This is a genomic window from Pseudomonas sp. S2_F03 (assembly GCF_054668335.1).
In genome coordinates this window covers 5909346-5967016 of record NZ_CP162759.1, presented here as the reverse complement: position 1 = coordinate 5967016, position 57671 = coordinate 5909346, and the positions used below count along the sequence as shown (strand labels likewise).

Annotated in this window: 44 protein-coding genes, 2 tRNA genes and 10 pseudogenes (1 of these 56 only partly in view); 31 read left to right on the top strand and 25 right to left on the bottom strand. The window is 58.5% G+C overall.

Annotation, left to right across the window (positions count from 1 at the left end; all coding sequences use genetic code 11):
* Together hppD and AB4N76_RS28105 are read right to left on the bottom strand one after the other, a co-directional pair.
* On the bottom strand, positions 1–772 hold the 5' portion of the coding sequence (hppD, locus tag AB4N76_RS28110) for a 4-hydroxyphenylpyruvate dioxygenase (protein ID WP_046027366.1). It extends 305 nt beyond the left edge of the window; only the first 772 of its 1077 coding nucleotides appear in the window; its start codon is at positions 770–772; its stop codon lies beyond the left edge, outside the window.
* A 249-nt stretch (positions 773–1021) separates the two neighbouring features.
* Positions 1022–1960 (bottom strand): DMT family transporter, encoded by a 939-nt coding sequence (locus AB4N76_RS28105; RefSeq protein WP_046027367.1) that lies wholly within the window; start codon positions 1958–1960, stop codon positions 1022–1024.
* A gap of 77 nt (positions 1961–2037) precedes the next feature.
* Here AB4N76_RS28105 and AB4N76_RS28100 point away from each other — a divergent pair, with 77 nt between their 5' ends.
* From AB4N76_RS28100 to AB4N76_RS28090, 3 genes and pseudogenes are all read left to right on the top strand, one after another.
* Positions 2038–2910, top strand: a complete 873-nt coding sequence (locus tag AB4N76_RS28100; protein ID WP_460163830.1) for a LysR family transcriptional regulator — start codon at positions 2038–2040, stop codon at positions 2908–2910.
* 115 nt (positions 2911–3025) lie between these two features.
* A pseudogene (locus tag AB4N76_RS28095) lies at positions 3026–4560 on the top strand (EAL domain-containing protein).
* Positions 4561–4794: 234 nt separating this feature from the next.
* Complete coding sequence (locus tag AB4N76_RS28090) at positions 4795–5160, top strand: histone-like nucleoid-structuring protein, MvaT/MvaU family (protein ID WP_046027370.1); 366 nt, start codon at positions 4795–4797, stop codon at positions 5158–5160.
* A gap of 176 nt (positions 5161–5336) precedes the next feature.
* Here the strand turns inward: AB4N76_RS28090 and AB4N76_RS28085 are convergent, their stop codons facing one another.
* Positions 5337–5861: a DUF4946 domain-containing protein gene (locus tag AB4N76_RS28085; RefSeq protein WP_046027371.1), complete on the bottom strand. Its 525-nt coding sequence runs from the start codon at positions 5859–5861 to the stop codon at positions 5337–5339.
* Between the two features lie 146 nt (positions 5862–6007).
* Between AB4N76_RS28085 and gloA the strand changes: the two genes are divergently transcribed.
* Entirely contained in the window at positions 6008–6529 is a 522-nt protein-coding gene (gene gloA, locus AB4N76_RS28080) for a lactoylglutathione lyase (RefSeq protein ID WP_046027372.1), read from the top strand.
* Between the two features lie 177 nt (positions 6530–6706).
* Here the strand turns inward: gloA and ahpF are convergent, their stop codons facing one another.
* From ahpF to AB4N76_RS28065, 3 genes are all read right to left on the bottom strand, one after another.
* Positions 6707–8272 carry an alkyl hydroperoxide reductase subunit F gene (gene ahpF, locus AB4N76_RS28075; RefSeq protein WP_046027373.1) on the bottom strand — a complete coding sequence of 522 codons (1566 nt, stop codon included), beginning with the start codon at positions 8270–8272 and terminating at the stop codon, positions 6707–6709.
* A 139-nt stretch (positions 8273–8411) separates the two neighbouring features.
* The gene (ahpC, locus tag AB4N76_RS28070; protein WP_007975937.1) at positions 8412–8975 is read right to left on the bottom strand and encodes an alkyl hydroperoxide reductase subunit C; all 564 of its coding nucleotides are present in this window, start codon (positions 8973–8975) and stop codon (positions 8412–8414) included.
* Between the two features lie 150 nt (positions 8976–9125).
* Positions 9126–10064 carry a site-specific integrase gene (locus tag AB4N76_RS28065; RefSeq protein ID WP_046027374.1) on the bottom strand — a complete coding sequence of 313 codons (939 nt, stop codon included), beginning with the start codon at positions 10062–10064 and terminating at the stop codon, positions 9126–9128.
* 177 nt (positions 10065–10241) lie between these two features.
* Here AB4N76_RS28065 and AB4N76_RS28060 point away from each other — a divergent pair, with 177 nt between their 5' ends.
* Complete coding sequence (locus AB4N76_RS28060) at positions 10242–11252, top strand: DNA-binding protein (RefSeq protein ID WP_046027375.1); 1011 nt, start codon at positions 10242–10244, stop codon at positions 11250–11252.
* Here AB4N76_RS28060 and gorA read toward each other — a convergent pair.
* Together gorA and galU are read right to left on the bottom strand one after the other, a co-directional pair.
* Entirely contained in the window at positions 11249–12607 is a 1359-nt protein-coding gene (gorA, locus tag AB4N76_RS28055) for a glutathione-disulfide reductase (RefSeq protein WP_046027376.1), read from the bottom strand. The two genes, AB4N76_RS28060 and gorA, sit on opposite strands and share 4 nt — an antisense overlap.
* A gap of 130 nt (positions 12608–12737) precedes the next feature.
* Positions 12738–13577, bottom strand: coding sequence for a UTP--glucose-1-phosphate uridylyltransferase GalU (galU, locus tag AB4N76_RS28050; RefSeq protein WP_046027377.1), 840 nt, complete (start codon positions 13575–13577; stop codon positions 12738–12740).
* Between the two features lie 281 nt (positions 13578–13858).
* Here galU and AB4N76_RS28045 point away from each other — a divergent pair, with 281 nt between their 5' ends.
* Together AB4N76_RS28045 and AB4N76_RS28040 are read left to right on the top strand one after the other, a co-directional pair.
* Entirely contained in the window at positions 13859–14050 is a 192-nt protein-coding gene (locus tag AB4N76_RS28045; RefSeq protein ID WP_046027378.1) for a hypothetical protein, read from the top strand.
* A 139-nt stretch (positions 14051–14189) separates the two neighbouring features.
* A complete protein-coding gene (locus AB4N76_RS28040; protein ID WP_046027379.1) occupies positions 14190–14471 on the top strand; it encodes a hypothetical protein in 282 nt (93 codons plus the stop codon).
* A 10-nt stretch (positions 14472–14481) separates the two neighbouring features.
* Here the strand turns inward: AB4N76_RS28040 and AB4N76_RS28035 are convergent, their stop codons facing one another.
* Together AB4N76_RS28035 and AB4N76_RS28030 are read right to left on the bottom strand one after the other, a co-directional pair.
* Positions 14482–14712, bottom strand: coding sequence for a hypothetical protein (locus AB4N76_RS28035; RefSeq protein ID WP_046027380.1), 231 nt, complete (start codon positions 14710–14712; stop codon positions 14482–14484).
* Between the two features lie 75 nt (positions 14713–14787).
* Positions 14788–15144 carry a hypothetical protein gene (locus AB4N76_RS28030; protein ID WP_109784754.1) on the bottom strand — a complete coding sequence of 119 codons (357 nt, stop codon included), beginning with the start codon at positions 15142–15144 and terminating at the stop codon, positions 14788–14790.
* Positions 15145–15356: 212 nt separating this feature from the next.
* On the opposite strand from AB4N76_RS28030, the gene AB4N76_RS28025 reads away from it, so the two are divergent.
* From AB4N76_RS28025 to ada, 5 genes and pseudogenes are all read left to right on the top strand, one after another.
* Positions 15357–15659, top strand: coding sequence for a DUF1883 domain-containing protein (locus tag AB4N76_RS28025; protein WP_008065357.1), 303 nt, complete (start codon positions 15357–15359; stop codon positions 15657–15659).
* A gap of 29 nt (positions 15660–15688) precedes the next feature.
* Positions 15689–15865, top strand: coding sequence for a hypothetical protein (locus tag AB4N76_RS28020; RefSeq protein WP_158283912.1), 177 nt, complete (start codon positions 15689–15691; stop codon positions 15863–15865).
* 248 nt (positions 15866–16113) lie between these two features.
* A pseudogene (locus AB4N76_RS28015) lies at positions 16114–16658 on the top strand (2OG-Fe(II) oxygenase).
* A 10-nt stretch (positions 16659–16668) separates the two neighbouring features.
* The gene (gene alkB, locus AB4N76_RS28010; protein ID WP_460163829.1) at positions 16669–17334 is read left to right on the top strand and encodes a DNA oxidative demethylase AlkB; all 666 of its coding nucleotides are present in this window, start codon (positions 16669–16671) and stop codon (positions 17332–17334) included.
* 87 nt (positions 17335–17421) lie between these two features.
* Positions 17422–18487, top strand: a pseudogene (gene ada, locus AB4N76_RS28005) (bifunctional DNA-binding transcriptional regulator/O6-methylguanine-DNA methyltransferase Ada).
* Here the strand turns inward: ada and acuI are convergent.
* The gene (gene acuI / locus AB4N76_RS28000; RefSeq protein WP_460163828.1) at positions 18488–19471 is read right to left on the bottom strand and encodes an acrylyl-CoA reductase (NADPH); all 984 of its coding nucleotides are present in this window, start codon (positions 19469–19471) and stop codon (positions 18488–18490) included.
* Between the two features lie 176 nt (positions 19472–19647).
* Here acuI and AB4N76_RS27995 point away from each other — a divergent pair, with 176 nt between their 5' ends.
* From AB4N76_RS27995 to AB4N76_RS27955, 9 genes and pseudogenes are all read left to right on the top strand, one after another.
* Entirely contained in the window at positions 19648–22098 is a 2451-nt protein-coding gene (locus tag AB4N76_RS27995; protein ID WP_460163827.1) for an autotransporter, read from the top strand.
* Between the two features lie 111 nt (positions 22099–22209).
* Positions 22210–23274 carry an NAD(P)H-dependent flavin oxidoreductase gene (locus AB4N76_RS27990; RefSeq protein ID WP_460163826.1) on the top strand — a complete coding sequence of 355 codons (1065 nt, stop codon included), beginning with the start codon at positions 22210–22212 and terminating at the stop codon, positions 23272–23274.
* A gap of 140 nt (positions 23275–23414) precedes the next feature.
* The gene (modA, locus tag AB4N76_RS27985) at positions 23415–24182 is read left to right on the top strand and encodes a molybdate ABC transporter substrate-binding protein (RefSeq protein ID WP_460163825.1); all 768 of its coding nucleotides are present in this window, start codon (positions 23415–23417) and stop codon (positions 24180–24182) included.
* Entirely contained in the window at positions 24183–24863 is a 681-nt protein-coding gene (gene modB, locus AB4N76_RS27980) for a molybdate ABC transporter permease subunit (RefSeq protein ID WP_258668262.1), read from the top strand. It begins immediately after the preceding gene.
* Between the two features lie 3 nt (positions 24864–24866).
* Positions 24867–25948 (top strand): annotated as a pseudogene (gene modC / locus AB4N76_RS27975) (molybdenum ABC transporter ATP-binding protein).
* A 76-nt stretch (positions 25949–26024) separates the two neighbouring features.
* A pseudogene (locus tag AB4N76_RS27970) lies at positions 26025–27068 on the top strand (DNA topoisomerase IB).
* A 72-nt stretch (positions 27069–27140) separates the two neighbouring features.
* Positions 27141–27362, top strand: a complete 222-nt coding sequence (locus AB4N76_RS27965; protein WP_046027392.1) for a hypothetical protein — start codon at positions 27141–27143, stop codon at positions 27360–27362.
* A 132-nt stretch (positions 27363–27494) separates the two neighbouring features.
* A complete protein-coding gene (locus AB4N76_RS27960; RefSeq protein WP_007946177.1) occupies positions 27495–27725 on the top strand; it encodes a hypothetical protein in 231 nt (76 codons plus the stop codon).
* Positions 27726–27930: 205 nt separating this feature from the next.
* Positions 27931–28215, top strand: coding sequence for a hypothetical protein (locus tag AB4N76_RS27955; protein ID WP_046027393.1), 285 nt, complete (start codon positions 27931–27933; stop codon positions 28213–28215).
* Between the two features lie 5 nt (positions 28216–28220).
* Here AB4N76_RS27955 and AB4N76_RS27950 read toward each other — a convergent pair whose 3' ends face one another.
* The gene (locus AB4N76_RS27950; RefSeq protein ID WP_046027394.1) at positions 28221–28916 is read right to left on the bottom strand and encodes a TetR/AcrR family transcriptional regulator; all 696 of its coding nucleotides are present in this window, start codon (positions 28914–28916) and stop codon (positions 28221–28223) included.
* 178 nt (positions 28917–29094) lie between these two features.
* Between AB4N76_RS27950 and AB4N76_RS27945 the strand changes: the two genes are divergently transcribed.
* The 3 genes from AB4N76_RS27945 (at position 29095) to AB4N76_RS27935 (ending at position 32687) form a co-directional block, all read left to right on the top strand.
* Entirely contained in the window at positions 29095–29931 is an 837-nt protein-coding gene (locus AB4N76_RS27945; protein WP_460164651.1) for an NAD(P)H-binding protein, read from the top strand.
* A 249-nt stretch (positions 29932–30180) separates the two neighbouring features.
* Positions 30181–31965, top strand: a complete 1785-nt coding sequence (locus AB4N76_RS27940; protein WP_109784741.1) for a DUF1538 domain-containing protein — start codon at positions 30181–30183, stop codon at positions 31963–31965.
* Positions 31962–32687: a P-II family nitrogen regulator gene (locus AB4N76_RS27935; RefSeq protein WP_460163824.1), complete on the top strand. Its 726-nt coding sequence runs from the start codon at positions 31962–31964 to the stop codon at positions 32685–32687. The genes AB4N76_RS27940 and AB4N76_RS27935 overlap by 4 nt, the downstream gene beginning before the upstream one ends.
* Before the next feature lie 38 nt (positions 32688–32725).
* On the opposite strand, the pseudogene AB4N76_RS27930 reads toward AB4N76_RS27935, so the two are convergent.
* The 5 genes and pseudogenes from AB4N76_RS27930 to AB4N76_RS27910 all read right to left on the bottom strand — a co-directional run bounded on the left by AB4N76_RS27930 (position 32726) and on the right by AB4N76_RS27910 (position 39032).
* A pseudogene (locus AB4N76_RS27930) lies at positions 32726–34044 on the bottom strand (outer membrane protein transport protein).
* A 163-nt stretch (positions 34045–34207) separates the two neighbouring features.
* On the bottom strand, positions 34208–36109 hold the full coding sequence (locus tag AB4N76_RS27925; RefSeq protein ID WP_460163823.1) for an acyl-CoA synthetase: 1902 nt from the start codon (positions 36107–36109) through the stop codon (positions 34208–34210).
* Positions 36109–37065: a fumarylacetoacetate hydrolase family protein gene (locus AB4N76_RS27920; RefSeq protein WP_046027401.1), complete on the bottom strand. Its 957-nt coding sequence runs from the start codon at positions 37063–37065 to the stop codon at positions 36109–36111. The genes AB4N76_RS27925 and AB4N76_RS27920 overlap by 1 nt, the downstream gene beginning before the upstream one ends.
* Positions 37066–37240: 175 nt before the next feature.
* Positions 37241–38332 carry a VOC family protein gene (locus AB4N76_RS27915; RefSeq protein WP_046027402.1) on the bottom strand — a complete coding sequence of 364 codons (1092 nt, stop codon included), beginning with the start codon at positions 38330–38332 and terminating at the stop codon, positions 37241–37243.
* An 85-nt stretch (positions 38333–38417) separates the two neighbouring features.
* Complete coding sequence (locus AB4N76_RS27910) at positions 38418–39032, bottom strand: TetR/AcrR family transcriptional regulator (protein WP_046027403.1); 615 nt, start codon at positions 39030–39032, stop codon at positions 38418–38420.
* Between the two features lie 229 nt (positions 39033–39261).
* Here AB4N76_RS27910 and AB4N76_RS27905 point away from each other — a divergent pair.
* Positions 39262–40528 (top strand): annotated as a pseudogene (locus AB4N76_RS27905) (NADH:flavin oxidoreductase/NADH oxidase family protein).
* Here AB4N76_RS27905 and AB4N76_RS27900 read toward each other — a convergent pair.
* On the bottom strand, positions 40517–41164 hold the full coding sequence (locus AB4N76_RS27900) for a TetR/AcrR family transcriptional regulator (RefSeq protein WP_046027405.1): 648 nt from the start codon (positions 41162–41164) through the stop codon (positions 40517–40519). The pseudogene AB4N76_RS27905 and the gene AB4N76_RS27900 overlap by 12 nt on opposite strands.
* A gap of 2 nt (positions 41165–41166) precedes the next feature.
* Positions 41167–42824 (bottom strand): annotated as a pseudogene (gene mhpA / locus AB4N76_RS27895) (bifunctional 3-(3-hydroxy-phenyl)propionate/3-hydroxycinnamic acid hydroxylase MhpA).
* 360 nt (positions 42825–43184) lie between these two features.
* Between mhpA and AB4N76_RS27890 the strand changes: the two are divergent.
* Positions 43185–46077, top strand: a pseudogene (locus tag AB4N76_RS27890) (ATP-binding protein).
* On the opposite strand, the gene AB4N76_RS27885 reads toward AB4N76_RS27890, so the two are convergent.
* Positions 46074–46790 carry a hypothetical protein gene (locus AB4N76_RS27885; RefSeq protein WP_460163822.1) on the bottom strand — a complete coding sequence of 239 codons (717 nt, stop codon included), beginning with the start codon at positions 46788–46790 and terminating at the stop codon, positions 46074–46076. The pseudogene AB4N76_RS27890 and the gene AB4N76_RS27885 sit on opposite strands and share 4 nt — an antisense overlap.
* A gap of 352 nt (positions 46791–47142) precedes the next feature.
* On the opposite strand from AB4N76_RS27885, the gene AB4N76_RS27880 reads away from it, so the two are divergent.
* The 5 genes and pseudogenes from AB4N76_RS27880 to AB4N76_RS27860 form a co-directional block, all read left to right on the top strand.
* A complete protein-coding gene (locus AB4N76_RS27880; RefSeq protein ID WP_460163821.1) occupies positions 47143–47358 on the top strand; it encodes a hypothetical protein in 216 nt (71 codons plus the stop codon).
* A gap of 117 nt (positions 47359–47475) precedes the next feature.
* A complete protein-coding gene (locus AB4N76_RS27875) occupies positions 47476–48999 on the top strand; it encodes a TolC family protein (protein ID WP_077430227.1) in 1524 nt (507 codons plus the stop codon).
* Between the two features lie 30 nt (positions 49000–49029).
* Complete coding sequence (locus tag AB4N76_RS27870; protein WP_460163820.1) at positions 49030–50142, top strand: efflux RND transporter periplasmic adaptor subunit; 1113 nt, start codon at positions 49030–49032, stop codon at positions 50140–50142.
* Complete coding sequence (locus tag AB4N76_RS27865) at positions 50139–53234, top strand: efflux RND transporter permease subunit (RefSeq protein ID WP_460163819.1); 3096 nt, start codon at positions 50139–50141, stop codon at positions 53232–53234. The genes AB4N76_RS27870 and AB4N76_RS27865 overlap by 4 nt, the downstream gene beginning before the upstream one ends.
* A 72-nt stretch (positions 53235–53306) precedes the next feature.
* A pseudogene (locus tag AB4N76_RS27860) lies at positions 53307–53558 on the top strand (site-specific integrase); the annotation flags it as partial.
* A gap of 92 nt (positions 53559–53650) precedes the next feature.
* Here AB4N76_RS27860 and AB4N76_RS27855 read toward each other — a convergent pair.
* The 5 genes from AB4N76_RS27855 to nirB form a co-directional block, all read right to left on the bottom strand.
* Positions 53651–53737: transfer RNA gene (locus AB4N76_RS27855), tRNA-Leu, on the bottom strand.
* Positions 53738–53933: 196 nt separating this feature from the next.
* Positions 53934–54007 (bottom strand) — tRNA-Cys (locus AB4N76_RS27850).
* 233 nt (positions 54008–54240) lie between these two features.
* Positions 54241–54681 (bottom strand): CBS domain-containing protein, encoded by a 441-nt coding sequence (locus tag AB4N76_RS27845; RefSeq protein ID WP_046027413.1) that lies wholly within the window; start codon positions 54679–54681, stop codon positions 54241–54243.
* A 40-nt stretch (positions 54682–54721) separates the two neighbouring features.
* On the bottom strand, positions 54722–55099 hold the full coding sequence (gene nirD / locus AB4N76_RS27840; RefSeq protein ID WP_046027414.1) for a nitrite reductase small subunit NirD: 378 nt from the start codon (positions 55097–55099) through the stop codon (positions 54722–54724).
* On the bottom strand, positions 55099–57660 hold the full coding sequence (gene nirB, locus AB4N76_RS27835) for a nitrite reductase large subunit NirB (protein WP_077430230.1): 2562 nt from the start codon (positions 57658–57660) through the stop codon (positions 55099–55101). The genes nirD and nirB overlap by 1 nt, the downstream gene beginning before the upstream one ends.
* Positions 57661–57671 lie beyond the last annotated feature (11 nt).

The window sequence follows — 57671 nt, the reverse complement described above, 5'->3', positions numbered from 1 at the left end:
TTTTCAGGTGGTCCCACGTCTTGATCAGGTCCTCGCTGAGGAAGGCCACGTGCTGGATGCCTTCACCGTTGAACTGCATCAGGAATTCTTCGATCTGCCCGGCGCCCTTGGACGATTCTTCGTTCAGCGGGATGCGGATCATGCCGTCCGGCGCGGTCATGGCCTTGGAAGTCAGGCCGGTGTATTCGCCCTTGATGTCGAAGTAGCGAATTTCACGGAAGTTAAACAGCTTCTCGTAGAAGTTCGCCCAGTACGCCATGCGACCGCGATACACGTTGTGAGTCAGGTGGTCGATGATTTTCAGGCCGGCGCCGACCGGGTTACGGTCCACGCCTTCGATGAACACGAAGTCGATGTCATAGATCGAGCTGCCTTCACCAAAACGGTCGATCAGGTACAGCGGTGCACCGCCAATACCTTTGATCGCCGGCAGGTGCAGTTCCATCGGGCCGGTTTCGATGTGGATCGGCTGGGCGCCGAGTTCCAGCGCACGCTTGTAGGCCTTTTGCGAATCCTTGACGCGGAACGCCATGCCGCACACCGACGGGCCGTGTTCGGCCGCGAAGTACGAAGCGACGCTGTTGGGTTCGTTGTTGAGGATCAGGTTGATTGCGCCCTGACGATACAGGTGCACGTCTTTGGAGCGGTGGGTCGCGACCTTGGTGAAGCCCATGATCTGGAAGATCGGCTCCAGGGTGTTTGGGGTCGGCGATGCGAATTCGATGAACTCAAAGCCCATCAGGCCCATTGGGTTTTCGTATAAATCTGCCATTTTGGCGCCTCATCATGCTTTTAGAATTAACAAATGTTAGTTGCTAGCAATGCTGAGACCAGCGGGTGGCGCACAGGAGATGCCCCGCACGCTGCGGGCGAGGAAGTCACCGTAGATCAATTGAAACCCGAAACTCTTCATTGTCGACCCAAGGCTCTGGCGGGCAAGGCTTCTGCTGCCAGAAGACGTTTATTATTGTATGCGTAAACCGATTCTACACAGCGTAAATCGGTTTGTCCGCCTTCTGTATCAAATCCCCTTTTTCCCTACTCGTGCAAGGGGTTTGTTGCAGAGGAAAATCCCCAACAGGATCAGCCCTCCTCCCAGGCACATCGCCCACGTCAACGGCTCGCCCAGCAGCAGCGCTCCAAGGATGACAGCGGTCAGCGGGTTCAAGGCAATGAACACGCCAGCGCGCGTCGCGCCAATCTGACGGATGCCGTCGTAATACCCGATGTAGGCCAGCGCCGAGCCCAATACGCCGAGGTACATCAGGCTCAGCCATTGTTGCGGGCCGAGGCTCTGGAGCGCGCCGAGACTCAATTGGCCACTCGCAGCACTCGTCACCCACAGCATCACTGTCCCCAGCAGGATCGAATAGGTCACGGTCTGCACCGGCCCCAAGGACTGATTGAGGCCTTTGGAAAACAGCGAGTAAATACCCCAGCCGAGCACGCAGCCGAAAATCAACAGGTCACCGATCCAGGCATCGGCATGACCGGCCAGCCACTGCGGATTGCGGCTGACAATCACCACACTGGCGCCGCCAATACAGATGACGATGCCGGCGACTTTCGCCCGACCCAATCGCTCCTTGAACAGCAACCACGAAGCCAGGCCGATCACAGCCGGGTTCAGCGCGACGATTAATGAGGCGCGCGAGGCATTGATGTAATGCAACCCGTAAAAGAAGCACAGGTTGTAGAAGAAGATCCCGAAGAACCCCAGCAGCGCCAGTTGCAGCCATTGCCGTGAGCTCGGCCGGGATAAAGGAATTCGGGCCAGCAGCAGAAACAGCAACAATGCTGCGCTGGCCAGCAAGAACCGAAGGCTGGCGGCGAACAACGGGTTGAGGCTGTCGGCCAGGAAACGCCCCGCAACGAATGTCCCACCCCAGATCATGGTGACGGCAGCAAGTTTCCAATAAACCGCGCTTTGGGATGGCGCTGTTTGCACAAAGGTCGTCATGAGAGAACAAAACCGGACTGAAGTAGATGCCGTATCATCAGACTAATGATCGATCATCGTAAAATGAGTAAACACTCATGACACTCAGTCAACTTGAAATCTTTTCGCTGGTTGCTGAACTGCGCGGCTTTACGGCGGCCGCCAATCGCCTGGGTATCTCCCAATCGGCGGTTTCTCATGCACTGAAGTCGCTGGAACAAGAGTTGGGCGTCGAACTGATGCGGCGTCATCAGTCCCAGGTGGAGTTGAGCGACATCGGCCAACAGCTTTTGCTGCGCGCCAGGGCAATGCTCGGCTTGGCCAATACCTTGCGCCAGGAAGCCGCGGATGCGCGCGGGATGAAACGCGGCACGTTGCGCATCGGCTCGTTTGGCCCGACCTCGTCGATCAAGCTGCTGCCGTTGATCCTGCAGCATTACCGCGCGGCTCACCCGGGCATCGAAGTCCACATAGACGAAGGCCCAGACCGCCAAGTGTTGCAATGGCTTGAGGAGCGACGCGTCGATATCGGTTTTGTGGTGTTGCCGCAGGAGCGTTTTGACACCTTTGTACTGATCGAGGACCAGATGGTTGCTCTGCTTCCCGCCAATCATGCGTTGGCAAGTCATGACGCTTTAAGCCTGAGTGACTTGTGCCACGACCCGTTCGTACTGACGGAAGCCGGGTCGTCGGAACTGGTGTCACGGATGTTCAACGCCGCCCGGCTGACACCGAACATCCGTTACCGCTGCTCACAATTGATCAGTACGCTGGACACGGTCAGTCGTGGCGATGCACTGACCGTCGTCGCTGAAGGCTCGCTACCTGAAGACAACAACTGTCGCTATGTGAAGAAACCGCTGTCGCCCCCCGTCATGCGCCATGTCGGGCTGGCGGTGCTTGATCAGCGCCAGTCTTCACCCGCCACGCTGGCGTTTATCAAACTGGCCACGCGCCTGAACGCCCGTTGAGCAGCACAAGCGTCAAGGGCCAACTATCATGGCCTCTACCTGCACTCTTTTTGGGAGGCGTGTTGTCGTCCTGCCAGCATTTGAGAGCCCTGATTCTTCGTGAGAGGTTTCGCGAATGCCATTGAGCGCCAAAAGTCGTCGCCCGTTGCGCATCCGCATCATGGTGAGCCTGCTATGTGGATTGCTCCCGGTGTTATTGGGCTTTGCCATTCTCTATATGCAGGCTGGACGTGCTCTTCAGCAAAGCACCCGGGTGACCGCCGACGAAGCCCTGCGCCAGTTCGAACTGATGCTGGACAACACGGCGCAATCCGCGAGCGAGTTGCTGCCGTTGGCCGGGCAAGACTGCAACGACGTCAAACTGGCCTTGCGTGAACAGGTCACGCGCCGTCCGTTTGTGCGCTCGGCCAGCCTGGTGTGGGAGGACAACCTCTATTGCAGTTCGTTGTTCGGCGACTCTCAGCAAAAGGTCGACGCCAAGGACTATGTACAAGGCAAGTTGTGGCTTATGAATGGCAACCCTGTCACCCCCGATACGGCGTTGCTGGTGTATCGCCTGAACGAGGGGAAACAGGGAGCGCTGACGACGCTGGACGGTTACCACTTGACTAACGTGCTGCGCCTGATTGGTCGCAAGACAATATTGTTGCTGCAAGTGGGCCCGAACTGGTTGTCCGTCGACGGCAAAGTCCACGAAGACGCCCTGCCCGTCTTGCCCTTGGCCGAAAGTGAACTCACGTCCTCGCGCTATGCCTTTTCGGTCGTAGCCGGTTTCCCCGAGGGGGAAAACTGGCGTTACATGGCCAGCGAATACCCGCCGCTGTTCAGCCTGCTGATTTTTTTGGCGTGGCGTCGGGTGCCATCGGCCACGTCCTGCAAAGGCGTTCATGGTCACCCATTCATGAAATGCAGCGCGCCCTCGCAGCCGAAGAGTTTGTCCCCTACTTTCAGCCTGTGGTGCATGGCGATACCCGGAAGTGGTCCGGCACCGAAGTATTAATGCGCTGGAAACATCCCAAGGAAGGCCTGGTGCGGCCCGACCTGTTCATCCCTTTCGCCGAAGACTCCCGGTTGATCGTGCCCATGACCCGCTCGCTCATGCGCCAGACCGCACAGTTGCTGGGGCCTGTTTCTTCTACGTTTGCCGAGCCCTTTCACATCGGCATCAATATCACCGCCAGCCACTGCAACGACCTGGAACTGGTCAAGGACTGCCGTGCGTTTCTAAGCGCCTTCGCACCCGGTTCCATCCACCTGGTGCTGGAACTGACCGAGCGCGAACTGATCAAGCCGAGTGACATTACGCTTGAGCTGTTCGAACAGCTTCATGCACTGGGTGTGATGATCGCGATAGACGACTTCGGTACCGGGCACTCGAGCCTGGGTTATCTGCGTCAGTTCAACGTGGACTTCCTGAAAATCGACCAGAGTTTCGTTGCGATGATCGGCATCGACGCCCTCTCACGACACATTCTGGACACCATCATCGAACTCTCGGTCAAGCTCGACCTGGGAATTGTTGCCGAAGGTGTGGAAACGGAAGAACAAAGTGACTATCTGACCGCTCACGGTGTGAACTTCCTGCAAGGTTATCTGTTCGGCCAACCGATGCCCGGTGCCGAGTTCATTAACGCATTAACCCACCATTAACTAACGCCTCTAAAGCGACGAGACATCGACACCGCGCACCAATTTGAATCAAAAGACTACTGTTGTTACATGAAGAAAAAGTCAGGATTTACTCTTGGCCAATTAACTACTACAATTTTTCATGCCTGTGCAAGATTGGCAGGTGAGCCACTATCACCGAGTCGCTTCAAGGCTCTTGGCTTATAGCTTTGTTTGCGGTTGGTATCAGCCAAACACACTATTGGAGTAAAGATATTGTCCAGACTCGCTGAATTTCGTGCAGCTGAAAAGGCCCTTCAGGAACAGCTCAAGCAGCTGGAATCGCTGAAGAATGATGCCGGGCTCAAGAAAGAAATCGAATTCGAAGAAAAGCTCCAGGGGCTGATGAAAACCTACGGCAAAGGCCTGCGTGACATCATCGCCATTCTCGATCCGAACCCGGCAAAATCCGGTCTGCAACAAGCAAAAACACCTAAAACCCGCCGCGCTCGCGTGGTCAAGGTCTATCAGAACCCGCACACCGGCGAACTGATTGAAACCAAGGGTGGCAACCACCGAGGCCTGAAGGCCTGGAAGGAACAATACGGTGCCGCCACCGTTGATTCCTGGCTGCGCGGCTAACAGCTAGCGGTTATAAAAAAGCCCTGCCAATGCAGGGCTTTTTCATGGATACCCTCTAAATGCAACGATTAGTAGGGCTCAACTCGCAACTTACCGATTAACTTTGCGCTTAATGCCTTTGGGTATCTAAAAATTTCGGTTCAAGCCAAAATCCGCTTCCACGTAAAATCCCGGCACTAAAGTTTCAAGCTGTTTCGTACCCCCTCAATTTCTTCCTGACTTGCCTTATAAGCCTCGGCCTGCCCCGCAAACGAAAGTACATAGGCTTTATCGTCGTCCACCGCACCCACCAATGTTTGCGACAGCACATGTCGCCCGTTTTGGGTGATGGTGCATGTAGTTTCCAGCGCCGACAGACGGCTCAACGTCGCGGGATGAATTTTGTTGCAGACACTTTGATAGCCGCTTTGAAAGAAGTCCTTCTGCACCGCCTTGCGCATCTCCAGCAGCACGCCTTGCACATTCACCTGATGACCGCTTTCAACCTGAGTCATGGTCAACTCCATGACCATCACTGGCGTGCCACCTTCATCGTTTTTGACCGCACGCTGACGGGAAACAGCAGCGCTGGCACCCTCTTGCGCAAGGGGCTCGACCACCCAGCCACTTGGCCACGTCACTTGGGGCGCCTCTGCCTGTGCGCTGGCAACCGCAGACAAGATGCCCAACAGGGCAAACATCGGCTTATAGAATCGAACCATTGCAATAAACACTCACGGATTGAGCCGCAAAGTCTGAGCCTCGGCCGCTTGTCAGGCAATAGCAGACTGTTTGGGTTTGGTGATGTCTGAGGCGTTGCGTATCATTGTTGCCATTCGTTAGCCCCACTTATTTTTCCGGAGGGCCCATGAGCCTGCACGAATTGAACACCTTCCCAGGCGTCACCGCCCAGCCTGACACCGCGACCCAGAAGTTCGTCTTCAACCACACCATGCTGCGGGTCAAGGACATCACCAAATCCCTGGATTTCTACACCCGCATCCTCGGTTTCACACTGGTGGAAAAACGCGACTTCCCGGAAGCCGAGTTCAGCCTGTATTTCCTCGCCCTGGTTGACAAAAACCAGGTTCCGACCGACGCCGCTGCTCGCACCGAGTGGATGAAATCGATCCCCGGCATTCTCGAACTGACCCACAACCACGGCACCGAGAACGACCCTGACTTCGCTTACCACAACGGCAACACCGACCCGCGTGGTTTCGGTCATATCTGCATTTCCGTGCCGGACATTCGTGCTGCCTGCGAGCGCTTCGAAGCACTGGGCTGCGATTTCCAGAAGCGCCTGAATGACGGACGCATGAAAAGCCTGGCCTTTATCAAGGACCCGGATGCTTACTGGGTCGAGATCATCCAGCCAGCACCGCTGTAATCCGCACCAAATATCCCCTGTGGGAGCGGGCTTGCTCGCGAAAGCGGTGTGTCATTTAGCAGTGATGTTGGCTGACACACCGCCTTCGCGAGCAAGCCCGCTCCCACATTTGATCTGCGCAAGGCACAAAAAAACCCCATGATATCTCATGGGGTTTTGTGTTTTCAGTATCGGCGTTTACGCCGGAGCGGAAGTGCGGATCAAGTGATCGAATGCGCTCAGGGAAGCCTTGGCGCCCTCGCCCACGGCGATCACGATCTGCTTGTACGGCACGGTGGTCACGTCACCGGCGGCAAATACGCCCGGCATCGAGGTTTCACCACGCGCATCCACAATGATCTCGCCACGAGGCGACAACTCGATGGTGCCCTTGAGCCAATCGGTGTTAGGCAGCAAACCGATCTGCACGAAGATGCCTTCGAGGTTGACCGTGTTGAACTCGCCTGAATCGCGATCCTTGTAGACCAGCCCCGTAACCTTCTGGCCATCACCTTTTACTTCGCTGGTCAGGGCGCTGGTGATAACGGTGACGTTAGGCAGGCTGAACAACTTGCGTTGCAACACCGCATCAGCGCGCAACTTGCTGTCGAATTCCAGCAGCGTAACGTGGCTGACGATACCGGCCAGATCGATAGCCGCCTCAACGCCTGAGTTACCGCCGCCGATCACCGCGACGCGCTTGCCTTTGAACAGCGGACCGTCGCAGTGCGGACAGAAACATACGCCTTTGGCCTTGTATTGCTGCTCGCCCGGCACACCCATTTCACGCCAGCGGGCGCCGGTGGCAAGGATCAGCGCCTTGGTTTTCAGCGTGGCTCCGCTTTCGAAACGAACCTCATGCAACTCGCCGGGATTCTTCGCCGGGATCAGTGCCGTGGCCCGCTGCAGGTTCATGATATCGACGTCGTATTGCTTGACGTGTTCTTCGAGGGCGCTGGCCAATTTCGGCCCCTCGGTTTCCTGCACGGAAATGAAGTTCTCGATGGCCATGGTGTCGAGCACCTGCCCACCAAACCGTTCTGCCGCGACGCCAGTGCGAATACCTTTACGCGCCGCATAGATCGCGGCCGAAGCACCGGCTGGCCCACCGCCGACCACCAGCACATCAAAGGCTTCTTTGGCGCTGATCTTCTCGGCTTGACGCTCGATACCGCTGGTGTCGAGTTTGGCGAGGATTTCTTCCAGGCCCATGCGGCCCTGGCCGAAGTTCACGCCGTTCAGGTACACACTGGGCACCGCCATGATCTGACGGTCATCGACTTCAGCCTGGAACAGTGCGCCGTCGATGGCGACGTGGCGGATGTTCGGGTTCAGCACGGCCATCAGGTTCAGCGCCTGAACGACGTCCGGGCAGTTCTGGCAGGACAGCGAGAAGTAAGTCTCGAAGCAGAATTCGCCTTTTAGCGAGCGGATCTGTTCGATTACTTCAACACTGGCTTTCGAAGGGTGGCCGCCGACTTGCAACAGCGCCAACACCAATGACGTGAATTCGTGGCCCATCGGGAGGCCGGCAAAACGCAGGCTAATATCAGCTCCTGGGCGATTGATCGAGAACGATGGCTTGCGTGCATCATCACCGTTATCGAGCAAAGTAATCTGGGTGGAAAGACTGGCAACGTCTTTCAACAGTTCGAGCATTTCCTGGGATTTCGCACCGTCGTCGAGGGAGGCAACGATCTCGATCGGCTGGGTGACCCGTTCCAGGTACGATTTCAACTGGGCTTTAAGATTGGCGTCCAACATACGGGCGATTTCCTTTCTGGTGTTTCATAAAAAGCAGACATAAAAAAACGCCCGAGCGAATCTCGCCCGGGCGTTTTTATTGGGCGGTGCAGCTTACTGAGTAGGTGCGGCGTACCGCCCTGATGAAGCGCTCACAGACTTAGATCTTGCCGACCAGGTCCAGGGACGGTGCCAGAGTGGCCTCGCCTTCTTTCCACTTGGCTGGGCAAACCTGGCCTGGGTGAGCAGCGACGTACTGGGCAGCCTTGATTTTGCGCAGCAGCTCGGAAGCGTCACGGCCAACACCGCCATCGTTCAGTTCAACGATTTTGATCTGGCCTTCAGGGTTGATCACGAAGGTGCCACGGTCAGCCAGACCGGCTTCTTCGATCAGCACGTCAAAGTTGCGGGAGATGGCGTGAGTCGGGTCGCCGATCATGGTGTACTGGATTTTGCCGATGGCTGGCGAAGTGTTGTGCCAGGCAGCGTGGGCAAAATGGGTGTCGGTGGAAACGCTGTAGATCTCGACGCCCAGCTTCTGGAACGCGTCGTAGTTATCAGCCAGGTCTTCCAGCTCGGTCGGGCAAACGAAGGTGAAGTCAGCCGGGTAGAAGAAAACGACCGACCACTTGCCTTTCAGGTCAGCGTCCGAGACTTTTACGAAGTCGCCGTTTTTGAATGCGTCAGCTTTGAACGGTTTAACTTGGCTGTTGATGATAGGCATCGATGACTCTCCGTCAGGGTTGAAAAGTTTGGTTGAGAAGTTGATGGGGTGAATCCTACCCAACCGATCCCCGGATGGCTCATTGGCAAACCTGATGCTGCTGATTTGTTTTCGCTATTAGCCGACGGTATTAATAGAAGAAAACGTGATCTACAGCGCCACTGGTTTTTCAGTGACCCGAGCCATTCCGAGAAACGGGCTAGCTTCAACATAGCGCATGGCGGACTTCATATCCTTCCAGCCCACGTAACTCATCAACGACTTCAAGTCCCAACCGCTCTGATGCGCCCAACTGGCAAACCCGCGCCGCAAGGAGTGACTGGTGTAGTGCTCGGCGGGAATACCGGCACGTTCCAGCGCCTGACGCAGTAACGGGATGACGCTGTTGGCATGCAACCCCTCCTCGCTCAAGTGACCCCAGCGGTCAATGCCGCGAAACACCGGCCCGCGAACCAATGCCGCCTCGTTGATCCAGGCGATATACGCCTGCACTGGACACAAGCGCTGCAAGGCAGGCGTCTGATAGGTTTTCCCAAGGTTTTCGCGATCGCTTTTGCTGCGCGGCAAATAGACGGTGATGCCCGAGCCGGCGCTGGCATGCACGTGCTCAATCTGTACGCGGCACAACTCATCGCTACGGAAACCACGCCAGAAGCCCAACAGGATCAGCGCCATGTCGCGCCGCGCCCTGAGCAGAGTCGGTTGGTCACCTTGAGATTTGGCGGTTTGTGCCTCCAGCTCAAGCCAGGCCACCACCTGCTCCAGATGCTGAAGCTGCAGGGGCTCGGCCTGTTTCTCTTGAGCCGGGTGCAACGCACGGATGCCCTTGAACACTTTTTGCACCACCGGCGACTTGGTCGGGTCGGGAAACCCCTGGCTGTTGTGCCACTGCGCCAGCGCCGACAAACGCAGCTTCAACGTATTGATGGACAACACGCCCGCATGCGCCACGAGGTAGCGCGCAACGCTGTCGCTGGTAGCCGGCAAAAAACCGCCCCAACTGACCTCGAAATGCTCGATGGCTGCCCGGTAGCTGCGACGGGTGTTGTCGCGCGTAGCGGCTTGTAGGTATCGATCCAGCTCGGTCATCGGCTCAATTCTCTAAACGTACCGCTTTGGCGGGTCTAAACGCGCGGCGCGGCTGATCACACGGGGTAATACCAGTATATCCCGCATGACAAACTGACATCATTTATCTTTATTTTTCAGATGGTACACTGCGTACTTTAGTGGCATGTACCACAGTACGAAATCGTAGGAGAACTCATGGCTCGTGGCGGTGTAAATAAAGCAGTGGTGCAAGCAGCACGTTTGGCGATCCTCGCCCGCGGCGAAAACCCAAGCATCGATGCAGTACGAATCGAAATGGGCAACACCGGCTCGAAAACCACCATTCACCGCTACCTGAAAGAACTGGATGACGGTCGCGAACGCGCCGAGCCTGCGCCAGAGCCTATCGATGATGAGCTGGCAGGCCTGGTTTCGCGCTTGGCACAACGCCTCAAGGAGAAGGCTCAGGAACCCATCGATCAGGCTCGCGAGCAGTTTGATCAGCAGCGAAAAACACTGGAAAGCCAGCTTACAGAGGCCCGGGAAACCAACGCCGAATTGCATCAGCAATATGAGATGCAAAGCCTGGCCCTGACACAGGAATCGGAATCGCTGCAAGAAACCCGCTCGATGCTGCAAACCGAACAAACCCGCAACGCCGGGCTGAATCAGGCACTGGCCGGCTTCGAATTGCGCCTGCAGGACAAGGACGAACAAATCCGCTCGCTGGAAGAGAAGCACCTGCACGCGCGCGAGGCATTGGAGCACTATCGCAACGCCGTCAAGGAACAGCGCGAACAGGAACAAAGCCGCCATGAAAGCCAGGTGCAGCAGATTCAGATGGAACTGCGTCAGTCGCAACAGAGCGCAATGGTGCGCCAGGACGAAATCACTCAACTGCACCGTGACAACGAGCGGCTATTCACTGAAAACCGTGGCACCCAGAGAGAGCTGAACCTGTTGCAGGATCAACTCAAGCAAACCAACACGCGGCAAGACCAATTATTGGAGCAGGTCAATCGTATCGACAGTGAGCGCACCCTCCTCCAGGAACGCTTGCGCGTCGCCCTGCTGGAAAGCCAGGCGTTGAAGCAGAGTGTCGACGAGCAGTTGCAGGCGAATAAAGCGCTGGAAATCGAGTTGCTCAAGACTCAGGCGAGCCTGGATGAAAGCCTGCGCCTGGCGGCCGTCGTTGCGACAGCGCCAGACGCAACCAAGGACGATTAACCGGCGACAGGCGTACGCATGGTGACGAACTCTTCGGCGGCCGTCGGGTGCACGCCGATGGTTTCATCGAAATCGCGCTTGGTCGCTCCCGCTTTCAATGCAATTGCCAAACCCTGAACGATCTCACCGGCATCCGGGCCGACCATGTGGCAGCCCAGAACCTTGTCGGTTTTGGCGTCGACCACCAGTTTCATCAGCGTGCGCTCCTGGCATTCCGTCAGGGTCAACTTCATCGGGCGGAAGCGGCTTTCGAAGATCACCACCTCGTGGCCGGCTTCGAGAGCATCTTCCTCGCTCAAGCCAACGGTGCCAATGTTCGGCAGACTGAACACGGCCGTCGGGATCATTTTGTAATCCACTGGGCGATATTGCTCGGGCTTGAACAAACGTCGCGCCACGGCCATGCCTTCGGCCAATGCAACCGGCGTCAGTTGAACACGACCAATCACATCACCCAGCGCCAGGATCGACGGCTCGGCTGTCTGATACTGATCATCAACTTCGACAAAGCCTTTCTTGTCGAGCTTGACGCCCGTGTTTTCCAGACCAAGGTTGTCGAGCATCGGGCGCCGGCCGGTCGCGTAGAACACACAATCGGCTTCCAGCTCGCGGCCATCCTTGAGCGTCACCTTCAGGCTGCCATCAGGCTGCTTGTCGATACGCTCGATGTCGGAATTGAACTGCAGGTCCATGCCGCGCTTGGTCAGCTCTTCCTGCAAATGCTTGCGTACCGCACCGTCGAAGCCGCGCAGGAACAGCTCACCGCGATACAGCAACGTGGTACTGGCGCCCAAGCCATGGAAAATACCCGCGAACTCAACAGCAATATAGCCACCGCCCACGACCAGAACGCGTTTCGGCAGCGCCTTGAGAAAGAAGGCCTGATTGGAACTGATTGCATGCTCGTGCCCCGGAATTTCCGGGATCTGCGGCCAGCCGCCGGTAGCAATCAGGATATTTTTAGCGGTGTGGCGCTCGCCATTGATCTCGACCGTGTTCGGGTCGACGATTTTGGCGTGACCTTCATGTAACGTCACGCCGCTGTTGACCAGCAAATTGCGGTAAATGCCATTCAGGCGATTGATCTCACGGTCCTTGTTGGCGATCAGCGTGGCCCAATCGAACTGAGCCTCACCCGGTGTCCAGCCGAAACCGGACGATTGCTCGAAGTCCTCGGCGAAGTGCGCACCGTAGACCAGCAACTTCTTCGGCACGCAGCCGACGTTCACACAGGTGCCGCCCAGGTAGCGGCTCTCGGCCACCGCCACTTTCGCGCCATATCCGGCGGCAAACCGCGCAGCCCGCACACCGCCGGAACCCGCGCCAATCACATACAAATCAAAATCGTAGGCCATTTTCAATCTCCTCGGCAGTCCACCAGCATACCCGCAGACGCCCACCGGGCAAGCACTGCAAACGATATGGGGCCAGAAAATGAAAAAGCCACCCGAAGGTGGCTTTTCAATACAAGCGGGTCAGGCGCTATCAGTAAGCCTTGCCGGTCTTGTAGAAGTTCTCGAAGCAGAAGTTGGTCGCGTCAATGTAGCCTTCAGCGCCACCGCAATCGAAACGCTTGCCTTTGAACTTGTAGGCAATGACGCAACCGTCCTGCGCTTGCTTCATCAGGGCGTCAGTGATCTGGATCTCGCCACCCTTGCCCGGCTCGGTCTGTTCGATCAGGCTGAAAATGTCCGGCGTCATGATGTAACGGCCGATGATCGCCAGGTTCGAGGGTGCATCTTCAGGTTTTGGCTTCTCGACCATGTTGCGTACACGGTACAGGTCGTCACCAATCAGGTCGCCGGCAATCACACCGTATTTGCTGGTTTCCTGCGGATCTACTTCCATGATCGCGACGATGGTGCAGCGATACTGCTTGTACAGCTTGACCATCTGCTTGAGCACGCCGTCACCTTCGAGGTTGACGCACAAGTCATCCGCCAGTACCACGGCGAACGGTTCGTCGCCGATCAGCGGACGACCGGTCAGGATGGCATGGCCCAGGCCTTTCATTTCGGTCTGGCGAGTGTAGGAGAAGGAGCACTCATCCAGCAGACGACGGATACCGACCAGGTATTTCTCTTTGTCGGTGCCCTTGATCTGGTTTTCCAGCTCGTAGCTGATGTCGAAGTGGTCTTCCAGGGCACGCTTGCCGCGACCGGTGACGATGGAGATTTCGGTCAAGCCGGCATCCAGAGCTTCTTCGACGCCGTACTGGATCAGTGGCTTGTTTACCACCGGCAGCATTTCTTTAGGCATGGCTTTAGTCGCTGGCAGGAAGCGAGTACCGTAACCGGCTGCTGGGAACAAGCATTTCTTGATCATATAAGTCCTTGAAAGGGCTGTGTGTACGAGTTTCGGCGCAGTCTAATCAGGCGGCGCGCACCTTACAATGCCCCGCACTGGCTAACCGATGCCATCATAGAGAAATATTCTCGCGGATAGTTCCGCAAATAGCCAAGCAGTCATTCTGCAGCCTCAATAGATAGCAGAGATCAGCGGACAATCAAACGAGCTTGCGAATGCACCACAATACGCCCATCGGCACTCTCCCAGTGCATTTGGCGCTATCATGGCGCAATTGAACCAGCCAACGAGGCAGATAGATGTCGGAAGCAAAAAGCATCAACGGGTTCCTGATCATTCAGGCGAAAGACGGCCAATGGTGGATAAACAACTTCGGCGGCGGCGAGAATATCGCCGGGCCATTCACTAGCGAAGCGCTCGCGATTGAAGTGGCATCCGTATTGCAGCTTGAACACCCAACCGTCAAACGCCGCGGTAAAGACAAGACTTGATCTGAACCCGCTTTTTGACCAAGCCCTGCTTCGCGCAGGGCTTTTTTGTGGCGCCTGCAAAGAAGTGGCCCTTCGCTATAACCTTTTGATGCCAGCGCTGTCACAGGCTTAGCCCCATCATCCTGACGACGACAATGACATGACAAAATTTTTGCCTCTGATTGCAGTATTGGCCCTGAGCGGCTGTGCCACCTCGGAACCGGCTTATCTGAAAAACGGCGAGCAGGGGCTGGCCATCGACTGCTCCGGCGAAGCCAACTCCTGGGCCACGTGCTACGAAAAAGCCGATACCTCCTGCGCTGGCACCGGCTACCGGATTGTCGGCACCGACGGCACACCGTCAACCAAGGAAAGCGACAAGACCCTGGGTGTCGACGTCGGCAATTTCAAGAACCGGAGCGTGGTTGTGGTGTGCAAGTAAGGCGCTGACGCTATATGTGAATTTCAGCAAATTTGATCCCGAGACCGCGCACGGTCTCGATCAAGTCGTCGAGACGACAGAAAGATTCGACTTCATCGTTATCGTCCACCAGAAAATAGCTGCGCCCGGCGCTTTTCTTGAAAAACACGATCCATTCCCCTGAATTCGCCGGATTCTGAATCACATGGGTGGCAGAGATGTGGCCCTCTGCATGGCGCTCCCGAACCTGCTCTCGCTTCATGCCCGACTCCAGAAATGACAATGCCGTCAAAGCAAAACCTTGACGGCATCAATGTTGATTGCGGCGAGTAGTCTATCAGCCGGAAATACAGGTATTGGCTGCTTTCTGCACGTCTTTTGGACGCACTGGCACATTGGACATCCGCTCATGCAGCTTGATGCTGCTACCACCGGAGCGTTCTTCAATGTCAAAGACAGCTGCCGGATCCGAGGAGAACTTCGCCGGAACAATCACGCGCATCCCGTCCTTGTGCGGCTCCACCTGTAGAGCGCCACGGCTCTCGGCCAGTTGTGTAACCAGACACTGCGCGTACTCATGGGGCTTCTTGCCTGAGATCACGCTCATGGTCGGCAGCGTCTCGTTGATCTCCGAAACACTCGCGCAGCCACTCATGACCAACGCCACCGGCAGGACTAACACACCCCACTTCATACAAAACCTCCGATAAAGACCCTCGGACAGCGCAAATGCTGATTTTCTCCGAGGCGTACCGCTTTTATCGCTCATAGAATTCCGAATAACTGTTTTTAATTGTCAAAGCGGACCCCGACGACCCGATAATAACCTGTTCGGGCTGATAAACTGCGCCAATCGCCCATGCTATCGTTTTGATTTTGTAGAAAAAGCCCTTCTGGAGGCGCCCCATGAAATTTATCCACCAGCGCGAGCACCTCAATGAAGACGACATTGTCGTCATCCAGTGCTCCCAAACGTGCAACATCCGCTTGATGAACGACGCCAACTTCCGCAGCTTCAAAAATGGTGGTCGTCACACTTACCACGGCGGCGCATTCGACACCTTCCCGGCCCGGATCACCGCGCCGAGCACCGGTTTCTGGAACATCACCATCGACACGGTCAACCGCCGCCCGATCAGTGTTACACGTAAACCGACCCTGACTCACTCGATCAAGATCATCCGTCGCTCCAGCTCGAAACTGAGCTGAGCAACGTCCGCAGACGAAGAAAGGCAGACATGACCGTGGCTCAAACGACCAAGTACGTCATCAAATACAAACTCAACGGTGAACGCCGCTTCGAGTTTGCCCAGCTTGAAAACGGCACCGCCGAAGAAGCCAAGGCCGCGCTCGATGCCATTCATGGCCAGAGCGAGGACGTCATCAGCGAGATCAGCGTCAGCAAAGCGCTGTAATAGCCTGCGGAGCGACCACATGGATGTTGGCTCCCGATTCTGAAATTTGACCGCAAGCGCCGGAGTGTTCGCCCCCTCCCCCTGTTTAGACTGACTACCTCAACCTTGGGTCAAGGAGTCAGAATATGCTGGAGCAACAACTCGATGAGGATGGCTGGGCCATTATCAGATCGCTCCTCAGCGCCCCGGACTGCGACGAAATCAGCGCCTTTTATGGGGAGCCCGAACGCTTTCGTTCTCAGGTGATAATGGCTCGTCACGGTTTTGGTCGGGGCGAGTACAAATACTTCAAATACCCTCTACCGGATCCCGTCGCTCGATTGCGCAGCGAGCTCTACCCCGGCCTGGTACCGATTGCCAATCGCTGGCACGAATGCATGGGGCTGCCGACGCGCTTCCCCGCATCGCATGAAGCTTTTTGCAACGCTGCCATGCCGCCGGTCAGGAGCGCCCCACGCCCTTGTTGCTGCAATATGGCCCGCAGGACTACAACTGCCTGCATCAGGACCTGTACGGCGAACACGTTTTCCCATTGCAAGTGGCGATTCTTCTGTCAGAACCGAACGAAGACTTTACCGGCGGCGAGTTCTTGCTGACCGAACAGCGCCCCCGAATGCAATCACGCCCTCAAGTCATTGACCTGAGAAAAGGCGATGCCGTGATCTTTGCCGTCAGCCAGCGGCCGGTCAAAGGTGTTCGCGGGTATTACCGAGTGAACATGCGCCACGGCGTGAGTCGCCTGCACAGCGGAAAACGGCATACCCTTGGAATCATCTTTCACGATGCGTTATGAGTCATGAGTCATGAGCCCAATTACCCTGGATTTGTTTGCTGACACCGAACCCGAGCAACCGCCCAGGCGCTTGCAGATCGGTGAACAATCCTGCGTCCTGCGCGGCTTCGCCCTGCCCTGGCTGGACCCGTTGCTGATCGCCCTGGACGCAATCCTGGCAGCCGCGCCGTTTCGGCAGATGGTTACGCCCGGCGGCTTTACCATGTCAGTGGCCTTGAGCAGTTGCGGCACCTGGGGCTGGACCACCGACCGAAGCGGCTATCAATACACACGCGACGACCCACAGACCGGAAATCCCTGGCCCGAGATGCCTGAAGTGTTTTTCGAACTGGCCCAAGCAGCGGCACGTGAAGCGGGATTTGCGGCGTTTGTTCCCGATTCCTGCCTGATCAACCGCTATGTTCCGAGGGCCAAAATATCATTGCACCAGGACAAAGACGAAAACTCCTACGCAGCACCGATCGTGTCGGTGTCGCTGGGGTTGCCGGCGACCTTCCTGTTCGGTGGCTTCGAACGAGGCGATAAAAGCCAGCGCGTGCCGCTATTCCATGGCGACATCGTAGTCTGGGGTGGCGTGGACCGCTTGCGCTATCACGGCGTACTGCCGATCAAGGACGGGCATCATCCAAGGCTGGGCGAACAACGGATCAACTTCACGTTTCGCACTGCGCGATGATGCGCTCGAATTTGACCGCAAGACCCGGAGTGCTGCGCCACTTCTGTCTGATTAATCTGAATGAAACAGGTCAATGGAAATACCGACATGACAACTCATTCGACTAAAACAGTGACTGAAATCGATCCTCGCTGGGCCGCGGTCGTCGCCCGCGATCCTGCCGCGGACGGGCAATTTGTCTATGCCGTAAAAACCACCGGCATCTACTGTCGCCCCAGCAGCCTCGCACGTTTGCCAAAACCGCAGAATGTGGAGTTTTTCGACACGCCGGAGCAAGCTCAGGCGGCAGGCTATCGTCCGAGCAAACGAGCCGTTAAAGATCAAAGTGATGTCGCCGCTCAACACGCGGCCACGGTGGCCGCAGCCTGCCGGCACATCGAGTCCGCCGAAAATCTGCCTGCACTCAATGAACTGGCCGACGCAGCGGGCCTGAGCAGTTTCCATTTCCATCGAGTGTTCAAAGCCGTCACCGGGCTGACACCCAAGGGCTACGCCACGGCCCATCGCTCGCGCAAGGTGCGCGAACGTCTGGCTGATGGGGGGACCATCACCGACGCTCTGTATGAGGCCGGTTTCAACTCCAACAGTCGATTCTATGAAGCAGCCGATCACCTGTTAGGCATGAAACCTGGAGACTACCGCGCTGCCGGACAGAACAACGACATCCGCTTTGCCGTCGGCCAGTGCTCCCTGGGGGCGATTCTGGTTGCGCAAAGTGAACGCGGCGTTTGCGCGATTTTGCTCGGGGACGACCCGCACCAGTTGGTCTGCGATCTGCAAGACAAGTTTCGCCGCGCGAACCTGATCGGTGCCGACCATGATTTCGAGCAATTGATCGCCAAGGTTGTAGGGTTTATTGAAGCCCCGGCCATCGGCCTCGACTTGCCGCTGGACGTACGCGGCACGGCGTTCCAGGAACGCGTCTGGCAAGCCCTGCGTGAGATTCCCGCCGGCCGTACCGCCAGCTATGCCGACATCGCCCAACGCATCGGTTCGCCGAAGGCGGTGCGCGCCGTGGCCCAGGCATGTGGCGCGAACAGCCTGGCGGTGGCAATCCCTTGCCATCGCGTGGTACGCAGCGATGGCAACCTGTCGGGTTATCGCTGGGGGGGTTGAGCGCAAGCGTCAGTTGCTGGAACGCGAGACGCGCTGATCAGCGATTCACATCGACCACCACCCGCCCGCGCAATTGCCCGGCAAGCAAGCGCGGTGCGGCATCGATGGCTTCACTCAAGCCGATTTCATGGCTGATCAGCGGCAACAACGAGAAGTCCAGGTCCTTGGCCAGTCGATTCCAGGCCAACACGCGTCTGGCCTTTGGCTGGGTCACGCTGTTGATCCCGGCCAAGGTCACACCGCGCAAAATGAACGGGGCGACAGAGGCCGGGAAGTCCATGCCTTGTGCCAGGCCACAGGCCGTTACCGTGCCATTCGCCTTCGTACTGGCACAGGCATTGGCCAATGTGTGGCTGCCGACCGAGTCGATGACCGCCGCCCAACGCTCTTTGGCCAGTGGTTTGCCGGGTTCGGACAACGTAGCGCGGTCGATGATTTCACTCGCTCCCAGCTGTTTGAGGTAGTCGTGCTCGGACGTGCGCCCGGTGGATGCGACGACGCGATAGCCCAGTTTGCTCAGCAGCGCGATGGCGAAACTGCCGACACCGCCGTTGGCACCGGTCACCAGCACTTCGCCTTGCTCGGGCGTCACGCCGTTATGCTCCAGCGCCAGGATGCTCAGCATGGCCGTGTAGCCTGCCGTGCCGACCGCCATGGCCTGAGCGGTGGTAAATTCCTCTGGCAACGGGATCAGCCAGTCACCGTTCAGACGTGCTTTCTGTGCCAGCCCGCCCCAATGCCCTTCGCCTACACCCCAGCCATTGAGTACGACTTGATCACCGACCTTGTAGTCCGGGTGATCACTGACTTCGACAGTACCTGCCAGATCAATCCCCGGCACCATCGGAAACTTTCGCACCACCGGACTGCTGCCGGTAATTGCCAATCCATCCTTGAAGTTCAGCGTGCTGTACGCCACGCGTACCGTTACATCGCCCTCGGGCAGTTGATCGTCATTGATCTCTTGAAGTGTGGCCCGGTAGCCGCTGTCATCTTTGTCGATCAAAATGCCTTTGAACATCACTGCCTCTCAATGGAGTCAATCAGGTGGACCCTTGAAATACCACAAAGAAACATCTCGCCGTACAAGACTTTAAGCTAAAGCGTCTAAGTGCCGAGCGTTTCCACCCGGTCCGACTATGCTGTTTTTCGCGGTACTGAAATACCCGAAAAGCCGTCTCGTCAATGGAGCTGACAATGCCTCACCCCCGCTTCCGTATCGTTCTGCTGATGCTCTGCCTGTTGTTTTTTACCTCGGTGCAGGCCGCACCGACGACCCATTCCGGGGCCCCTGCCAACGAGGCACCGTCAGCGCCGACCTGGCCTCAAGTTCTGACCAGCGGGGATACCAGGCTAACCGTTTACCAGCCACAGCTCGACAGTTGGGACGGTTACACCTTGCAGGCGCGGGCAGCGGTCGAGGCCACCGGGGCCGATGGAAAATCCACCTACGGCATTGTGCAATTCAGCGCCCATACGCTGGTCGACAAAGCCACCCGCTGGGTTGCGCTCGATCAATACACCCTCATCAAAGCCGATTTCCCATCCAGCGCTGCACAAGCCGACACCTGGGTCATGGCCCTGCAAAAAGACGCGACCGATCGCAAGAAAACCATTTCCCTCGATCAACTGGAAGCCGCTGTGGGGGTGCTTGCCGCCGAGAAAAAGTCCAGTGGCGAACCTATCGAGAACGCGCCGCCGGCAATCATCACCTCTGATGTACCGGCGATCCTGGTGTACATCGATGGGGAACCGGCTTATCGCCCGGTAGTCGGCACTTCGCTGGAGCGGGTCATCAACACCCGCCCGCTGCTGCTCAAGGATGCTCAAGGCAAACACTACCTGCATGTATTTGATGGCTGGATGATCGCGGATCAGTTGGGCGGCCAATACACGCCGGTGCCATCGCCCTCGGCCGAACTGGAGACCGCCAGGAAAGCTGCGATCCAGAGCCGTCAGGTCGACCTGCTGACCGGTCAGAGTGATCCAAAGGACAAGATACCGACCCTGGCCAAGCCACCGATCCCGCAGATCCATATCGCCACCGCGCCGACCGAGCTGATCGTCACCGACGGTGCGCCCCAGTGGCAACCGATTGAAGGTACACAACTGCTTTATGTCACCAACACTACCGGACACCTCTTCAAGGAAATCGGTGACCAGGACAGTTATGTGCTGATCTCCGGACGCTGGTTCAAGGCAACTGACATGAAGGGGCCATGGACCTTCGTCCCCGCCGACAAACTGCCCACCGACTTCGCCAACATTCCCGATGACAGCGCCAAGGAGAACGTGAAGGCCTCCGTTGCCGGCACGCCACAGGCCAAGGAAGCCGCCATTGCGGCCACCATCCCGCAAACCTCGGCGATCAACAAAAGCGCGGTCAAAATGAGTACGCCGCAGTTCGACGGAGAACCGCAACTCCAGGCCATCAGCGGCACGCCGCTGCAATACGTGGTGAACACAGCAACGCCAATCATCATGGTCAACGCCAACAGCTGGTATGCGGTCGAGAACGGCATCTGGTTCAACGCCAGCTCGGTTCAAGGCCCATGGCTGGTCGCCACTTCCGTGCCGGCAGTGATCTACTCGATTCCACCGAACTCACCGATGCACTACATCACTCACGTCAAAGTCTACGAGGCCAATGGCGACACCGTGGTGGTGGGTTATACGCCGGGGTATCAGGGCACCACAATTGATCCGGACAGCGGCGTGGTGGTTTATGGCACGGGTTATCCCTATACACCGTGGGTGGGCAGCGTCTGGTACGGGCCACCCGTAACCTACGGATTTGGCGTCGCCATGCGCTACACCCCTTGGACCGGCTGGACATTCGGCTTTGGTTTCGGCTGGAGTTGGGGTGGCAGCACCGTGGCCATGGGTTGGGGTTGGGGCGCCTATCCCTGGTGGGGAAATTACGGCTGGGGGTATGCCTGGGGCCCTCACCTTTATCCGGCGCCATTGCCTTGGGCCGGCGGCGCCTATGGCTATCACGGTGGCGCTGTTGCCTGGGGCCCCGGTGGCTGGGCCGGTACAACTGGCAACATCTACCGCCAATGGGGTGATCGAGCGTCAGTCAGTCGATACGGTGCCGGCTACAACGCCTGGACCGGCAATCGCTGGGCGGGTGAGGTTGGCTCTTCCTACAACTCACGGACCGGTGTCGCGGCAGCCGGTCAACGCGGCGCGGTGCACAACGTTTACACCGGCAATTATGCGGCGGGGCGCAGTGGCGTTGCTGTAGGGCCTGATGGCGGCGCGATCGCGGGGCAGCATGCAACAGTCGGCAATGCTCGTTACGGGACGCAGGTCGATGCCAACCGTGGTGCCGTTTACAACCCCAACACCGGAAATACCACCCAGTACGGCGGCATCAGCGGACGTAACTCAGGCGTAGGTCATGTCGGTGGCAACGTCTACGCCGGGCATGATGGCAACGTCTACAGAAAAACCGATGATGGCTGGCAGTCGATGGTCAGGGGCGGCGAAACTCGAGTCAACCCGGTGAACACCACGCAAATGCAAAGCCTGGATCGGGAGTCTGCCGCCCGCGACTTCGGCAACCAACGTTTTAACAACTACCACAGCTCCTCTCAGTTCATGAGTCATTCGTTTGGGGGCGGCGGTGGCCTGCATCGACGCTAAGCGCGGTTTTCCAGCAAGCCGGCCAAAAGTCGGCTGGCCCTGCGCCAGTCATTGCTGGTAAAAACCTGTTCTACCGTCCCTGCCCTGTTTTGATGTCGGAGAATCATTCAAATGAGCCAATGGCCAGACACCCGCATTCTTGACCTGCTTGGTATCGACCTGCCAATCATCCAGGCCCCCATGGCCGGCGCCAATGGATCGGCAATGGTCATCGCAGCGAGTAACGCCGGCGGTCTGGGCTCGATGCCTGCGGCCATGCTGAGCATCGAGCAACTGCGCGAGGAGCTGAAGACGATTCGCCAACACTGCCAGCGCCCATTCAACATCAACTATTTCTGCCATCAACCTCCGGCGCCTGATGAGCAGCGCGCCCGGGACTGGAAGCAACTGCTGGAACCTTACTACCGGGAGCTGGGCGTCGATTTCGAAGCACCGACGCCCGTTTCAAATCGAGCGCCGTTCGATGCCGCCGCCTGTGAGTTGGTCGAAGAGTTTCGCCCTGAAGTCGTGAGCTTTCACTTCGGCCTCCCGGAAAAATCCCTGCTGGACCGGGTAAAAGCCACCGGCGCCAAAATACTTTCCTCAGCCACTACCGTCGAAGAAGCTGTCTGGCTGGAACAGCATGGCTGCGACGCCATCATCGCCATGGGTTACGAGGCCGGTGGTCATCGCGGGATGTTCCTCAGCGAGGATCTGAGCAGCCAGGTGGGGACGTTCGCCTTGGTGCCTCAGATCGTTGATGCCGTGAAAGTACCGGTGATTGCTGCCGGCGGGATCAGTGATGCGCGAGGCGTTGCGGCCGCCTTCATGCTGGGCGCTTCGGCGGTACAGGTGGGCACTGCTTACTTGTTCACGCCAGAAGCCAAGGTCAGCAAGTCTCACTACACAGCGTTGCGCACGGCAAAAGAAAGCGAGACTGCCGTCACCAACATTTTCACGGGGCGCCCCGCCCGCGGAATTCTCAACCGGGCGATGCGCGAACTCGGGCCGATCAGCGATAAAGCGCCGACCTTCCCGCTCGCCGGCGGCGCGCTGATGCCGTTGCGAGCCAAGGACGAGGCAGACTTCAGCAACCTGTGGGCTGGTCAGGCGTTCCGATTGAGCGCTGAAATGACGACAGCAGAATTGACCCGACGCCTGGCAGAAGAAGCATTGGCCAAGCTGACCCGTCTATAAGATCAGCCCTGTAGCCGCCAAAGGTTGCGGCACAGGTTTATGCGACAAACCAACACGTTCCGTTTGAAGGCATTTCGCTATATATTCTTTTATATAGCGATTACCCCCATTGCTGCACTCGCCTACCACGGAGCCATTTGATGACCAGTCGTGCCTCACGTTTTGCCCCTTCCTGCCTCGCCAGCCTGATCGCAGTCTTTACTTTCAGCTCCGCCCACGCGGACGAAGTCCAGGTCGCCGTTGCTGCCAACTTTACTGCCCCGATCCAGGCCATCGCTGCCGATTTCGAGAAAGACACCGGGCACAAACTGGTCGCCGCGTACGGTGCAACTGGCCAGTTCTACACCCAGATCAAGAATGGCGCGCCGTTCGAAGTGTTCCTCTCGGCAGATGACAGCACACCGCAAAAACTCGAAACCGAAGGCGACACGGTCAAGGGCTCCCGCTTCACCTACGCCATTGGCACCCTGGCGTTGTGGTCGGCCAAAGATGGCTACGTCGATGCCAAGGGCGACGTGCTGAAAAAGAACGAATACGCACACCTGTCCATCGCCAACCCCAAAGCCGCGCCTTACGGCCTGGCCGCCACTCAAGTACTGGCCAAGTTGGGCCTGACCGACAAGGTCAAGGACAAGATCGTTGAAGGCCAGAACATCACCCAGGCTTATCAGTTCGTTTCCACCGGCAACGCCGAACTTGGCTTTGTAGCCTTGTCGCAGATCTACAAAGACGGCAAAGTCACCAGCGGTTCGGCGTGGATCGTACCGGCCGACATGCATGACCCGATCAAACAAGACGCGGTGATCCTCAACAAAGGCAAGGACAACCCGGCTGCCAAGGCGCTGGTTGATTACCTCAAGGGGCCGAAAGCTGCCGCTGTCATCAAATACTACGGTTACCAACTCTAAATGACGCTGACGAGTGCCGACTTCGCCGCCATCTGGCTGACCCTCAAACTGGCGTCCCTGACGACAGCCATTCTGCTAGTCATCGGCACTCCGATTGCGTTATGGCTGTCGCGCACCCGCTCCTGGTTGCGCGGCCCGGTCGGGGCGATCGTCGCCCTGCCCCTGGTCCTGCCGCCCACGGTGATTGGTTTTTATTTGTTACTGGTGCTAGGGCCTCACGGCGTTGTTGGCCAGTTCACTCAATCGCTGGGGCTCGGCACCCTGACATTCAGTTTTGCGGGGCTGGTCGTCGGCTCGGTGCTTTATTCAATGCCGTTCGTGATTCAGCCGCTGCAAAACGCGTTCTCCGCCATCGGCACTCGTCCGCTGGAAGTCGCCGCAACCTTACGTGCCAATCCGTGGGACACCTTCTTCAGCGTGATCCTGCCGCTGGCGCGACCCGGTTTTATCACCGCGGCGATTCTCGGATTCGCCCACACCGTCGGCGAGTTCGGCGTGGTGCTGATGATCGGCGGCAACATTCCGGACAAGACCCGCGTGGTTTCAGTGCAAATCTACGATCACGTTGAAGCCATGGAATACACCCAGGCCCATTGGCTGGCCGGGGCGATGCTGGTGTTCTCCTTTGCAGTATTGCTGGCGCTGTACTCCAGCCGTAAAACCAAAGCGGGCTGGAGCTGATCGATGATCGATATGCGTCTGAAACTCAGCTATTCGGGGTTCGCCCTGGACGTGGACTTGCAAATGCCCGGCCGTGGAGTGACGGCACTTTACGGACACTCGGGCTCTGGAAAGACCACTTGCCTGCGCTGTATCGCGGGCCTGGAGCGAGACCCAACAGGGTTTCATCCGGGTCAACGATGAGGTCTGGCAGGACAGCGAAAAGAAGATTTTTGTCCCGCCGCATAAGCGCGCGCTGGGTTATGTCTTCCAGGAAGCCAGCCTGTTTTCGCATCTGTCGGTGTTGGCGAATCTGGAATTTGGCCTCAAGCGCATCCCGAAACAACAGCGTCGGGTCGACATGGGTCATGCCACGGAACTGCTGGGAATCGGCCATCTGTTGGAGCGTCACCCGCAGCACCTTTCCGGTGGCGAACGGCAGCGAGTCGGCATCGCCCGTGCGCTGCTCACCAGCCCGCAACTGTTGCTGATGGACGAACCGCTGGCAGCGCTCGACAGTCAGCGAAAAAACGAAATCCTGCCGTACCTGCAACGCCTGCACGATGAACTGGAAATCCCGGTGCTGTACGTCAGTCACTCGCAGGATGAGGTGGCCCGACTGGCCGACCATATCGTCCTGCTCAGCGAGGGCAAGGCACTGGCCAGCGGCCCCATCGGGAGAAACCCTCGCGCGCCTCGACCTGCCAATGGCGTTGGGCGACGACGCGGGTGTGGTGATCGAGGGGCACGTGAGCGCGTATGACGCCCACTATCAGTTGTTGACCTTGCAGTTGCCTGATACCGACCTGGGCATTCGCGTAGCCCATGCACCTATGCCGCTTGGCCAGGCACTGCGTTGCAAAGTTCAAGCGCGCGATGTCAGCCTGAGCCTGCATGGCATCGAGCAAAGCAGCATCCTCAATCGCTTGCCGGTAACAGTCATCAGTGAAATCGGTGCCGATAATGCCGCCCACGTGCTGATCCGCCTGAACGCCGCGGGCACGCCTTTGCTGTCACGCATCACCCGCTATTCTCGCGACCAGTTGGGGGTGCATCCCGGACAGCAACTCTGGGCACAAATCAAAGCGGTGGCTGTCCTGGCTTGAATCCGCTGGCACGACGGCGAATGGGTGCGGTCAATGGCTGTATTGCCCCCTGATTTGTCGTCGAGGATGACGCGCCATGGCCGATAACGCGCTGCCAGATGTGATTGCCACCCGACCTGCACTATGTCGATGACACGCAGCCCGGAATCACCCGCAAACTATTGCGTGGAAAATTCAGCTACTTCGACCCTTCCGCTCAACGCATTACAGACCCGGACGAAATCAAACGCCTCAATGCCCTTGCCGTGCCGCCGGCGTATACGGAGGTGTGGATTTGCGCCGACCCACGCGGCCATCTGCAAGCCACCGGTCGCGACGCTCGCGGGCGCAAGCAATACCGCTACCACCCGCGCTGGCGTGAAGTGCGTGATGCCGATAAATACTCGCGCCTGCGGGACTTTGGCCTGGCGTTGCCAACCTTGCGTAAACAGCTCGAAACGTTGCTGGCGGCGCCCGGCTTCAGCCGAGACAAAGTCATGGCCACTGTCATCACCTTGCTCGATGCGACATTGATCCGGGTCGGAAACACGCAATACGCCCGGGACAATCGCTCCTATGGCCTGACCACCCTGCGCAGCCGTCACGTTGAAGTCAACGGCAGTGCGATCCGGTTCCAGTTTCGCGGCAAGAGCGGTGTCGAGCACCAGATCACAGTGAAAGACCGGCGCCTGGCACGCATCATCAAGCGCTGTCAGGACATTCCCGGGCAAAACCTGTTTCAGTATCTGGATGAAAACGGCGAGCGGCACACCATCAGTTCCGCCGACGTCAACGCCTACCTGCAAACCCTCACGGGCGCCGATTTCACTGCCAAGGACTACCGCACCTGGGCGGGCAGTGTGCTGGCGTTGTCCGTGTTGCGCGACCATGCCGTGGGAACCGGAGTCGGAGGCGAAACGACAAGTCGTGGAAATGGTCAAAAACGTCGCCAGGCAACTGGGCAACACGCCTGCGGTGTGCCGAAAATGCTATATCCATCCGGCAGTGTTCGACGCCTTTTGGCTAGGAGCCTTGGCTGAACTGCCCAGACCCAGGTTGCGTAAAGGGACTCAGGCCAGAGGAAGTCGGGCTGGCAATGTTCCTTGAGCGAATGATCGCCACTGCTGAAGCGACGAACTGACCTGTCTATTTTTTGCACGATCACAAAGAACTTCTATAGTTGATCTGAACAAGAATTAGCTACGGTGACGCCATGGAAGACATTTTCGTTGTGAAGCGATGCAACAAGATCATCATTCATGGTCGCCGAGCCGGAGAAGCGGGTCACCCGCCACCCGACGCTGCCGTCTGGTATCGCATCGCCGACACTCGCACCCAGGGTTTCATCGGCGATGGCTACGATTCTGAAGCGGATGCCAGAAAAGAATGCCAACGGCTCAATGCCACGTCGCAACTGATGGTCCGTCAAGGTTGATGACCATTCACCCGTCTGCTGCGGGACTATACTGAGAAATAGCTGAAGGATCAGTGACCCCATCGGCAGACAGCTCGCACCCAGCGGGCTTTTTGCTGCCAATTGCCAGGTTCTTCAACGGAGGTGTTTGCCATGTCCGAAAAAGAGTCCATCACCACCCTCCTCACCCTGCTTGACTCCCGCCAGGCTCGCCTTGCTGCCGCGTGCAAGGAAATTGCCGACTGGGTCGATCATCAAGGAGGGCACCCTACAGCCCTCAGAATTCGTGACCGGCTGAACGACATCGAAAAAGACACGCCTCTGATTCGAAACACGCTGTCGTCGTTGAAACCTGTCGACCCGCCCCTCCCACGGTTCAGATGATTCGATCCGGACACGCGACGCGAGAACAGGGCCTGTTTCAGGGCACATGAACGGCGACCTCATCGTCACCGTGTTCGCCCCTGCCTGAGTATCTGCCGCTCCCCCAACCCGGCCTTGCGCTGGGCTTTTTTTGCTCGCAACACAGCGATCGAACGCTGTCGTTCGCCAGGGGTCAAACCATCACACGTCGCGAAGGAGACGTACCATGGTCACCCACTTCAAAGTCAGCGGGCATCTGGCCTGCGGTCACAAGGGCAGCAACCTCACTTCCACCCAGGAATTGAATCGGGTGAAATGCCGAAGCTGCCGAAACACCGATGCGTACAAGGAAGCGCGCAAGGCCCAGCGCAATGCAGCACGCCGTGCCGCACGCAAGACCAAAGCCACTCACACCGCCAATGATTGGCGTGCCGCCTGGGTCGAACGGCTCTCCGCCATGGCCGGGTTGCAAAGACTGCCTCGTGGTTTTGCCGGCCAACCTTTTGTTTAACAGGCTCAGTTGACAGCAGGGTCGACTTCGCTCGACCCGGTGCTGCCCAAAGCATCGCTTGCGGGTGCCATGATTTCCGCGAGCGACATGCGCTTGAACGCATCCACCAGTCGCCGCCCCTCTTCAGGTTCGCAGGTGATGGCCAACCGCATGGTCGCTTCACCCAGTTGCCAGATCAAAAAAGCGGCATCCGCAACGCGCTGCACATCACTGCCTGGAAATACTCGCAGCATCGTATCGGTCAGTAACCGGCCCGCCACACGACTCTCTTCCAACTCCAGCGCCACCAATTGCTTGTCGGCCTGCATCCCCGACCAGATATCACGCATCGCGGGCTCTGCCTGAACAATGTCGAAGTATTGATCGAGCAGGTTCGCATAGGCCTCGCGCAACCCTGCCGCGTCCTGAACCGCTGCCAGTGCGGCTTCGATACACCGGCGACTCTCGGCGTTATAGCGCTCGGCCAGTGTGCGGATCACCGAGCTCTTGTCTGGAAAATACTGATAAAGCGACCCGATCGATATCTCCGAGCGCTCGGCAATTTCACTCATCTTTAACGAATCGCTGCCCTTGGTCGCGATCAGCTGCGTTGCCACGGCAAGGATTCGCTCCAGCCGCTCGCGACTACGTTGTTGCGTGGGATTACGTCGCGCTGGCTCTGAAATGGTTTTCTCGAGCCCGGTGGTGGCTTTCTTCGGCACTGGCGTGATTCTCGATTAATAACGTGACAAGCACTCACCTTAGCACCGCCTATCCACACACCCAAGGAGATGGCCATACGTCGGTTTCCGTTCTGACGTTGGTTGACGGCAGAACATGAGCATCTATCATCTTTTTAACGTGAGTATTGCTCACATTAAATCGACGGAGATGAATGCGATGAACACCACCCAAAAAACCATCCTCATTCTCGGTGGCACGGGGAAAACAGGCCGGCGAATCCTCCAGCAATTGCAATCGGCTGGACGCCCGGTGCGCTCGGGTTCTCGTGGTGCAAATCCGCCCTTTGACTGGGAGGATCGAATCACCTGGGATGCGGAGCTTGATGGCGTTGATGCCGTTTACATCTCCTTTCAGCCGGACCTCGCCGTTCCTGGCGCCGTCGAAACGGTCCAGGCGTTTACCGACCTGGCCGTCAAACGTGGCGTGAGCAAACTGGTGCTGTTGTCCGGGCGCGGAGAAGCCGAAGCTGAACAAGCCGAACGCGTCATACAAAACAGCGGTGTCGACTGGACGATCTTGAGAGCCAGCTGGTTCTTCCAGAACTTCAGCGAAGCGCATTTTCTGGAGCCCATTCTTCAAGGCGAACTCGCCCTACCCGTCGGCAATATCGCGGAGCCCTTTGTCGACGTGGAGGATATTGCCGAGATTGCTGTCCAGGCGCTGACCGAACCTGGACACTCACGCCAGCTTTATGAGCTGACGGGCCCACGGGCGCTGACGTTCGCCGAGGCGGTCGATCAGATCGCTCAAGCGACCGGTCGCGGTATCCGCTTCCTCGCCGTGCCGCCGCGAGCCTATAAAGAGGCCTTGGAACAGGAACAACTTCCCGCCGGGTTAATTGACCTGGTGCTGTACCTCTTCACCACCGTGCTCGACGGGCGCAATACCCCCCTTGCCGACGGCGTCCAGCGCGCACTGGGCCGTCCGGCACGTGACTTTACCGATTATGTTCGGCGCACCGCAGCGACGGGTGTTTGGGCGAATGAAGGATGAGCAACACATTCGCTGCGCACTCAACATGAGCTCAATACCTGTTCGGTCATGCCGACCTTGACGACACAGCTCGCAACACCCGGACACAAATGCGCAATCAGCACCTTGACCGAAGTCAAAACTTCACCTGCTCACCGTAGGCAAAATTGTTCGCGGCCGGAATAGCACATCGGCTGTTAACCCGCGCCGCGACAATACGAGAGCACCTGTTAGTCGTACACCGGTAGATCAACCTGAACAGATGAGCCTATGAAAGACTCCATTCGCTACGCCGACTACATGCATATGATCGGAGCCGGTCGCCGCGAAATCCCCATGCGTGAACTGGTGTCCGCCCCCGTTCGCGATGCCGATGGCCGCTGGCAGGCCGCGCCCCACAAAACTGCAAAATTACGAGCTGGCGAGATCGCCGCCATCCTCAAGCCTTATCTCAATGTCCGACTGATGGAGCAGGTTCGCGCTGTGGTGCCCTTGGCCCTGTACCTGGTGCTGTTTCAGATCATCATCCTGCGCCAGTTGGTGGAGGATTCGCTGCTTGTCACGGGCGGCTTGTTCGCCGTGATCGTCGGGCTGATGTTGTTTATGGAAGGGCTGAAACTCGGCCTGATGCCCTTCGGCGAAATAATCGGCAGCAACCTTCCGCGCAAGTTATCCCTGCCAGTTGTGTTGCTGGTTACCTTGCTGCTGGGTATCGGGGTGACTTTCGCCGAACCCGCTATCGGCGCGCTGCGCGCCGCTGGGCAGAACGTTTCTGCGCAGCGCGCGCCCTACCTCTGGGCGATACTCAACCAATGGACCAGCGAACTGGTCCTGGTTGTGGGGGCCAGCGTCGGTCTGGCCGCTGTAACCGGTACGCTGCGCTTCCTCTACGGCTGGAGCCTGAAGCCGTTGATCTATTTATCGCTGGCGCCCGTGCTGTTGCTGACGGTGTACATGTCCAGTGACCCTGAGCTTGCGAAAGTTATCGGCCTGGCTTGGGATGCTGGCGCGGTCACCACCGGGCCGGTCACTGTACCGCTGGTGCTGGCGCTGGGCATCGGCATCGCGGCTGCCGCCGGCAAGGGCGGTTCCGGGCTGTCCGGGTTCGGTATTGTCACCTTGGCTTCGCTGTTTCCCGTCATCGGGGTAATGCTGCTGGGCCTGTACGTGGCGGCTATCTCCTCGCCGGCGGAAATCGTCGCCGCCGCGCAAGCCGCTACCGAGGCCGGACAACTGGCGGCACCCTGGCACGAAGTCAGCCCCGGACTGGAGATTGTTTCGGGACTGCGGGCCATCGTGCCTTTGGTGATATTCCTGATGGTGGTGCTGAAACTGCTGTTGCGCCAGAACCTGCCGCGGCGCGGCGAGATCCTCCTCGGTATCGCACTCACCGTGGTGGGCATGTGCGTGTTCAATCTCGGGTTGACCTACGGTCTGTCGAAGCTGGGAGGAAGCGCGGGGTCGCTGATTCCGGCGGCCTTCATGCAGACACCCGGCGCGGACAACTCCCCGCTCTATATCTATCAAGTGGGACTGGTGCTGGCCTTGGCGTTCGCCTGGGTGCTCGGGTACGGGGCAACCGTCGCCGAGCCTGCGCTGAATGCGCTCGGCGTCACCGCCGAAACCCTTACCAACGGTTTTATCCGCAAGCGCAGCCTGATACGTGCTGTATCGATAGGCGTCGCCTGCGGTATTGCCGTAGGTGTGGCCAAACTGGTGTTCGGCCTGCCACTGGTCTGGCTGGTGGTGCCGCCCTATTTAATCGCTGTGGTACTGACGGTTTTTTCGACCGAAGAGTTCGTCAATGTGGCCTGGGATAGCGCCGGTGTCACCACGGGGCCCATCACCGTGCCGCTCGTTCTGGCCATGGGGCTGGGGCTGGGCAATGCCACTAACGCAGTCGAGGGTTTCGGCATTCTTTGTATGGCATCCGTCGGTCCTGTCATCAGCGTCATGCTGCTCGGACAGTGGGCCCGTTTCCAGTTGTGGAGACAGACAAAGGCCGCCACACAACAGCCTGCAAATCAATTATTGAACACCGGAGAAGCGGGATGAAAGCTGAAGGGATTACCTACCTGACTGACGTTGCACTGATCACCTGCATTGTCCCCGTCGGGCGTGCCGACCTGGTGATCCGTGCGGCGCAGGGCATGGGCGCACCAGGCGCCATTGTCTACCACGCCCACGGGCTTGGCCCCCGTGAGCGGCACGGCCTGCTCAGCATCGCCATCGATGCGGAGAAAGAAGTGGTCAGTCTGCTGGTCGCGGCCGACTATCAAGACGCAGTACTCGAGGCCATCTACCACGCGGCCAACCTGGATGTTCCCGGTGCGGGCATGATCTATGCGACACCCGTGGAAAAAGTCGCCACCTACATTCCCCGCGAAATGCTGGAACAAGGGGAGTGCCTCATGAGCGTGGCGGTTGCGGGTATTCCGGGCGGCGCGGCAAAACTCATTACCTGTGTGTTGCCCGACGATGGCACGGAACGCAGGCTGCTGCTGTTGTTGCAGGAGGCGCATGGCATTACGCGCGCGGACAGCGTCAGTTGCCGCGGCGTGGCCGTACTGCAGGCCGCCAAAGCCCCCCGCAACGAGGTGCCGGAGGCGGTTCTCTCCCGGGTGGTCAACGTGGTGGTGGATGAAGCCCAGGCCGAGACGGTGTTCGACTTCATTTGCACACACGCCGGGCTGACCGAGCCGGGCAGAGGCTCGGTGTACATGATTGCGTTAAATTTCGCGACGCCACTGGTGATGCCTACGGACGTAATGCAATAACGCAGCGCGAAGGTTGAGGGATTTTTAGGTCAGGTCGCTTAGTACCGATAGGTAGCCTGCACTGAAACTCCATTCGCACTGTTGTCGTAGTTGGCACTGTATTCAGGTTGAACACCGGAGTTGTTCGGCTGCTTTACGGAAACTTTGGAATCCCAGAGATAACCATAAGCAAAGTCTATCGTCAGATCGGAATTCGGTGAGTAAGCCCCCCCAAAGTCACGGCTTGGCGATTCCCAACCGGAATGCGCACGCTGCGATCGGCATTTCTGATTGGCGACGGGTCATAGGCGTAGCCTGCGCGCAACAGCCATTGTTGGTTCAATTGATAGGAGGCGCCAACTGCGGTGCTCCACGTGTCGCGCCAGTTCATTTCTTCGATCACACTTCCCAGGCCAGCCGCCTGCCCCACGGGGGAAAGACCGCTGTTGATTGCCTCGACCTTCTGGATCCGGCTCCAACGTTTCCAAGTGGTCCCCAGATAGCCCGTCCAGCGACTATTGAAATGATGGGTGATAGACGTGTCCACGGATTCGGGCATAGTGAGGTCAATCTTGTTGTCATACTTTCCGTCCAGAGGGATCACGCTCGGGGAGCCAGAAACCTCAGTATGCCCTTCGAGTTCATAGTCCACCTTCGAGTGATAGTTGATCCCCCAACGGGTTGCCTCAGTAAAGTCAACCAAGATGCCTACGTTGTAGCCGAGTGCTGTGTCATCGCCTTTGATGGTGACCAGTGTGTCCTCGCCGTTGTTCAGGGCGCCGGTGGCCAGGTAGTTTTGAAGCTTTGCATTGAAGTGGTTTATGGTCGGTCCGCCACCAATGGACACGTAATCATTGATCCGCCAGGCAATGGTGGGCTGAAGGGTAATCTCCTTTGTCGTGCTATAGGAACCATGGTAGCGGCCTTGAAAAGTGCTCTCGTAATCATTGATCAGACCACTCGGAGCATAGAGACCCAGGCCAATCGAAAAACGATCGTCAAGTGGCGTCGACATATAAGCGAAGGGCACAACTCCCAACGGCACGGAGTCCCCTTTATTCGTTCCTGTGGCACTGCTCTGTGCATCACTGATGTCGTCGCTCACCGAAACGACCGCCGCACCACCGGAAATCTCAGTGCGCTTCAACTTGGTCAAACCTGCGGGATTTCCATAGATGGTGCTGGCGTCCAGCGCGGAAGATGACCTTCCCGCATAAGCAGTTCCCGCACTGCTTGCACTTTGTTCGTTTAAGGCAATGCCATTGGCGCTGGCAATAGTGGAGGCACTGAGTAGTGCGATGGCGCTGCTGAATTTAATCCAGACAGCACACTTACGCTGAGCAGAGAGACACGGGATCACGCGGCTATTCAGTTTCATTTTCCACCTCTTGTTTATTGTTTTTGTTGATTGCACGCAGGCAAGGCTTCGCCGTCCTGTGCACTTCTCAGTGCCGGCTGGAGTTGATCGATGGTGTGTAAAACACCCTGGCTGAACAGCGCCAGGGAATGACTGCTGGACTTACAGACTGCGAATCAGGAACTCAATTAATCCACTCGACTTGAAAGCTGTAACGCCCCAAAAGCGGAGCCAGGACTTCCTGGTCGGTGCCGGCCCTGACGCAGGCAACCTGCCCACGACGATTGTCCTGCACGACTTCAACAGCAATATCCGAAAGCCCCAGACGTTCGACTTCCTGCAGGACTACTTTGGCAATCTCCCGCTGCTGCAAAGCCGGCTTGAATATCTTGCCCACGGCCGTCAGTGGCAGCGCGTTGAGGATTTCAATGCGCTTGGGAACTGCTGCCCGCTCGCTGATGTTGTGATGTGCGAATATCTGGAGCTCTTCGGCGTTGCACACTTGTCCGGGGCGTAGTTGAACGTACGCAACCGGCACCTCGCCCGAGTAGGCATCGGGGCTGCCGATTGCAGCGGCCAAGGCGACGGCGGGATGCGTCTGAAGAGCTTCTTCAATTTGCTTGGGATCAATGTTGTGGCCGCCGCGGATGATCAGTTCCTTCTTGCGTCCGGTCAGCCAGAAGTAACCTTGCGCATCCTGGCGACCCAGATCGCCTGTATTCAGCCAGCGCTGACCGTCGATATCGATCCAGAGGCCCTGGTTATGACGCTCCTCCAGATAACCCTCGAAGAGGTTCGGACCACTGATCGTGATGAGGCCGATCTCATCCACGTTGGCGTCGCGCAGGTACTCTCCCGAATCATTGAGCAGGACCGCGCGCATATTCTGGTAGGCAATCCGCATCCCGATGGAGCCGATATGGCGCTCGCCATGGGGTGGATTGATTGAAGAGACGCAGGCACCCTCGGTAAGACCGTAACCTTCAAGGATCCTCACCCCGGTCCGGCGCTCGAACTCCCGGAAAAGCTCAGCCGGCATCGGTGCGGCGCCACACATGGCAAAGCGAAGACTGGACAGATCCCGGCCTTGCCATTCATTTTGCAGAAGTGCGGCATAGACAGTTGGCACGCCGGAAAAGAGGTTGATGCCGAAGTGCTCGACCATCTCCCAGAATCGTGGGATCACCCCCTCGCCCCGATACCCCTGAGGCGTCCCGAGGATCACATGGTCGCCTTGAGTCCAAGGCATCAGCCCAGTCACCAGCTGGCCATTGACATGAAACAGCGGCAGGCCACAAAAGATAACCTGGCCACCACTGCGTGGCTGCAAGTGAGCCGCTACGGCCCATGCGTTGAATACTTCCGAGCCATGAGTACGCGCGGCGATCTTGGGGAGCCCGGTAGTGCCGCCCGTACAGATGTAGGAGGCGCACTCATCCTGACGAATTTGTCGACCGCTCTTCAGGTGTGTGTGCGGCTGAGTGTTCATCAGCGATTGCCAATCGTGGATCGCGATGCCGCTGTGTAAGTCTCGTTCCTTCAGCGCCACGGCTTTCAGAGCTCCACGTACAGGTTGCGCGACATAGGGCTCCATGCTGACCCAGACAACAGACTTGACCGTGGGCAACTGATTCAGCTGCGACGCCAATTTGGGCCACAGGTCACTGCCCGCCATCGGCGCGAGCGTCACCACCACGGATGCCTTCGCGGCATTCAACAAGCCAGCCAACTGCTTGGCTTCAAGCAGAGGATTGATCGCCATGGCAATCCCCGCCGCCTCCCCGCCCCATAGAGCGAAGTGGGTTTCCGGCAGGTTGGGCAGGATGAAGGCAATCACCTCGCCCGGTTTTATGCCCAGGTCATGGAAGGCATTTGCCGCGCGGGTGATATCCGCGAAAAGATGGGAGTAGTTCCACTTGTAGGTGCGTTTGAAATCGGCGGCATCGGCGAAGAAACTGAGCGCTGGTGCCTCGGGGGAGCGCTCGGCCGCCTGACGCAGAACTTCATAAGTGCTGCTAGCCAGGCCACGCTCCGACAAGGGGACGCGTTCGAGGGTTTCGATGTCATCCAGGGTCTGCACTACCATCAGGCTTCCCCCACGACGCGGTTGCGTTGTACGCCGAGGTCGATCACACCGTCGGCGCTGCGAATGCGCGCCTCGACCACGTCACCGGCCTTGAGGTACTGCGTCCGGCCTTCCTGCGCCTTGAGGAAAAGCTTCCACTTGGTGGCTTCGGGCAGCAGGGCTGCAATGCGCATTTTGGCAGGCGAAGGGATCGTCAGGGCACAGCCGGCAGGCGTACCGGTGGCGATCAGGTCTCCAACGGCGAGATCTTGCAAGGCGGAGAGTTCAGTCAAGGTTTCAGCGGGGCCGTAAACCAGATTGGCCGTGCTGTCGTTCTGTCGCACCTGGTCGTTGACTGTCAGGCGTAGCTGCAGTGCTTTCAGGTAATGCATGCTCTTGGCATCCAGAAGGCAGAGGTACGGGCCGACCGGGCCGAAAGTGCGGTAGCTCTTGCCTTTGTAAAACTGCATCTGGGGAATCTGAATGTCACGAGCCGAGTAGTCGTTGACAATGACGACGCCTGCTATGAACTCATGCAGATTGGCGTCTGTGACAGCAATAGCGCCGGTGATTGAGCGCTTCATCACAAGACCCAGTTCGATCTCGTAGTCAAGGAAGCGCACGTGGCGCGGTTTGATGAGGTCGCTGTCAGCCGCCACCAGGCAACTCGTCGCCTTGGTGAAGATCATATTGAATTTCTTCGCATCCGGGTCCATGCCCGACTCGATCATGTGCTGGCGGTAATTGGCACCCTGGCAGACGAACTGCTGGTTACGGGTGACCGGAGACAGCAGTTTTACTTCACCCTCCTCCAACTCCGAACCTTTCAGTTGAGCGAGGTCGTCGATACTGTTCTGGCGAATGAAGTCGCCGGTGGTTTCAAAGACACCGGGAACAACTGTGATACGGCCCTGGCGTAGCACGCCCCAATGGATACCATTCTGAAATTCAAAGCGGACTACGTGTACTGCAGACATTGAAGGCACTCCTGGAGCGGTGTTTTCCCCGTGCTCGATGGCACGAGAATTCTGGTGTTGTTCTGAGGGCGGGCTGGTAACGCTGTAAACCATCGAGACGCCGGCGATCACAGCGCCGGCTTTGAGCACATCGCGCCGGCCATATCTGATTGAACGGCCTGACATGGCGACAGCTCTACCCGAACATCCGCATGAGTGTTACCAACTTTCGAATGGTCAGGTCCGGGCTGCGTCGCAGGTTGCGGATCAGCAGTAGCAGATTGGCCAGGCTCATCTTGGGTTTGGTAAAACTCTTGGGCATGCGCTGCCCCCACTGCGCCATTGCCTCGGGGCTGACCGGATGAATGCCCGTAGGCCGAGTGGCCGTGAAAAGATCCCCGTCGCAGTAGTGCTCGTGCTTGTCACCCCAAGGGTCTTGCCAGTAATCGAAGATCTGACTGCCCAGAATGTGTCGGCCGATACCCCATGAGTGCTCCCAGCCGCGGTCGCGCAAAACGCGCTGCCCCATACCCACGGCGTCTGCATCGACGACTTCATAGGCGCTATGGCTGTAGGTAGCCATGAACCCTTGCGCAATCGCGAGCGTGTGGTGATCCGCGGGAATGTCACCGAGATCAAGGCGCATGAAAGTGACGATAGGCGTGCCATCGGGAAGTACCTGCACATCGCTGGGAATAAACCCGAAATGCTGCGTATACCAGGCACAGGTTGCTTGATAGTCGGCCACTTCAATGACGATGTGGCCAAGCTTGAGGACTTCAGGGGGAGCAATCGGCGGGCGCTGCGTGGCGTTGATTCGCGGTTGTTCCGTCGCCAGATTCCAGTTGAGAGGAGTTCTATGGGCCAGCGTCTTGCATGGCGTCTGGTCGCAGACGGCTTCCACAATGAACCCAGAAGGATCCGTCAGTCTGACGTAATACCCTTTACCAGGATGTTCCGATTTCTCGACCGATGACGCACCCGGGATTCGAGTGAGCTTTTCCAGTTCGTCCAGAGACTGCACGGCAAGTCCGAACCCGATGAAACGTGCATGTTCGGCCCGTTGGACACGGTAACAATATGCAGTGGCGTCAGTGGCCCGCATATAGAGCGTATCGGCCTCCTGCCGACTTACCGCCAGGCCGAAGTCAGTCAGGAACCGCGCCGCCTCATCCAAGTCCGGCCGCTGGAAGATCAGGTGCGTCAGATCCCGGGCCTTGACCGTCGGCTGAGGATGCCGGGCGGGCTGTTGCGTCGCCAACCGATGCAATTCGATTTTATTGTTCATTGTTCTTGTTTTCCGGTTTTTTAGGGCAAAGCTGTCCCGAACCCCTGAAAATTCAGGGGTTTATCCAGTCAAGTCAGTTACGGATTTAGTCGAGAGATGAAAGTGCCGGCAACTCCATGGTCGCCAACGCACGCGCCTCCTCTGACGGCACACCCAATGCCCGCAGTACCAGCTCGGCGGTATCAGAGCCCGCCTCGCGCCACGTCCGGTGACCTTCCAGTACCAGGAAAATCGAGCCGAGTACGCTGCTCGATATCAGCGTCAGTACCGAGAGCAATTGCTCCTGCGCAAACGTGTAGCGCCCAGTGGTAAGCCCGCTCAGGAGATCCCTGGTCGCCTGGCTGCTGAACATTTCGCGCAACGCAGAATTGCTCATGGCAAATTTATGGATGAACGCGCCCCACTGGGAGTCTTCGTGCGCTCGGCGAATGAAGAATCGAATGCCATTGGCCAGGCGATGAGCAGGATCCGTGAGGGAATTGAAGCTCTTGTTGACGCGTTCATGCATCTCCCTCGCGAGATGACTGGCAACCGCCTCGAACAGGCTTTCCATGCTGTCGATGTTGCTATAGACCGTTCCGCGCGCCACGCCGGCCTCTTGTGCGAGGTCGAGAATATTCACTTGTGAGGTGCCTTTTTCAGCGAACAGGCGAAAGGCGGCTTGATGAATGCGGCGTTGTGTTGGATTCAGGGATTCCACGGTTCTCTCTCCAGGATTACCTTATGGGTTGATTGAACACTCGTGTTCATTTTACGTCAACCATATTTTTTAGCATGTTGGTTTCTCTGTCTGAATAATGGGCTTAAACCTAAATAATCCGATTGTCTTGATCGATGATGCCGGGTCAGAAAAAGTGCTGCACATTGACACAACTGAACACGCATGTTCAATTATGTTGACTGACTCTTTATCAGCTGAAGGACAGAACATGACCGGCTCAAATCTCTTCAAACCGCTTCGATTGCCCAACGGCACGGTGATTCCAAACCGGATCGCCAAGGCTGCCATGGAGGAGAACCTTGCCAATGAGGATCACGCTCCAGGGGGAAGCGCTGGTCAAGCTCTATCGGAGTTGGGCGGAGGGTGGTGCCGGTCTGATCATCACCGGCAACGTCATGGTTGACCGTCACGCCTTGACCGGCCCCGCTGGTGTAGTGCTTGAGGATGATCGGAACCTGGGCAAATTCAAGCTTTGGGCCGAGGCTTGCCGCAGCCGTGGGGCCCACGCCTGGATGCAAATCAATCATCCCGGACGGCAGCTGTTGGCTTCAATGGGGCAATCGGCAAGGGGGCCTTCCGCAGTGGCGGTCGATATCCCCGGACTTTCAAAAGCGTTTGTGCCGCCCAGGGCTTTAGAGGAGCAGGAGATCGAAGAACTGATCGAGCGCTATACCCAAGCGGCGGTGCTGGCCGAGCGCGCCGGATTCACCGGCGTGGAGATTCATGCAGCGCATGGCTACCTGTTCAGCCAATTCCTTTCGCCCTTGACCAATCGGCGCGAAGACCGCTGGGGCGGTAGCCTGGAAAACCGCGCGCAAATTCTATTGAAAACCATCGACGCAATACGTCAGCGAGTGGCACCGATCTTTTGCGTCGCGGTGAAGCTCAACTCCGCGGATTTTCAGCGTGGCGGGTTCAATGCCGAGGACGCGGCTCGCGTGGTGGAAATGCTTAACGAGAAGGCGGTCGACCTGGTCGAATTGTCGGGTGGCAGCTACGAAAGCCCGGCCATGCAGGGACAGACCCGCGATGGCAGCCGCTTGGCGCGAGAAGCCTATTTTCTTGAGTTCGCGGAGAAAATAGGAGAAATAGCGTGCATGCCGCTGATGGTCACCGGCGGCGTGCGTAGAAAGGAGGTCGCCGAGCGAGTGGTGAGCGGCTCGGTGTCGATGGTCGGACTTGCTACTGCGTTGGCAATCGAGCCAGCCCTGCCGAAACAGTGGATGGCGGGTCGCGACATTAAAGTGGAGCCCATCCTCGTCCGATGGAAGAACAAGACGTTGGCGTCACTTGCCGTGGCCTCGGTGATCAAGAAGCAACTCGGCTTGCTGAGCCAAGGAAAACGGACAAACCCCGAGACGTCGCCACTCATGGCGTTGATCGGCAATCAGTTGAAGGCTCGTCGCCAGGCGAAGAGCTATCGGCGATGGATTGATCAAGCCTGGCAAAAGGATGACATCCGTTCAGACCGGTAGCGGCTTGCCGGCAATCTTCCTGGCTCTGGCAGGCGTGACGCCCAGAGCCTGGAGAACCATTTCGGCAACCCGCAGATCGTGCTCAGCCACCGCCCGCCCCTCGACAACCGAGCGCATGGCTCCGGTTGTGCACGACAAGACAATATCCAGAGCGACACCTTCGTCCTCGTAAGCAAACGTGCCCGCTCGCTGTCCCTCACGCAGATCGCCCAGTACATGGTCAGCCAGACGCGAGCGCATTGCCTGGTCGAAATGGATGATGCGCAGCAACGCATTCGCCCATTGCTGGTCGGCCGCCGCCCGGCATACAAACATGCGCACGCCGATCGAAAGCCTCTGTGCGCCGCAGTGCACGTCCCTGCTCATTGCGGAAATGGCATCGGAGAACTCGGCGGCCATGGCGATGCCCACCGCCTCCAATACCTCGTCGCGAGTTCGAAAATAATTGTAGATGGTGCCGTTGGATACCGCTGCTTCCGCGGCGACCTCGAGCAATGCGATCTCCCCCACTTCCTTACGTGCAATAAGGCGTAATGCCGCGTCCACGAGACCGCGACGGGTGCGCTCACGTTTCTTGTGACCTCTCGTTAGAGGTTCTGGCGCGTCAGATTCTAAAGGAAGAGTGGGGGAATGCATTATCAAGCTCGCAATCTAATGGGCTGGTTGATGGTAATGGAAACGCTGTCCGGAGTGGCGTCTTTGCCGGCCAGCAAGCGCCTGCATTCCTGAAGGAGATTGCCTGCCTCTGCGCCAGGGGCGTGGTGCATGATGATACGGTCGGGGCGAACCGCGACGAGCGTTCCCTTGGCAGCCAGCGGCAGGATCTCATGGTTCATGTCTTCGATGAAGTCACAGCTGCCGCCGGAGCGTTGGCCGCGAGCTCTGACCTCTAAAAAGTGACCTCCCATTTTTTCCCAGGAAACGATCTGTTCAGGGGTCAGCAGTGACAACGGGTCAACACCGAATCCAACCAGGGTCAGGTTGTCTCCAAGCGCATCGTCACTCAGTTTGATCTGCTTTTTCAGGTTGCGTATCCAGGCCTGGGAAACAAGCTGCCACGCACCAGTTTATCGCCCCGGCGATGCTGTACGAACAGGCCGTGCTTGAAGGTGTTCTTCGGCTTGATGTCCAACTGTTCGAAGTACCTCCTGGTAGCGGGAGTCAACGCCAGCGTACGCATCAGGCCGTGGATAAAGAATGCGGCGATCTTGTTCTTGGGCATCACCAGGCGCCCCATGAGTTTCGCCAGATTGATCATCGCCTGGGCGTGGGGACGGCGTTCTACGTCATAGGTCTCAAGTATTGCAGGCGTGGCATGGCCGCGAAGGACCCAAGCCAGTTTCCAGGCAAGGTTGGAGCCATCCCGAAGTCCCGCGACGAGACCTTGCCCGACAAAAGGGGGCGTGATGTGCGCGGCGTCGCCGGCGAGAAAAACGCGCCCCTGGCTGAATCTGTTGCAGCACCGCGCGTGGAATCGATACACCGCCTTGCGCTCGATTTCCAGTTCCTGCGGGTTGATCCATGGCGCGATCAGCCGGGCTATGCTTTCCGGGCTTTCCAGCTCTTCCCGGGACTCGCCGGATTGCAGCATGAACTCCCAACGCTCCCTGCCGCCGGGTGCCGGCATGTGCGGCGTTGGGCGCAGCGGATTACAGAGAAACTCAATGTGATCAATCGCTGACTTATGCCGGTTCTTGACGTCGACAATCAGCCAATCCTCCGCATAGGTCTGTCCTTCGAACTCCTGACCAATCAGCGCTCTGACCCTGGAACTGGCGCCGTCCGCACCGATCAGGTACTGGGCGCGGACAGTATGCGAGTGCCCATTTTGATCCCGTACGGTGGCGACCACGCCCTGCGCTTCTTCGACCAGACTCTCCAGCTCGAAACCACCCAGGCTGGTCACTGATTTCAGCCGGGAAACCTGGCCACGCATCGCTCGTTCGAGGTCGGGTTGATAGAACGTCACAAGCTTGGGATGGCCGTCGATACACCCCTCGGTATTGGCCCGACCGAATTGCCCGAGTACCGGTGAGTGCATCTTCACTTCAGGGATGACGATCTTCTCGAAAGCGTCTTCCGACAAACCTGCGAGTTGCAGGATGCGTAGCGCCTCGTTGTCCAGGGCAATGGCACGAGGCATCAGTACGATTTCATGGAGCTTATCCAGCACCAGGGTCGTAACCCCGTAGCGGCCGAGCAGCGCCGCGATTGTTGCACCAACCGGACCGTATCCGACGACCAGCACGTCAACGGCAGAGGGAGGCAATTCGGAATCTTTCTTGTTGTTGTTCATTTCGAGCCCTTGTTGTGATTGAAGTCGTGAGGCGCGCAGGTCTCATCGTCAGGCAGACTCAAGGTATGCAATATTGAGAGATATTTCAATATTGATGTTTTTGTCATTATTTTTTGAGATCATTGAAAAACCGTAATGTGACCGACCGGACGAGCTGAGATAAAGGCGTCAGTGGCCGCGTTAAGGCGCGTGGCGTGAAGTTGCACGTGTGCCAGTTTCCGACCGACGACGCTTGGCTTCAGAGCCGATCAGCGTTGTCATGTCAGCAATGGACCAGGACGGCAGGAACATTTTTTTCAACGTTGAATCCCGTGCGAAACTTCAACGCACTACCCTGTTTCAAGTCTTTAGGAATCAACCGTGGCGCGTCCGCAGCCCCATCCGTCCCCTTCGCCCTGCTTGACTTTGGCGAGTTCGAACTCAACGAGACTAACGCTTGCCTGTTGCGTGATGGGCAAGCGGTGGCGTTGGCGCCGACCCCCTTTCTGTTGTTATGCGTGCTCGCCCGCCAGCCGGGGTCGTTGGTATCCAAAGACGCCTTGCTGGATGCCGTGTGGGGGCATCGGTTTGTCAGCGATTCTGTCCTGAAAACGGCCATCAGCGATCTGCGCAAAGTGTTGCGCGATGACCCCAAGCACCCTCGTTTTATCGAGACGGTGTCGCGGCGTGGCTATCGCTTCATCGCCGTATCGCCCCCTGCTGCTTCGATACCGCCTACTTCCATGGCAGTTACGGCGACCGACACACATCCGTTTCCGCCATTCATCGGTCGCATTGACGAGGCCTCGAGGCTGAAGCGGGCGTGGGAGCGAGCCGGTGTTGGCCAGCGTGCCGTGGTCTGGCTTGCTGGAGAACCGGGGATCGGCAAAACCACATTGATCGAACATTTCCTCGCCGGCCTTGGCGGCATCGCCTGCGCACGCGGCCATTGCATGGAGCACTTCGGCACCGGCGAGCCATACCTGCCGGTGCTGGAGGCATTAGCCGATCTGTGCCGCAACGACCCGAGCCTGCCGGCGTTGTTGCGCGATGTGGCACCCACCTGGCTGCTGCAATTGCCGTGGTTGAGTAGCACGCAGGAGCGAGACGCATTGCGGCGCGAGCTGGCCGGTGTCGGCCCGGAGCGCATGCTGAGGGAATTCGGTGAACTATTGGACCGCTACACAGAGCTGCGCCCTCTCTTGCTGGTCACCGAAGACCTGCACTGGAGCGACCGGGCGACGGTCCAGCTCATCAACTACATGGCGCGACGACGAGGCCCCGCCCGGCTCATGTGGCTGTCGAGCTTCCGCCTTGCCGAAGTGGTGGCGCTCGACCATCCGCTCAGCTCATTGCGACACGAACTGCGACTGCAACGCTTGTGCGAGGAAGTGGTGCTCGACCCTTTTCGGAAACCGAGGTCGCCGACTATGTGGCGCTGCGTTCAGCCTCACTGGCACGCGATGAAGCCTTCGTGCGCGCCCTGCACGAACGGACCGACGGCGTGCCGTTGTTCGTTTCCTCGATCATCAGTGAAGTGATGGATGCAAAAGAAGACGAAACCACCATCGAAGCTCGACTGACGGATCTGGCGGTTCCCGACAACCTGGCCGCCATCATTGATCACTACATCGCCAAGCTGGGTCCGGAGCAACGTGCACTCCTTTCGGCGGCTGCGGTGTGCGGGGCCGACTTCCGGGTTGAGACGGTTTCGCTAGCCCTGGGGCGCAATCTCTCTTCAGTGATCGGCGCCTGTGAAGAACTGATGCGTGAGCAGGTATGGCTCTCACATTCGCGGGCTCCCGATGTTGACGAGGCGGTAGAGCCTCCTTACTCGTTCCGGCACGCCCTGTTTCGCCAAGTGCTGTATGACCGCACGCCGCGTTCGTTGCGCATCGATCTCCATGGCCAGGTGGGCACTGCCCTCGAACGCGAGCGCTCGGCCGGTGTGTCGGTTGCGGCCTCGGAACTGGCGATGCACTTCGACCGTGCTCGGCTGCCGATGATCGCGCTGCGCTACTACGCCGAGGCCGCAGAAGCCGCGCTACAGCACTTCAGCCCGGACTTGTGCATCGGCCTCACTGAGCGCGCCCTGATCCTGCTTATGCATGCACCCAAAGGGGTGGAGCGCGATACGCTCGAAATTACCTTGGCCACGTTGCAGGGGGTTTCGGCCTTCCACATGTTCGGTGTCGGCAGCGAAACCAAGGGGGCTTTCGAACGTGCGTACACACTGCTAGCGGATGTACCCGAGCACCCTATGCGCGGGCGCCTTCTGCACGGATTCGGCTATCTGCTCGGTTTGCGCGGCGATTATTCGCAGGCTTTGGAAGTGGCAGTGCGTGCTGAAGCGCTGTCCCGGAACGCAAACGATCAAGTGCTCATGCTGGCAGCATGCATCGTTCAGGGCGAGGTGCATCACCTCCAGGGTCGTACGAAAACGACTCGCCGCTGGTTAGAGCGCGCCCTCGCGATCGCCGAGCCGCTGGACATCGGGACCAACGAGATCTTTGCAGCGGATCCCCAGGTCATGCTGCACGGTATGCTGGCCATCGAGCTGGTGCGTTCTGGCCTGATTGAGCAAGGACGAACCCATATGCAGCGGGCACGAACCCGCGCACATGCGCTTCGACAACCCATGACATGGCTGGTCGCTGCATGGCAGGAGGTGTTGATCGAGGTACGACTGGGAAACCCTGTGCGTGTAACAGTGTTGGCTGACGACATGCAGAAGCTCGTCGATGAAAATTCCCTCGCACTCGGGCGCACGGCTTGCCGCTGGTGGCGCGGCTGGGCCGACGCACGCAACGGTGCACCCCGCGACGGCTACCGAAATATCCGCGAGGCGTACGAGGAACATACCGGACTCGGCATGCGCTCCGGTGCCAGCGAAGTACTCGGCTACGCCGCCGAAGCGCTGCTACTGGCAGGCGATTACGACGCAGCGCACGTTGAATTGCAGGAAGCCTTCCGGGTGGGAGAGGAACTGGGCGAACGCGTATACCTGCCGCAGCTGTTGCTGCTGGAGGCCGCGATCGCGCGAGTTCAGGGTCGACCGGATGCCAGCAGCGTGGCGGTGCGGCGTGCGATTGAGGAGGCACGCGCCCAGGAAGCATCGTGGCTGGAGCTGCTCGCAAGGGTCGAGCTGTGTGAGCAACACGACGCTACCACTGAAGATCACCAGGCATTGGTGAGGCTGATTGACCAATTGCCCGAAACGCATGGGACTGAATTGGTAAAACGTGCGCGCGGCCTCATTATTTTCAGGCCCTAAAATTTGTCACCGCTATACAGATCAACCAATTCCTCTAAAGAATTAATTGTATTCTCCATAATCGTTAATTCTTTTTTAGCTTGAAGCTCCAATAATTCAACATTCGAAGTCAAACCCAGATCGTTCCGGATACCAATGAGAACTGAAACCTGAAACTCAGCAATGTCCTTGACGTTTGGCAACAAGCGCTTCAGCAAATTAAGACGCTCTACTCTCACCCGTGTTTCAGCACCGTTCAGCGCCAGCCTTGCCTCTTCCGACTCGTTAAAATAACGTTCATAAGACCCCATCACCGCGTCAATCATTTTCGAATCTGTAGGTGGCACTTCTTTCAACCTATTGAGCTCAAGCAGCACTCGCTCGGACTCAGAAACTGCGCGTTCGCACTTTCTTCTCCAGCCATTTCTGTCACTGATAGCCTTACCAAGTACCGCTCTACTGAAGGCGGACTTCATCAAAAGATCGTTATATTTTGATACCAGCTCACCGACTAACGATGCCGTCACAGGCTCCGCCACTAGCTGAATCTGCGCGGCAACGGAAAAGAAATCGCTTAAACCAGGGCTAACGGTGAATGACTCATCCCTATCGGAAGGCTCGATTAATGAACTCAACGCTTTCGGCATTTTTTTCGCCGCATCCAGGTAAACATCTCGCCTTAGCGACGCGGTACGCTCTTGAGACTTTATGGTCGCATCATGATTAAGTTGCATTTCCAACCGCGATTTATTGCTCCTGTTGGAAATAAGAACACCCCGAGTGTCAGACCCGACGCTAACAAGCCAGACCAGACAACATCTGGAACTGATCGGATGAAATCAAAAAATTCATTCCCTGATGCTCCTGGTAATGCCGTGTGAATGAACGGGCCTCAACGCCATGATCCGTCGAAATTCAATGTTCGAAAAGAGATCCCTGTAGCGTCATGAGTCAGTTTGGGGAACGATAGGTGACGACTGTTGTGGCAGACAGACGTTATCCGACCAAACCCTGACCTTTCGCTTACGACTCCTCCCAAGAGGCGGCTTACGCTGGCATCGAACTTTCTCGATCCCCAGGTCTGCGATGAGCCTTAACCCTGAATCCAAATACCCGAGCCGACGCTCCTACGTCGTCAAATTGCGCAGTGATGCCGGACCGAAGGCCTTGATGGGGCGCCTCGAGAACCTGGTCACCGGGCGTCAGCGCGAGTTCTCGTCCGCCGAAGAGTTGCTGGAGTCAATTGGCTCTGAACTGGCGTCAGCAGACCGTGAACAGGCGATAGAAAGGGACGGCGAATGACCGTTCCGCCATCGACATCACGTGTGCATGGCGACCGAACGGCGACGTTTCGCTGACTACTTCGCGCACAGAGGCCCCTACGCTGACGCCACCTCGAACTACACGAGTCCATTTCTAATGCTGCGACTTTCCACCCTCCCTCCGCTGCCTCGCCATACCGGTGGGATAACCTTGCAACGGACCCCATGCTCGACTGGGTTCGCCATGGCGGCAACCCTTGTCACTTCGATCGCCCTCGCCCTTTCCGGTTGCTCCACGCCGGTCGTCAAGCCATCGGTAGACGTGCCGAGCCACTTCGCCGCGAGTACGGCCTCCGAAATGGAGCCCGAGGCGGCGTGGTGGGAGGTCTACCACGACCCCTTACTGTCGGATCTGGTGCGCCGCGCCGCGCGTGAGAACCGCGACGTCAAGATGGCCGCCGAACGCTTGCGTGCAGCGCGAGCCGGAGAAACGGTCAGCCAATCCTGGCTGCTCCCGAGTGTCGGTGCATCGGTCTCCGGCAGCGACCGCAGCAGCGGCTTCAACTCGGCGGTAAAACAGGGCTATCCGGATACCAGGACCGCCAGTGCGGGTCTGGATGTCTCGTGGGAAATCGACCTGAGCGGCCGGCTGCGAGCCGGTGCGGCGGCGGCAGACGCCGATGCACTGGCCGCCGAACACAGCATGCGAGGCGTACGCCTGCTGGTGATGAGCGATGTCGTCAGCAACTATTTCACACTGGTCGGAGCACAGCGCCAGGTCGCGACGCTCCGCGCAATTTCGGCCATGCAGGATGAGACGCTGCGTCTGGTCTCCGCGCGTCAACAGGTGGGGCTGGCATCCGCCTTCGACGTCGAGCGTGCACAAACCGACGCCTTGTCGGCGCGGGCGCAGATTCCGCCGCTGGAAACCCAAGTGGCGGTAGCTCGTCACCGTATCGCGGTGCTGATCGCCGACCAGTCTTTCAACACCACAAACATCCAGCCTCCGGGCGCAGACCTGGCCGACGTACCCGAGGCCAAGCCCGGGCAGCCCGCCGAGTTGCTGCAACGCCGACCTGACGTACTGGCGCTGATGGCACAACTCGACGCCGCCAATGCCCGTCGCCAGCAAGCGAAAGCGGAGTGGTTCCCGCAACTCTTCCTCGGCGCGTCCTTCGGCCGCCAGGGTCTCAACCTGAACGGCGCCGATCTCGGCGCTGCGCGCTTCACCAACGTCGCGGGCCTGCTGGCGATGCCGCTCTTCAATGCGGGGCGCACACAAGCAATCAACGATGCGGCTGAAAGTGCTCAGCAAGAAGCGCTGTTGCGCGCCGAAGACGGCATCGTGCGGGCGCTCGAAGATGTGGAAAACGCCCTGGTCACGCTGGCGCAGGAACGTCGCCGTTCCGGGTCACTGCAACTGGCCGCCGCGTCTGCGGAGACGGCACAGAATCGCGCTCAGTCGCTCTACACCCGCGGGCAGATCGACCTGTTGCCCCTGCTGGATTCGCAGCGTGCGCGCCTGACTGCACGCCTGAGTGCCAACGAAAGCAACACCCGACTGCTGCTCGACAGCGTGCAGCTTTACAAAGCACTGGGTGGGGGCTGGCAGGTGTTCGAACACCCTGCCAACCCGACCGCGTCCGCGTCCGCTAAAACCGACCGACCACCACTTTCCTGAGTTTTTGTCGTTTTCCAAAGAGGAACCGTCTTGAAGAATTCCCTTACTGCGGTCGGCGCCCTGGCCGTCGCCGTGATGCTTTGCGCGTGCAGCCCGGATCAGCCGTCCGTGCAGGCCCCCAGAGCGGTACGTACCGTTGAAATCAACTACGACAATGCCCGCGACGTCAGTCGCTACGTGGGCACCGTGCAGTCGCGGCACGAAGTCGAGCAGTCCTTTCGGGTCGGCGGCAAGGTGGCCCAACGCAAGGTTGATGTCGGTCAGTTGGTGCACGAAGGTGACATATTGGCTGTGCTGGACGACAGCGACTACCGCCTCGCGGAGGAAGCCTCGCAACAGCAGTGGGCGGCTGCCGTGGAGCAGACGCGTCAGGCGGAATCGGATCGCCAGCGCCTGACGGCCCTGAAGGCTGATGGCTCAGTCAGCGCGGCTGACGATGAGCGTGCGCACACCAACGCCCAGACCACGCGCGCCACTGCCGAGGCCGAGGCGCGAAAGCTTGAACTCGCACGTAACCGACTCAAGTACACCGTACTGCGCGCCTCCCGTAGCGGCGTAGTCACGGCGGTACGCATCGAAGCGGGACAGGTCGTGGCGGAGGGTCAGCCAGTGATCTCGGTGGCGAATCCGGACGAATCCGAGATCGTCATCGATGTGCCCGAAGATCAGCTGTCCACCTTCAAGGAGGCGCACTTCAAAGCCTCGCTGGCCAGCGCGCCGAACGAGACCTTCGATGTCACCCTGCGCGAGCTGTCGCCGCAGGCCGCCACGCAGACGCGCACCTATCGCGCCCGGCTCAAGCCGGTGCAGGCGCTGCCGCTGGGCGCCACGGCCACGGTCATGGCCGAGCGCGAGATGACCAGTGTCTCGGTCGCGGCGGTGCCCGCCACGGCACTGACGCAAAGCGGTGGCCAGCCATCGCTGTGGGTGGTCACGCCCGAGGGCAAGAATCCGCTGGGCACTGTCGAGCTGGTGCCTGTGGCGGTATTGGGCTATCGCAACGATGAAGTGCTCGTCTCCGGGCCACAGGCCGGCGCATTGGTCGTCACCGCCGGGGTGCAGAAGATGGCATCCGGACTGAGGGTCGCGCTTCCCGGCACGGCGATTGTTGACACGAACACCACGCAGCAGGCCGCCCGATGAACAATTTCAACCTCACCGACTGGGCGCTGCGCCATCGCGCCATCGTTCTGTTCATGCTCCTCATTGTCGCTGCGGCTGGCGCGTTCAGCTTCACCCGCCTCGGCCAGCTCGAAGATCCAAATTTTTCCGTACCCTCCATGACCGCCATGGTCATCTGGCCGGGCGCTACCGCCCAGCAGTTGCAGGACCAGGTCCTCAACCGCATGGAGAAAAAATTCGAGCAGATCGACAACTTCGAGAAGGTGGTCACCTACGCGCGGCAAGGCTACGCGGGCATGACACTCACCGTGCGCGGCGGCACTTCCAAGGCTGACCAGCGCGAGGCCTGGTACCAGGCGCGCAAGAAACTCAACGACCTGAGCCTGGAGATGCCTGACGGCGTGATCGGCCCGATCCTGAACGACGAGTACGGCGACGTGTATGGCCTGATGTACGCAGTCAATGGCGACGGCGTCGGCCACGCCGACCTGACGGACGCGGCCGAGGACATCAAGCGCCAGATGCTGAAGGTGCCGATGGTCAAGAAGATCGATGTCATCGGCAAGCAGGCCAAGCGTATCTACGTCGAGTTCTCGCACGAGCGCCTCGCAGCGCTGGGCATCACACCGCTCGCCATCGCCGAAAGCCTCAAGAGCCAGAACGCGATGTTGCCCGCTGGCCAGATTGATACCCGCGGCGACCGCGTCATGGTGCGCGTGAGTGGCCAGTTCACCAGCGATGAGGCTATCCGCAACGTGCCCATCTCCGCGGGCGGCCGGCTGATCAAGCTCGGCGACATCGCGACCGTTACACGTGGCTTCGAAGATCCGCCGACCTACACGGTCCGCCACAACGGCCAACCTGTGCTGATGCTCGGTATCACCATGACCAGCGATGGCAACATCGTCGACCTTGGCAAGGCGATGGACACGGCCGTCGCCAAGATCCAGTCAGAACTTCCGCACGGCGTGGAACTGGAGCTGGTGGCGGACCAGCCCACCACGGTGAAAGATGCAATCCTGGACTTCGGGCGCGCGTTGGCCGAGGCGCTGATCATCGTGATCGCGGTGAGCCTGGCCAGCCTGGGCTGGCGTGCCGGCCTCGTGGTCGCGGCCACGGTGCCGCTGGTGCTGGGCGGTGTGGCGCTGGTGATGCTGGCGATGGGCTGGAACCTCGAACGCATCTCGCTCGGGTCACTGATTATCGCGTTGGGACTGCTGGTGGATGACGCCATCATCGCCATCGAGATGATGGTGGCGAAGATGGAAACCGGCATGGACCGCGTGAAAGCGGCCGCCTTCTCCTATCAGTCCACCGCCATGCCGCGCCTGACCGGCGCACTCATCACCGTCGTGGGCTTCCTGCCAATCGGCCTCTCGAAGTCCACCACCGGCGAGTACGCGGGCGGCATTTTCTGGATCGTCGGTGCCGCGGTGCTGTTCTCGTGGATCTGTTCCGGCATCTTCACACCGTACCTGGCTGTCAAGATGCTGCCCAACGACTTGGGCACGCACCAGCACGCTGATCCGCACGACACCAAGTTCTACCGCTGCCTGCGCCGCCTGATCGACGCCGCCATCGAGCGCCGCTGGGTGGTCATCGGTGCGACGGTGGGCGCACTGGTGCTTGCCTTGGCTTGCATCAAGTTGGTGCCGCAGCAATTCTTCCCCAACAGTTCGCGCCCTGAGCTGGTCATTGATTTACGCGTCAAGGAAGGCGCCTCGTTCGCCGCAACGACTGAGCAGGTCAAGCACATGGAGGAGATCCTGGCGAAGGACGAGGACGTGCGTTTCTATACTGCCTACACCGGCGCTGGCGCGCCGCGCTTCTATCTCTCGCTCAACCCCGAGCTGCCGAACCCGGGCTTTGCCCAGTTCGTTGTGATGACCAAGGATCTGGATGCACGCGAGCGGGTACGTGCGCGGCTGGTGGCCTCGGCCGACCAACAATTCCCGCAGGCGTGGGTGCGCGTGACCCGGCTCGAGTTGGGGCCACCTGTCGGCTACCCGGTGCAATTCCGCGTGGTAGGCCCCGATACCCAGGTGGTGCGCCAGATCGCCCGCGACGTGGAGAAGGTAGTTGCGTCCAACCCGAAGGTGCGCGACCTCCAGCTCGACTGGAACGACCCTGTGCGCACGATGAAGGTGGAACTTGATCAGGACAAGGCGAGCGCGCTGGGCCTCACGCCGGCCGACGTGTCGCTGGCGACCCAGACCGTGATGAACGGCGCACACCTGTCACAGCTGCGTGAGCGCGAGGACCTGATCGACATCGTGGCCCGTGCCGTGCCAGAGGAACGCTTGAATCTCGACACACTGAAAAACATCAACCTTTACACACGCCAGGGCACAGTGGTGCCTCTGTCGCAAGTCGCACAGGTGCGTTCTGAACTGGAAGAACCGGTACTGTGGCGCCGCAATCGCGACATGGCGATCACTGTGCGTGCCGACGTGAAGGATGGAGAGCAAGGTGTATCGGTGACGCAGGAAATCCAGCCACTGCTTAAGGGCATCGAAGCGAAACTGCCGTCGGGCTACCGCATCGACACAGGTGGAGCGGTTGAGGAAAGCGACAAGGCCAACAAGGCGCTACTCGCGGTGGCACCGCTGATGCTGATCACCATCCTGCTGTTACTCATGCTGCAATTGCAGAACTTTTCCCGCATGTGGATGGTGATGCTGACTGCACCGCTGGGCCTGATCGGTGTTGTACCCGCGCTGCTGGTGTTTCAGTCACCGCTGGGCTTCGTCGCGATCCTGGGCATCATCGCTCTGGGTGGCATGATCATGCGGAACGCGGTGATCCTGATCGATCAGGTACAAATCGAGATCGCCGGGGGGAGCGACCCGTGGAATGCTGTGCTGGATGCGGCCATTTACCGGGCCCGACCGGTGATGCTGACGGCGCTGGCCACCGTACTTGCAATGATCCCGCTGACGCGCAGTGTGTTTTGGGGGCCGATGGCAATTGCGATCATGGGCGGCCTTACCGTGGCAACGCTACTGACGATCTTCTTCGTCCCGGCGTTGTACGCCGCATGGTTCAAGGTGGGGCGCCAGATGGACGCTGACACCCAACCGGTGAGGGGGCACGCCGCGCTCGCTGCGGAGTAATGAGTACCGTAGCGTTATGCCCCTGATTTAGCCCCGCCACTCCGTGCCATAAACTCTGTTTTGCTGATTACAGTCGTCATGGAAAACGGTCAGCCGATGACGACCGGAATGCTCAGGAAACGATTTGATGATGCACGGGAGGACGCCAGCATTCCGAAAGCTGACTTTCAGATGCGCGACTTACGGGCAAAGACGGCGACGGACAAGGAGGAATTGACAGGGAATATACGCGTAGCACGAGATCAACCTGGGCATACCACTGTGGGCATGACCGAACAGTACATTCGGATGCACAAAGGCATGAAGGTCACTCCTACGAAATGACCAGCTGTAGCGAATTGCGGAGTAGAGATTGGTTTTTGCGGAGCAAAAATAAGGGCTTGCATGAGATTTCTCACGCAAGCCCTTGATATTCATGGTGCCCGAAGCCGGAATCGAACCGGCACGCCCTTACGAGCGGGGGATTTTAAGTCCCATGCGTCTACCAGTTTCGCCATTCGGGCGGTAGCGCGGTCAAGCGATCTGAAAGCTGGCCAGTAACGACCTGGCAGTTCTGACGCTCGTGCAGCAGAGGTGGAAATATATACATCCCACCCCCGTGAAGCAAGTTCGCAAATGCCCATTTCAAGACTAAATCTTGCGGGACAGCGCAAATAAAAAAAGCTCCGTAAATCATCGATCTACGGAGCTTGTTTAAAGTGGAGGCCGAGGTCGGAATCGAACCGGCGTAGGTGGATTTGCAATCCACTGCATAACCATTTTGCTACTCGGCCTCAAGCATCTGATGTCATGTAGCACAACACCAAACGCGTACAAACTTGGAATTTGATTCTAGATCTAACTCCTTGAAAACATTGAGCTTTTTCAGCGGTCAGTGCTTTCGATGGCGTGAATTATGTACTGATTTCCAAGGACTGGCAACCCCTTGATTTCAAAAAAAATTTTATCTGGCACTCTGACTGTTTCGACGAGGCGGCGCCCTGCTGTTCTGCCTCGCCTGGTCTGTTTAGTGCCCGCGAATGTAGTGTTCCAACTGCCGAATCAGTTCCGCTTGCTCGACAATGGCTTCTTTCACCAGATCACCGATCGACAACAAACCGATCAACTCGCCGCCCTCCACTACCGGCAGATGGCGCAGATGACTGTCGGTCATGACCGTCATGCAACGCTCCACACTCTGTTGGCTGTCGGCGGTCACGACCGGGGCGCTCATGATGTCGCGCACAGGTGTACCGACTGAGGAACGGCCCTGCAAAACCACCTTGCGGGCATAGTCGCGCTCGCTGATTACGCCAACCACCTGCCCGTCTTCGATGACGGGCAGCGCGCCGACGTTTTTCTCGGACATCAGCTTCAACGCGTCCAGCACCATCTGATCAGGTGCAATGCTATGCACGTGCTGGTTTTGTACGACTTTCAGTTTCAGTAGCTGTGCGGCTGTTTTCATCAATGCCTCCGATACTGTTGCGCAAACAGGTTGATATCCCTCAGGCCACGCCGACTTCGACCACGTCGCCATTCAACCGCACTGGCCAGACACGCAGACGCTGTTGCGGGTACTCCAGGCAACTGCCGTCCTCCAGACGGAAATGTTGCTTGTAGATCGGCGAAGCAACGACCAGATCGCCCTTGATGCTGCCGACCAATCCACGGCCGATGACGTTCGCCCCGGACTGCGGATCATGGTTGTCGATGGCGTACAGGGTCTTGCCGTGTGCCGTCGGCAGGTAGAACAGCGCCACTTGCGCGCCGTCGAGCCATACGACGACGCCGGAATTGCTCACCAGGTCCTGGTGCTCGCACACCGTTTGCCAGACATCGGCGCTGGCCAGGGAATCAATGCGTTGGGTAGTGGGTGCGCTCATCATGCAATCTCCTCGGTAACCGGGATAAGGTTGAGTTCGGCGGCCATGATCGGGCGCCGCTGACCACGCTCCTGGACAAAATGGATATCCGGGTCGGGGCGTTTATCGTTGACGAAGGTACGGAATCGTTTGATTTTTTCCGGGTCCTTGAGCGCATTGGCCCACTCGCATTCGTAGCGATCGACCACCAGTTGCATCTGCGATTCGAGCTCGGCGCCAAGCCCGAGGCTGTCGTTGATGATCACGTCCTTGAGGTAATCGAGGCCGCCCTCCAGGCTTTCGCGCCACACCGAGGTACGCTGCAGTTTGTCGGCGGTGCGGATGTAGAACATCAGGAAGCGGTCGATGTAGCGGACCAGGGTCGCATCGTCGAGGTCGGTGGCGAACAGCTCGGCATGCCGTGGGCGCATACCGCCGTTGCCGGCGATATAGAGGTTCCAGCCTTTTTCAGTGGCGATCACGCCCACGTCTTTGCTCTGGGCCTCGGCGCACTCGCGGGTGCAACCCGATACCGCGAATTTGAGCTTGTGTGGTGAGCGCAGACCCTTGTAGCGGTCCTCGATCATCAGGGCCATTTTCACGCTGTCTTGCACGCCATAACGGCACCAGGTACTGCCGACACACGACTTCACCGTCCGGGTCGATTTGCCATAGGCATGCCCGGTCTCGAATCCGGCCTCGATCAGCTCGCCCCAGATATCCGGCAATTGATGCAATTGAGCACCGAACAGGTCGATCCGCTGGCCGCCGGTGATTTTGGTGTAGAGGTCATATTTTTTCGCCACCACCCCAATCGCGATCAATTTGTCCGCCGTGATTTCGCCACCGGGAATGCGCGGCACGACTGAATAGGTGCCGTTTTTCTGCATGTTGGCCATGAAGGTGTCGTTGGTGTCCTGCAACGGCACCAGCGAGGCGTCCATGATCGGCTGGTTCCAGCACGACGCGAGGATCGAGCCCACGGCCGGCTTGCAGACATCGCAACCCGTGTGGCCACGACCATGCTTGGCCAGCAGCTCTTCGAAAGTGATCACCCCTTCTACGCGCACCAGCGCATACAGCTCCTGACGCGTATAGGCGAAGTGTTCGCACAGGCTTTTATCGACACTGACGCCTCGGGCAATCAACTCATGTTCGAAAACTTGCTTGAGCAAACCGGCGCACCCACCGCAACCGGTGCACGCTTTGGTTTGCGACTTGAGCAAACCGAGGTCAGTGCAGCCACCGTCGATGGCCGAACAAATGGAACCCTTGGTGACGTTATGGCAGGAACAGACTGTGGCCGATTCAGGCAACGCGCCCGGCCCCAGGGTCGGCGCCCCTTCGGACGACGGCAGAATCAGGCTGGCGGGTTCCGCCGGCAAGGCAATGGCGTTCTGCATGTATTGCAGCAGCGTGTCGTAATAGCTGTTATCACCGACCAACACGGCACCGAGTACGTGCTTGCCCGAAGCATCCACGACCAATCGACGGTAGCTGGCCGTGGTTTCGTCGATGAACTGATAGCTGCGCGCGCCGGGTGTGTTGCCGTGAGCGTCGCCGATGGAGCCGACATCAACACCCAGCAACTTGAGCTTGGTCGACATGTCGGCGCCCATGAACGGCTCAGCTACTTGGTCACACAAACGCGCCGCGACGCTGCGCGCCATTTGGTAGCCCGGGGCGACCAGTCCGAAAAGGCTGCCATTCCAGGACGCGCACTCGCCGATCGCGTAAATATTCGGGTCGCTACTCAGGCATTCGTCATCAATGACCACGCCACCACGCGGACCGATGTCGAGCATGCACTGACGGGCGAGCGCATCTTGTGCGCGGATACCCGCCGAGAACACGATCAGGTCGGCCTCAAGAAATTCGTCGTTGGCGAAATTCATGCGATAGCGGTAATCCTCGCCCGCGCTGATCGATTGAGTGCCGCGCGACAGGTGCACACCGACGCCAAGCCGCTCGATCTGCGACTTCAGTGCAAGCCCACCCATTTCGTCCAACTGCACCGGCATCAAGCGCGGGGCGAACTCAACAACATGCGCTTCCAGACCCAGGCTCTTCAGGGCATTGGCGGCTTCGAGCCCCAACAGACCACCACCCACCACGACACCACGTCGCGCATTGACAGCGGCAGCACGGATCGCGTCGAGGTCTTCCAGGGTTCGATACACCAGGCGCGAATCGCCTTCAGCGCCCTCGATGGGCGGCACGAATGGATAAGACCCGGTGGCCAGGATCAATTTGTCGTAAGCAACACACCCTTGCGCGGTGATCACCTGGCGGCGGTCGCGGTCGATTTCCAGCACCGGCACACCCAGATGCAGCGTCACACCCGGCGTCTGGTACAGCGAGGCGTCACCGAGGGCCAGCGACTCGGCATCGCGGCCGGAGAAGTACTCGGAAAGGTGCACGCGGTCGTAGGCGCGCATCGGCTCCTCACTGAAGACGTGCAGCCGGTACTGCTCAAGCGCACCCCGCTCGATCAACTGTTCAACACAATGGTGTCCGACCATGCCATTGCCAATCACGATCAGCGTTTGCAATTTGTTCAACGCGGCAACATTGGAATTCATAAGAAGCACCC

Coding starts and splice junctions, on each gene's coding strand:
- AB4N76_RS28105 (WP_046027367.1), bottom strand. CDS start 1,960: ATGACGACCTTTGTGCAAACAGCGCCATCCCAAAGCGCGGTTTATTGG.
- AB4N76_RS28100 (WP_460163830.1), top strand. CDS start 2,038: ATGACACTCAGTCAACTTGAAATCTTTTCGCTGGTTGCTGAACTGCGC.
- AB4N76_RS28085 (WP_046027371.1), bottom strand. CDS start 5,861: ATGGTTCGATTCTATAAGCCGATGTTTGCCCTGTTGGGCATCTTGTCT.
- gloA (WP_046027372.1), top strand. CDS start 6,008: ATGAGCCTGCACGAATTGAACACCTTCCCAGGCGTCACCGCCCAGCCT.
- ahpF (WP_046027373.1), bottom strand. CDS start 8,272: ATGTTGGACGCCAATCTTAAAGCCCAGTTGAAATCGTACCTGGAACGG.
- ahpC (WP_007975937.1), bottom strand. CDS start 8,975: ATGCCTATCATCAACAGCCAAGTTAAACCGTTCAAAGCTGACGCATTC.
- AB4N76_RS28065 (WP_046027374.1), bottom strand. CDS start 10,064: ATGACCGAGCTGGATCGATACCTACAAGCCGCTACGCGCGACAACACC.
- AB4N76_RS28060 (WP_046027375.1), top strand. CDS start 10,242: ATGGCTCGTGGCGGTGTAAATAAAGCAGTGGTGCAAGCAGCACGTTTG.
- gorA (WP_046027376.1), bottom strand. CDS start 12,607: ATGGCCTACGATTTTGATTTGTATGTGATTGGCGCGGGTTCCGGCGGT.
- galU (WP_046027377.1), bottom strand. CDS start 13,577: ATGATCAAGAAATGCTTGTTCCCAGCAGCCGGTTACGGTACTCGCTTC.
- AB4N76_RS28045 (WP_046027378.1), top strand. CDS start 13,859: ATGTCGGAAGCAAAAAGCATCAACGGGTTCCTGATCATTCAGGCGAAA.
- AB4N76_RS28040 (WP_046027379.1), top strand. CDS start 14,190: ATGACAAAATTTTTGCCTCTGATTGCAGTATTGGCCCTGAGCGGCTGT.
- AB4N76_RS28035 (WP_046027380.1), bottom strand. CDS start 14,712: ATGAAGCGAGAGCAGGTTCGGGAGCGCCATGCAGAGGGCCACATCTCT.
- AB4N76_RS28030 (WP_109784754.1), bottom strand. CDS start 15,144: ATGAAGTGGGGTGTGTTAGTCCTGCCGGTGGCGTTGGTCATGAGTGGC.
- AB4N76_RS28025 (WP_008065357.1), top strand. CDS start 15,357: ATGAAATTTATCCACCAGCGCGAGCACCTCAATGAAGACGACATTGTC.
- AB4N76_RS28020 (WP_158283912.1), top strand. CDS start 15,689: ATGACCGTGGCTCAAACGACCAAGTACGTCATCAAATACAAACTCAAC.
- alkB (WP_460163829.1), top strand. CDS start 16,669: ATGAGCCCAATTACCCTGGATTTGTTTGCTGACACCGAACCCGAGCAA.
- acuI (WP_460163828.1), bottom strand. CDS start 19,471: ATGTTCAAAGGCATTTTGATCGACAAAGATGACAGCGGCTACCGGGCC.
- AB4N76_RS27995 (WP_460163827.1), top strand. CDS start 19,648: ATGCCTCACCCCCGCTTCCGTATCGTTCTGCTGATGCTCTGCCTGTTG.
- AB4N76_RS27990 (WP_460163826.1), top strand. CDS start 22,210: ATGAGCCAATGGCCAGACACCCGCATTCTTGACCTGCTTGGTATCGAC.
- modA (WP_460163825.1), top strand. CDS start 23,415: ATGACCAGTCGTGCCTCACGTTTTGCCCCTTCCTGCCTCGCCAGCCTG.
- modB (WP_258668262.1), top strand. CDS start 24,183: ATGACGCTGACGAGTGCCGACTTCGCCGCCATCTGGCTGACCCTCAAA.
- AB4N76_RS27965 (WP_046027392.1), top strand. CDS start 27,141: ATGGAAGACATTTTCGTTGTGAAGCGATGCAACAAGATCATCATTCAT.
- AB4N76_RS27960 (WP_007946177.1), top strand. CDS start 27,495: ATGTCCGAAAAAGAGTCCATCACCACCCTCCTCACCCTGCTTGACTCC.
- AB4N76_RS27955 (WP_046027393.1), top strand. CDS start 27,931: ATGGTCACCCACTTCAAAGTCAGCGGGCATCTGGCCTGCGGTCACAAG.
- AB4N76_RS27945 (WP_460164651.1), top strand. CDS start 29,095: ATGAACACCACCCAAAAAACCATCCTCATTCTCGGTGGCACGGGGAAA.
- AB4N76_RS27940 (WP_109784741.1), top strand. CDS start 30,181: ATGAAAGACTCCATTCGCTACGCCGACTACATGCATATGATCGGAGCC.
- AB4N76_RS27935 (WP_460163824.1), top strand. CDS start 31,962: ATGAAAGCTGAAGGGATTACCTACCTGACTGACGTTGCACTGATCACC.
- AB4N76_RS27925 (WP_460163823.1), bottom strand. CDS start 36,109: ATGGTAGTGCAGACCCTGGATGACATCGAAACCCTCGAACGCGTCCCC.
- AB4N76_RS27920 (WP_046027401.1), bottom strand. CDS start 37,065: ATGTCTGCAGTACACGTAGTCCGCTTTGAATTTCAGAATGGTATCCAT.
- AB4N76_RS27915 (WP_046027402.1), bottom strand. CDS start 38,332: ATGAACAATAAAATCGAATTGCATCGGTTGGCGACGCAACAGCCCGCC.
- AB4N76_RS27900 (WP_046027405.1), bottom strand. CDS start 41,164: ATGCATTCCCCCACTCTTCCTTTAGAATCTGACGCGCCAGAACCTCTA.
- AB4N76_RS27885 (WP_460163822.1), bottom strand. CDS start 46,790: ATGCAACTTAATCATGATGCGACCATAAAGTCTCAAGAGCGTACCGCG.
- AB4N76_RS27880 (WP_460163821.1), top strand. CDS start 47,143: ATGAGCCTTAACCCTGAATCCAAATACCCGAGCCGACGCTCCTACGTC.
- AB4N76_RS27875 (WP_077430227.1), top strand. CDS start 47,476: ATGCTGCGACTTTCCACCCTCCCTCCGCTGCCTCGCCATACCGGTGGG.
- AB4N76_RS27865 (WP_460163819.1), top strand. CDS start 50,139: ATGAACAATTTCAACCTCACCGACTGGGCGCTGCGCCATCGCGCCATC.
- AB4N76_RS27845 (WP_046027413.1), bottom strand. CDS start 54,681: ATGAAAACAGCCGCACAGCTACTGAAACTGAAAGTCGTACAAAACCAG.
- nirD (WP_046027414.1), bottom strand. CDS start 55,099: ATGAGCGCACCCACTACCCAACGCATTGATTCCCTGGCCAGCGCCGAT.
- nirB (WP_077430230.1), bottom strand. CDS start 57,660: ATGAATTCCAATGTTGCCGCGTTGAACAAATTGCAAACGCTGATCGTG.